This window comes from Pseudomonas sp. SWRI18 (genome assembly GCF_014268345.1).
GTDB classification, from domain to species: domain Bacteria; phylum Pseudomonadota; class Gammaproteobacteria; order Pseudomonadales; family Pseudomonadaceae; genus Aquipseudomonas; species Aquipseudomonas cedrina.
Genome location: NZ_JACCQQ010000021.1, coordinates 1 through 55,313, shown reverse-complemented (window position 1 = coordinate 55,313; position 55,313 = coordinate 1). Strand labels below are relative to the sequence as shown.

The following is a 55,313-nucleotide window of genomic DNA, read 5'->3' as shown; positions in this document are numbered from 1 at the left end:
GAGACGCACCACGTGACCACGATGATCGGGCTGGTGGAAGCGGGGCTTGGGGTTGCCATGGTGCCATCGATTGCGATGCCGGCGGGTGAGCACCCGATTCTGGTGAGTGTGCCGCTGGTGGAGCCCCATGTAATGCGTAACGTGGGCTTGATAAAACGCCGCGGGCGGACCTTGCCGCCAGCGGCGCTGGAGTTGGAGCGGTTGGTGCGCGAGATGCCGTTTCGGTCAGCGTGACACCGAGTCCAGGCCGGTGGATTGCACCACCGGTTGCGCCTCGGGTGACGCCAGAAATTGCAGCAGCGCCCTGGCTCGGTCCGGGTGTTCGGCGTTCACCGGAATGCCGGCCGCAAAACGCGTCACCGATTGCACATCTTCCGGGATCTTGCCGACGTAGGTCACGCCCGGCACCGGCAACAACTCCGCGACCTGCTGCAGGCCCACTTCGTAGTCACCCTTGGCAACCTGCTCGGCCACCGGGAGGCGTTCGATCATGGTGCCTTTGGCCGGCATGCCGAGCTTCTTGAATAACTCTTTCTCGACATACACACCGCTGGCGCTGTCCGAATACGCGATGGACTTGGCGTTGCTCAGCACGGCTTTAAGTTCCGCGTCAGTGCCGATGGCAGGTTTTGCCGCGCCTTCCTTTACCACCAGGCCGATGCGCGAGTCCGCCAGTTCCACGCGGGAGGCGGGGTCGACCTTGCCTTGTTTGATCAAATCATCCAGTGCGTAGCCAACCATGATCACCACGTCGGCGTGTTCGCCACGGGCCAGGCGGTTGGGGATCGCTTCCGGCGCCTTGCCCATTGACGGGCCGAGGAGGGTGTGGAGGGTGTCGCCGCTTTTATGGGCGTATTGCGGGCCGAGCAATTTATACGCGGCGGTGAAGCCACCGGAAGTCATCACGGTGAGCTGTTCGGCCTGGGCCGTCAGCGCGATGGCGCCAAGGGCCAGCGCGACGAGGGTATTGAACAGCGGCTTCATTGCACCGCCCCCTGCATCACCTGCCCACGGGCATTGGCGCGACGGTACAGCGCCAGGGTCGAGCACAGCGCGCACAGGGCGGCGAACATCATCCAGTAGGCCGGCGAGGCCTTGTCTTCGGTGATATGGATGAACCAGGTGGAGATCGCCGGCGTGAAGCCGCCGAATATCGCCGTCGCCAGGCTATAAGCCAGGGAGAAGCCCGCCACACGGACTTCCACCGGCATGATTTCGGTGAGGGCCGGGATCATCGCGCCGTTGTACATGCCATAGAGGAACGAGAACCAGAGCAGGGTTTCCAGCATATGGCTGAAGCTCGGCGCATTCACTACGTAGGACAAGGCCGGATATGCGGTGAGAACGGTCAGCACGGTCATGGCGACCAATACCGGCTTACGGCCGAAACGGTCGCTCAAGGTGCCGCCGATCGGCAGCCAGACAAAGTTCGACACGGCCACCAGCAAGGTCACCAGCAGCGCATCGGAGGTACTCAGATGCAGGACAGTCCTGCCGAAGGTCGGCGCGTAGACGGTGATCAGGTAGAACGCCGTCGTGGTCATCGCCACCATCAGCATGCCGCCGATCACCATGGTCCAGTTTTTCACCAGAGTAGCCATCACCTCGCGCATGGTCGGGCGATGCTTGCGGTTGGCGAACTCTTCGGTTTCCTGCAGGTTGCGACGCAGGATAAAGATGAACGGGATGATCACGCAGCCGAGGGCGAACGGAATGCGCCAGCCCCAATCGGCCACCACGGCCGGGTCCATCCACACGTTCAGGCCATACCCCAGCGCGGCGGCGACCACGATGGAGATCTGCTGGCTGCCCGATTGCCAGCTGGTGTAGAACCCTTTGCGGCCCGGCGTGGCCATTTCCGACAGGTACACCGACACACCGCCCAGCTCCGCGCCGGCCGAGAAACCCTGCAACAGGCGGCCCAGCAGCACCAGCAACGGCGCCCACAAACCAATGGTGTGATAACCGGGCACCAGCACGATCAGCAGCGTGCCGCTGGCCATGATCGCCAAGGTCACGATCAGCCCTTTGCGGCGGCCAACGTCATCGATGTAGGCCCCCAGGATGATCGCGCCCAAGGGGCGCATCAGGAAGCCCGCGCCGAACACGGCGAAGGTCATCATTAATGACGCAAACTCATTAGCGGCTGGGAAGAACGCGGCAGCGATGTAGGTGGCATAAAAGCCGAATAGGAAGAAGTCAAACTGTTCGAGGAAGTTGCCCGAAGTAACGCGAAATACCGCGCCAACTTTCGAACTGGCAGCGTGGGGCCGGGTAGGGCTAGTCATGGTCTTGTGTCTCCAGCGTTCTTTTTGAAGTGCTTGTTTCGCTTAAGACCTGGGATAGTGGCTGACACATTTAGAAATGATAAGTGACAAATTTGGATTGATTAATGTTTTTTAGCTATCAATGCGTCGCACGGACAAAAAGCTGATCGCTCCTTTATTCAATGATGGGAAACTATTTGACATATTTGATTTGTGATCACATATTGAGGCCATAAGAACGACAACACAGGTTTTGCCTCATGACAGATGGACCGCTCCTCCTGCCCACCCTGCGTCAGGTTTCCCGCGATACCTTGCAAGACCAGGTCTATCGCCAGATCCGCGAAGCGCTGATGAGTGGCCGCTTCCAGCCGGGCCAGAAGCTCACCATCCGCGGCCTCGCCGAAGCCCTCGGTTCCAGCCCGATGCCCGTGCGCGAAGCGCTGCAACGCCTCAGCGCTGAAAACGCGTTTGAAGTCACCGAGACCTCCCGTCTGCGCGTACGCCTGATGACGGTCGAGCGCCTGCGCGAAATTCGCGATGCACGGGTCGCCCTCGAAGGGCTGCTGGCCGAAAAGGCCGTGCTGCTCCTGCAAACAGCTGACCTCGACGAAATCACCGACCTCTGCCGGCAGATGCAGCACGCCGCCGACGAGGTGGACGTGTCTCGCTATCTCTGGACCAACTTTGCTTTTCACCGGCGCATTTACGCGGTGGCCCAGGCCGAGTTGACCATGGCGGCCGTGGAAAACTTCTGGCTGCACATGGGCCCGTGCTTTGCGCTGGTCGCCCCGGATAAAGCTCACCTGCAACGGTCGATGGAAGCGCACACGCGCATCGTCGACGCCCTGGCCGCCCGTGATGGCGCCGGCGCGCGTGCAGCGGTGACCGACGACATCATGCAGGCCGCCGATTCCCTGGCGCGCCTGCTCGTCAAGAGCGACCGTAAGCGGTCGTCTGTTTCAGGAGGTAAACGTGCATGAATGTCCTACAGCGGCTGCAGCCCTATCCTGGGTTACGTGTGTTGATTTCCGGCGGGGCTGCCGGTATCGGTGAAGTGCTGGCGGCGGCGTATCTGGAAGCCGGTGCCCAGGTGCATGTGTGTGATGTGAGCGAGCCGGCCCTGGCCGCGTTTCGCGACAAATATCCAGGCACCGTCGCCACCCGCGCCGACGTCAGCGATGCCGCGCAGATCGAAGCGGTGTTCACCGTGCAGCGAGAACAGTTCGGCGGCCTCGATGTGCTGGTCAACAACGCCGGAATCGCCGGGCCCACCGGCGGTATCGATGTGATCAGCGACGCCGAGTGGCAAGCCACCATCGATATCAATCTCACCGCGCAATACCGCTTTGCCCATCACGCGGTGCCGATGCTCAAGCAATCGTCCCACGGCCATCTGCTGCATATCGCCTCGGTGGCGGGGCGCTTGGGCTACGCCTGGCGCACCCCGTATGCGGCGACCAAATGGGCGATTGTCGGCTTGATGAAATCCCTGGCTTCGGAGTTGGGCGAGAGCGACATCCGTGTCAACGCCCTGCTGCCCGGCATCGTCGAAGGCCCGCGCATGGATGGCGTGATCCGCGCCCGTGCCGAACAGGTCGGCGTGCCCGAAGCCGAGATGCGCCAGGAGTACCTCGACAAGATTTCCCTGAAACGCATGGTCACCGCCGAAGACGTGGCCGCCATGGCCCTGTTCCTCTGTTCGCCCGCCGCCCGCAACGTGACCGGCCAGGCGATCAGCGTCGACGGTAACGTCGAGTACCTGTAAGCCACGCAAGACCCATTGCGCTGTACCCAGGATTTTTTTCATAAGAATAAAAGTCGGAGATTCGTCATGTCCAAAAATCGTCCTGTCATCATCACCTGCGCCGTCACCGGTGCGATTCATACGCCGTCAATGTCGCCGCATTTACCGATCACCGCGCAGGAAATTACCGATGCCGCCCTCGGCGCCGCGCAAGCTGGCGCGGCGATTGTCCACCTGCATGCCCGTGACCCCATCGATGGCCGCCCGAGCCAGGACCCGGCGCTGTTCGCGCAATTTTTGCCACAGATCAAGGCCGCCAGCGACGTGGTGATCAACATCACCACCGGCGGCGCACCGACCATGGGCGTGGAAGAGCGCCTGCAGCCGGTGATGCAGTTCAAGCCGGAATTGGCCTCGCTGAATATGGGATCGATGAACTTCGGCCTGTACGAAATGCTCAACCGCTTCACCGAGTTCAAGCACGACTGGGAGCGTCCGTACCTGGAAGAAAGTGACGACCGGATCTTTCGCAACACCTTCCGCGACATCACCCATATCCTCAATGCCTGCGCCGAGAACCGTACCCGTTTTGAAATCGAGTGCTACGACATTGGCCACTTGTACACCGCCGCGCACTTCCTGGAGCGCGGCCTGCTCAAGCCGCCGTTGTTTATCCAATCGGTGTTCGGCCTGCGCGGCGGCATCGGCGGGCATCCGGAAGACCTGGCACATATGCGACGCACCGCCGACCGCCTGTTTGGCGACGACTATGTGTGGTCGATCCTCGGCGCCGGCCGTGGGCAAATTCCGCTGGCGACCATGGGCCTGTCCATGGGCAGCAACGCACGGGTCGGCCTGGAAGATTCGTTGTGGGATGGCCCGGGCAAGCTGGCGGCGTCGAACGCCGACCAGGTGCGGCGCATTCGCACGGTGATCGAGGCGCTGGGGCAGCGCGTTGCCACACCGGACGAAGCGCGGGAAATCCTCGGGCTCAAAGGGCGCGATCAGGTCAACTTTTAACCACAAGAGGCCGTGCCGTGGGCGCGGCCTGAATCCCGCACAACAACAATAAGGGGATCACCATGCGTATCGAAGTGCTTGTCGACGTCAAAACCACCCTGGGCGAAGGCCCGGTGTGGGACGTCGAGCAACAACGCTTGTACTGGATCGACAGTGCCGACGGCCGCATCCTGCGCTGCACCGACGACGGCCGAGAGCTGCGCGCCTGGGAGGTGGGCCAGAAAATCGGCTCCATGGCCCTGCGCCACAGTGGTGACAGCGCCATCGTCGCCCTGCAGAACGGCGTGCACACCCTCGACCTCAAAAGCGGCGACCTCAACCTGGTCATCGACCCGGAATCGCACCTGCCAGGCAACCGCCTCAACGACGGCAAGGTCGACCGCCAGGGCCGCTTTGTGTTCGGCTCGATGGACACCTCGGAGGACAGCGCCAGCGCCAGGCTTTACCGCCTGGACGCCGACCTGAGCCTGCACACTCTGGACGAAGGCATCATCGTGTCGAACGGCCCGTGCTGGAGCCCGTCGGGAGACACCTTCTACTTCTGCGACACCTGGTCCGGCGAGATCTGGGCCTACGACTACGACCTCGCTACCGGCAACGTGAGCCACCGCCGCACCTTTGCCAAGGTCGATACCCGCGAGGGTGGCGCCGCCGACGGCTGCACCGTGGACGCCGAAGGTTGCCTGTGGCAGGCGCTGGTCTACGCCGGAAAGCTGGTGCGCTACACCCCTGACGGCCAGGTCGACCGCATCATCGCGATGCCGGTGAAGAAGGTCACCAGCCTGACCTTTGGCGGGCCGAACCTCGACACCCTGTTTGTGACGTCGATGGCCAAGCCGCCGCTGCCGCGTTTTCCGGCGGACGGCCAGCAGCGCGGCGCGCTGTTCGCCATCACCGGGTTAGGCGTGCAAGGAATAGCTGAGCGACGGTTCGCCAGCTAGCGCGTTTTTTTCAATAAGGCATATTCCTTCGCAACCTTGCGTCAGTGCGCGCCCTCGCGCGCCTGGAGAGGCTCATGGCAACTTTAAAAAAAGCGTCGCTACGCAGCATTCACCGGCATTCCTGGGTATCGCTGCTGGTCTGCTGGATGATCTGGATCCTCAACGCCTACGACCGTGAGATCGTGTTGCGCCTGGGGCCGACCATCTCCAAGCATTTCGATTTGTCCGCCGACCAATGGGGCACCGTGGCCACGGTGGTGATGCTGGCGCTGGCCCTGCTCGATATCCCCGGCTCCATGTGGAGCGACCGTTATGGCGGCGGCTGGAAACGTGCGCGCTTCCAGGTCCCGCTGGTACTCGGCTACACGGCGATCTCGTTTCTGTCCGGCTTCAAGGCCTTGAGCGGCAACCTCGCCACCTTTATTGCCCTGCGTGTGGGCGTCAACCTCGGCGCCGGCTGGGGCGAGCCGGTGGGCGTGAGCAACACCGCCGAATGGTGGCCGGTGGAGCGTCGCGGGTTTGCCCTGGGCGCGCACCATACCGGCTACCCGATCGGCGCCATGCTCAGCGGGATCGTCGCGAGTTTTGTCATCACGGTATTTGGTGAAGAGAACTGGCGCTACGTGTTCTTCTTTGCCTTCGTCGTGGCGCTGCCGCTGATGATCTTCTGGGCGCGTTATTCCACGGCCGAGCGCATTACCGCGCTGTACGTCGACATTGCCGCCAAAGGCATGACCCCGCCGGACAATGCGCCGGCCAGCCAGGTCAAGGGCGAGGCCTGGCGTACCTTTGTCGCCACCTTGCGCAACCGCAATATCGCCCTTACGGCGGGCAATACGATGCTCACCCAGGTGGTGTACATGGGCGTGAATATCGTGCTGCCGGCCTACCTCTACAACATCGCCGGGCTGTCGCTGGCCGAGTCGGCGGGCATGAGCGTGGTGTTCACCCTCACCGGGATTCTGGGGCAACTGGTGTGGCCGTCGCTGTCGGACATCATTGGCCGGCGCACCACCCTGATCATCTGCGGGCTGTGGATGGCGGCAAGTGTGGGTGCGTTCTACTTCGCCAACACCCTGACGTTGATCGTCGTGGTGCAACTGCTGTTCGGCCTGGTCGCCAACGCGGTGTGGCCGATCTACTACGCCGTGGCCTGCGATTCGGCCGAGCCGTCGGCGACGTCGACCGCCAACGGCATCATCACCACGGCGATGTTCATCGGTGGCGGCCTGGCGCCAGTGCTGATGGGCAGCCTCATCGCCATGGGCGGCGGCTGGACCACGCTGCATGGCTACACCGTATGTTTCTTCGTGATGGCCGGCTGCGCCCTGGGCGGCGCACTGCTGCAACTGTTTTCCCATCGCCCCCAGGCGCTGGCCGTGCAACTGGACTCCTAGAACAACACCGATGCGCCCCCCGGCCCGGCCGGCGGGGCGCCAAGAGGAATTGCCGATGACTATCGCCACCCCCGCCCGCGAGCCGCAGGCGCTGAATAAACTGATGTTCGTCAAGCTGATGCCCTTGTTGATCATCGCCTACATCCTGAGCTTTCTGGACCGTACCAACATCGCCCTGGCCAAGCATCACCTGGACGTCGACCTGGGCATCTCCGCCGCAGCCTACGGGCTGGGCGCGGGGCTGTTTTTCCTGACCTATGCGCTGTCGGAAATCCCCAGCAACCTGATCATGCACAAGGTGGGCGCGCGGTTCTGGATCGCGCGGATCATGGTGACCTGGGGCCTGATTTCGGCGGCGATGGCCTTTGTGCAGGGCGAGACTTCGTTTTACGTATTGCGCCTGTTGCTGGGCATTGCCGAGGCCGGTCTGTTTCCCGGGGTCATGCTCTACCTCACTTATTGGTTCAACCGTGAACAGCGGGCGCGCGCCACCGGTTATTTCCTGCTCGGCGTGTGCTTCGCCAATATCATCGGCGGCCCGGTGGGCGCAGCGTTGATGCGCATGGACGGCCTGCTCGGGTGGCACGGCTGGCAGTGGATGTTCCTGCTCGAAGGCCTCCCGGCCGTGGCGTTTGCCTGGGTCGTCTGGCGCAAACTGCCGGACCGCCCGAGCAAGGCGCCGTGGCTGTCGGCAGAGGAAGCGCGCGGGATCGAACAGCGCATTGCCCTGGAAGCCGAAGAGGGCGCGGGCGAGGGCGGCCACTCGTTGAAAAACTGGCTGACCCCACAAATCCTGCTGGCGATCTTTGTGTATTTTTGCCATCAGATCACCATTTATACCGTGATCTTTTTCCTGCCGAGCATCATCAGCAAATACGGCGAACTGAGCACCATGAGCGTTGGCTTGCTGACCTCATTGCCCTGGATCGCGGCGGCGCTCGGTGCGGTATTGATCCCGCGATTTGCCACCACGCCGGGGCGTTGTCGTCGGTTGTTGGTGACCGGCCTGCTGACCATGGCGTTGGGCCTGGGAATTGCGTCGGTGTCGGGGCCGGTCTTCAGTCTGCTGGGTTTCTGCCTGTCGGCGGTGATGTTCTTTGTGGTGCAATCGATCATCTTCCTGTACCCGGCTTCGCGCCTCAAAGGCGTTGCACTGGCGGGCGGCCTGGGGTTCGTCAACGCCTGCGGGCTGTTGGGCGGGTTTGTCGGGCCGTCGGTGATGGGCGCGATCGAGATGAGCACCGGCAACGCAATGAATGGCTTGAAAGTGATCGCGCTGGTGCTGGTGGTGGCCGCGCTGGCGGCGTTGCGCCTGCGTCAGGGGCAGGAGGCGTCTCAGACCAGCAGCGACGTGGGGAACCCCCAGGCCAGCACCAGGTAAGCCACGACCGCCGCCAGGCATAAACCGACAAAGACGCGCAGCAGTGTCCTGGCGGTGGGGTGAGTGATGAACTTGATGGCCCAGAGCAGAACCCCGCCGAGCAGGACGCTTAAGGCAAGAATGACCAGCACGGTGATGTTCCCTGTGACTTTGGAGAGCTGATTTATAATCGCAAAGCCTGCCGATGAACAGTGTGCACATAGACGCAGGCCCCCGCGCTTTCTAAACTGCGGCGTGTCTTGGAGAAGGGCAGGCGCCGATGAATCGCAATGAATTACGCAAGGCCGACATCAACCTGATGGTGGTGTTCGAAGCGCTGATGCTCGAGCGCAACGTAACGCGGGTGGCGGAGAAACTGTTTCTCGGCCAACCGACCATCAGCTCGGCCCTCAACCGCTTGCGCACCTTGTTCAACGACCCGCTGTTCATTCGCGTCGGCCACCGCATGGAACCCACCGCGCGCGCCGAGGAAATCATCCAGCACCTGTCGCCGGCCCTGGATTCGCTGTCGTCGGCCCTGAGCCTGACCCACGATTTCGACCCGTCCGTCAGCACCATGACCTTTCGCATCGGCCTCTCCGATGATGTCGAGTTCGGCCTGCTGCCGCCCTTGCTGCGCGCCCTGCGCCAGGAAGCGCCGCAAGTGGTGTTCGTGGTGCAGCATGTGGACTACTGGCGCATTCCCGACCTGTTGGCATCCGGTGACATTACCGTCGGTATCACCCAGACCCGTGGCCTGCCGGCGAATGCCAAGCGCAAGCTGCTGCGCCATATCCGCCCGCGATTGCTGCGCGCCGATGCCTCGGACACGCCACTGACCCTCGACGAATATTGCTCACGGCCCCACGTACTGGTTTCCCACACCGCCAACGTGTCGGGGTTCGCCGATGAATGGCTGGCGGAAATCGGCCGCAAGCGCCATGTGGTGCTGTCGGTCCCGCAATACAGTGCACTGCCGGCCTTGCTGGCCGGCACCGACCTGATCGCCAGCCTGCCGGACTACACCGCCGAGGCCATGGCGGTGTCGGGCCAACTGTTCTGTGAGCCGTTTCCGTTCGAGACACCGACCCTGGATTTGTCCATGGTCTGGCTCAGCCATGTGGACACCGACCCGGCTGAGCGTTGGGTGCGTTCGCGGCTGGAAGCCTTCATGAGTGATCGAGGGTTGGCGACCAACGTCTGATTCACGTGGTATATCTACGCGTCTTCCTACAAAAAACTCGGAGCGATCCATGCCACACCTGCACCTGGAATACACCGCCAACCTCACAGAGTTGGCCGTCGAGAAGACCCTGTTGCGGCTCAATAACGTGCTGATGGCGTCTGGGCAGTTCGGTTCCGAGTTCGATATCAAAAGCCGTGCGATCAAGGTCGAGAGTTTCCAGGTAGGCACCTCCCTCAACCCGCGCGGGTTTATCGCGGTCAAGCTGTCGCTGCTCAGTGGACGCTCACCGCAGGTCAAGCAGCAGCTATCGCAAAGTTTGCTGGCGGCGTTGCAGGACATGGGTGACTGGCCGGTGGATATCCAGGTTCAACTCAGCGTGCAGTTGGTAGACATGGATCGCGAGTCCTACAGCAAAGTCGCCATCGGCTGAGGGCTACAACAGCCCCTGGTCCGCGCATACCTTCACCACCTGTTCACGAAACCAGGTATTGGCACTGTCCTGTTCACTGGTTTCATTCCACTGCATCTCCAGTGTGAACCCCGGCAAGCCCTGGGGCGCTTCGCAGTGGCCGAACGTCGTCGCAGGTGCCAGCAGCTTTTGCACGCGGCGCGGCAGCGTGACGACACAGTCGGTGCCGGTGATCATCTTCAAGGCCGCGCCGTAGCTGTTGGCGCGGGCGATCACCTGGCGCTTGTGGGCCTGGCGGGCTAGCCAACCGTCGATCATGTTGGTGTCGGATGTCCATGGCGTGGGGAACACATGGCGCCGCTCGACGAAGGCTTGCAGGCTCAACGCCGGCTCTTGCGGTGTCGAGCGTTTATCGAACACGCACACCAGTTCGTCCTCGAGCAGCATCTGGCTGCGCAAGTCCTTGTGGTCGCGGTGGAAGTGGGGGCCGAAGCAGATCACCAGATCAAGGCGGCCTTGGCGCAGGTCGTCGGCGGGAATCTCGGTTTCCAGTTTCTGCACATTGACGATGACCGGCAGGTTGGCGCGGTCGAAGTGTTTCAACAGGCGCGGCAGGATCAACTGTTCGAAATATTCCGGCGCGCACAGGTTGAAGGTCACGGCCTTCTGCGTCGGGTCAAAGGCTTGGCCACCGGCGTGGCACAGGTTGATGCTTTCCAGGATTTTCTGCACATGGCCGTACATGGTGGTGGCTTTGTACGTCGGCCGCATGCCCGCACGGGTGTTGATAAACAGGTCGTCTTCGAAGCTGGTGCGCAGCTTCTTCAGGCTATAGCTCACGGTGGACTGGCTGACAAACAGCGTTTCAGACACCTCGGTAACGCTGCGTTGGTCATAAACGGCGATAAACACCATCAAGTCCTGCATATCGAGCTTTCTGAGCAAGTTACTGTTTAACATCGGTTTCGTCCGTAAACCCGTTGTACCGAACTCAGTACAAGACAGCGCAAAAGCTTACGGAACGAGCGTGCCAATAGAAAGCGCTGTAGGGCGTTACCCTGTCCGCAGTGGGACAAATTATGTTTGCAACACGACGTCAGCGAATATGCCGTGCGTAATGCTGCGGGTTGAAACGCGTGACGATCAGCAGCATCACCACGATCACGGCGGTCAGCGACCACCAGGCCCACTCGAAGCTGCCCAATTGGTCGCGGATCATTCCGGCGATCAGCGGCGACAGCCCGGCAATCAGGTAACCCACGCCTTGCACGAACGCAGTGAGGCCACCGGCGCGGCGCGGGTTGTCCAGGTGATCCAGGGACAGGATCAGGCTCATCGGGAACAGGCCGCCGATGCCCAGGCCCAGCAGGCAGGGCCACAACAGCGTCAGGTGTCGAGGGCTCAGCACCAGGCCGCAGAAACCCAGGATGATCAGCACCAGCAGCACGGCAACGACACCGCGTTTATCCCGGCGTCGATTGGCGATGGCCGGTGTGACCAAGCCGGAAACGACTTCCATTGCCGTCAGAAAACCCAGCAGCAAGCCGGCGTCCTGTTCGCTCCAGCCTTGCTCCACGTAGTACGGCGCCAGCCAGGCCAGTACGCAGGTGTAGGACGCGGTGCCGAGGCCAAAAAACACGGCGAGCAGCCAGGCTCGCCGATTGCCGGAAAATGCGTCCTGCGCGCCGGTGTCGGCTTGGGGCCGCGGCGCCAGCACCGAGCGCTGCGCCAACCAGAACACCCACGCCAGCAACGCGAGCACCGCCCAGATGGCCAGGCCGGTGCGCCAACTGCCGGTCTGCGCCTGCACCAACGGTGCGAACGACGCCGCCAGCGCCGCGCCGCCCATGATCGCGGTGACATACAGCCCCATGAACAGCGAGACGTTGTCGCTGAACCGCGACTTGATCAGCGCCGGCATCAACGCCTGGATCATCGCGATCCCCACGCCGGCCGCAATGGCGCTGACGATCAGCTCCAGCGCCGAATCCAGCCACAGCCGCGACAGCGTGGCCACGCCAATCACCATCAGCGACACCGCTATGCTGCGGTGCTCGCCAAAACGCCTGGCCAAGCCCATGCCAAAGAACATCGCCAAGCCCATGGCCATCACCGGCAACATGGTCAGCAGTGCGGCGCTGCTGAAGCTCAACGGCACGTCGCCGCGAATCGATGAGAGCAGCGGCCCCACGGCGGCCATCGACGGACGCAGGTTGAGCGCGACCAGCACGACGCTGATCATCAGCCAGAGGGCGGTGGTGGGTTTGGCGTGAGCGGTCGTCATGGGCGGGCCTTGAAAGAACAAGGGGTGAATCAGGCCATGGGCGCATGCGTGGGGGCAAATGAGAAAGTCGTTGGGGCTATTGAAAAATTGCTGACTGGCTGAAACACCACCGAGCAAATATGGGAGCTGGCTTGCCTGCGATAGCGATAGGGATCTACACATTTTTGTAGTGAGCGGGCTTGACGAATCGTCGCACCGCCCGCGCTGGGCTGCGAAGCGGCCCCAAACCAGGCGAATTGGGTTTGTCTGAAACTGCGCGGTGTCTTTATTGAGGCGGCTTCGCCACCCAGCGCGGGCGGTGCGACGATTCGTCAAGCCCACTCACTACAACAGGCAAGCTTCGGTGTCAGTCAGGCCGCAGCTGATTAAAAGCCTCCATCCAAAGGCCCTGGTCGATTTCAATCAGCGTCGGCCCCGCGCGGTCAGCAGCGGCGCGCAGCGCAACGCTCAGCGACTCAACGCCCTGGATGCGTTCGGCCGCGCAGCCCAGCGCCTTGGCCGCGCCGATAAAGTCCGGCGTGTAGATGTCCACACCGACCGGTTCGATGGCGCGGTTGACCATGTATTTCTTGATCTCTTCATAGCCGTGGTTATTCCACAGCAACACGATCACCGGCGTGCGCGCTTCCACGGCGCTGGCCAGTTCCGGCAGGGTGAATTGCAGGCCGCCATCGCCGATCAGGCACACCACCGGTTGCCCATCGCCACGCCCCAGCCAGGCGCCGATGGCGGCGGGCAGGGCGTAGCCCAGGGTGCCGTAGCCGGTGGATGAGTTGAACCAGTGGCGCGGGTGGTCGAGGTTCAGGGTCAGGTTGGCGCTGTACACCGGCTGAGTGGAGTCGCCTACCCATATAGCGTTGGGCACTATTTGCAAAACGGTGTCGAGGAACAAGGAGTGCGCGCGGGCGGCGGCGTCCCAGGTGGGCGCCAGCTCGGCCCACAGGCGCGCTGCACGCGCCGCGCCCCAAGCGCTGTCGCGAGGCGGCAAGGGTGTGCTGTCCAGCTCGATCAGCAACGCTTCGGTGGCGATTTGCGCATCGGCCACCAAAGCCACGTGTGGCGGGTAGTTGCGCACGGTCTGGTCGGGGTCGATATCGATGCGCAGCAACGCGCCCGGAATCTCGAAGCCACCGGCGAAGGTGACGTCATAATCGGTTTCCGCCAACTCGGTGCCGATGGCCAGCATGACGTCCGCTTCGGCCACCAGCGCGCGGGTGGCGGCCAGGGTCTGGGTCGAGCCGATCAGCAGCGGATGACGCGAGGGCAGCATGCCTTTGGCGTTGATGGTCAGGGCCACCGGCGCGCCGAGCGCCTCGGCCAACCGGGTCAGCGCCGGCGCTGCGTCGATGGCACCGCCGCCCGCAAGGATCAAGGGTTTCCTGGCTGCCGCGAGCAACCGGCTCATCTGCTTGACCGCCGCCGGTGCCGCGCCGGCACGGGCCACCCGCACCGGTTTGCAGCCCAGCAGCGCGTCGGCATTTTCCACCAGCACATCCAGCGGAATCTCTATATGCACCGGGCGCGGTCGCCCGGCCTGGAACACCGCAAACGCCCGCGCCAGCACGCCGGGCAGCTCGGCCGCCGACATCAGGGTATGGGAGAACGCCGCCACGCCGGCCATCATCGCGCGCTGGTCCGGCAGCTCGTGCAACTTGCCGCGTCCACCGCCCAACTGGCTGCGCGACTGCACGCTGGAAATCACCAGCATCGGGATCGAATCGGCATAGGCCTGGCCCATGGCGGTGGCGATATTGGTCATGCCGGGGCCGGTGATAATGAAGCACACGCCGGGCTTGCCGCCTGCGCGCGCATAACCATCGGCCATGAACCCGGCGCCTTGTTCGTGGCGCGGTGTGACGTGACGGATGCCGGAACGGGCCAGGCCGCGATACAACTCCACGGTGTGCACGCCGGGGATGCCGAACACCTGGTCCACGCCGTAGCCTTCCAGAAGGTTGACCAGTACTTCGCCGCAGGTCGCCATAGAGGTCGCTCCTATTGTTGAATCAGGCGCTATTGGAACGGCTGGCCCGTAGCGGCAACAATCGATAAAAAGTCATACTCGCCATGTCTTCACGTCATGGCTCAGCCCTTATGAAACGCCTTCCGCCGTTGCCCGCGTTGCACACCTTCTGGGTCACGGCCCAGTGCTGCAACTTCACCCGCGCCGCCGAGCAACTGCACATCACCCAAGGCGCGGTGAGTCGGCAGATCGCCGGGCTGGAAAACCACCTGGGCTATGCGCTGTTCCACCGCCAGGCGCGCGGTTTGAGCCTGACCGAAGCAGGCCGCGAATGGTCACTGCGCGTGCACGCGGTGTTTGGCCTGATCGGCGAGGCGGTGGAGCAGATCGGCAGCCGTCGCCAGACCCTGCAACTCAAGGCCTCCACTTGCGTGATGCGCTGGTTGCTGCCGCGCCTGATGCAATGGCAGAAGGAACGCCCGGATGTGCCGGTGGAACTCACCACCACCGTGGCCCGCACCGTAGACTTTCGCCGCGAGCCATTCGATGCGGCGGTGATTTATGTGCCCATCGCCGAGCAACCGGTTGACGCCCGGCATCTGTTCGATGAGCAACTCACACCGGTTTGCGCGCCCGCGTTGCTCGATGGCTTGCGCACACCTGCCGACCTGCAGCAGCAGGTGCTGCTGCACCCTACGCGGGACGAACGGGATTGGGCGTTGTGGCTGTCGGCGGCGAACACTCGCTTGAGTGATTTGCGCCAGGGGCATCATTTCGAAACGCTGGATTTGGCCATGACCGTGGCGTCACAAGGTTCGGGCGTGGCGATTGGCGACACTGCGCTGATTGGCGAGGATGTGATGGCCGGTCGCCTGGCGACGCCGTTTGAACTGCGGGTGCCGACGGGGAAGGGGTATTACCTGGTGTGTCCGCCGGGCACCGAGCCTTCGGCCGGGCTGGAAGCTTTGATGGATTGGTTAGTGAGTCAGGCGCAACAGTCGCAGCCCTGAAGATCCAAATGTGGGTGCTGGCAAGCCAGCTCCCACAGCTTTAACCGCGTTGTGTCAGTAGCCGACGGTGAAGCGCTGGCGCGAGTGCTTGGGTGTTTCTACCTCATCAATCAACGCAATCGCATAGTCAGCAAAACTGATCCAACTGCGACCTTCACTGCTCACCAGCAAATCATCCTGGCCCACCCGGAATGTACCGGTGCGCTCGGCTTCAACGAACTCCGCCGACGGCGACAGGAAGGTCCAGTCCAGCGCATGTTCCTGGCGCAGTGCATCAAGAAACGCAGCGCCCGCGCTGGCTTCGGCTTTGTATTCGGCCGGGAAGCCCTCGCTGTCGATCACCCGACCGCCACCCGGCAGCAACAGCGAACCGGCGCCGCCCACCACCAGCAGGCGTTTTACCCCGGCTTTCTTTACCGGCCCGAGCACGGCACTGGCGGGCAGGGTGGCGAAGTGTGCGGCGCTGATCACCACATCGCTGCCGCTCACGGCGTGTTGCAGGGCTTCGGCGTCCAGCGCGTCGACCTGTTCGACGGTGACGCCAGGGCGCGCGGCCAGCTTGCTGGTATTGCGCGCGATGGCAACGACGCTATGCCCGCGACGCAGCGCTTCTTCCAGCAGTTGGCTGCCGGCACGGCCGGTGGCCCCGATGATTGCGATCTTGCTCATGACGTTCTCCAGTACGTTAGGGTTTAAAACCATTCACCACTTCATTTCGCCCTTGGCGACTTTGGCGCTCAGTTCCAGCGAGCTTTCGTCGGCGAGGGTGGGGTAACGCTTTTTCATCGCTGCGATCAATGCGGCAGAATCCTTGGCCTTGGCTGTCTCGATGTCGAAGGCCTTGATGTAATCGGCGGTAAAGGCCACGGCGGCTGGCGTCGGCGTGCCCAGGTAGTGGCCTGGAACTACCGTGCGTGGCTTGAGCTGTTCGATGCGTTGCAGGGTGGCGAGCCAGTCTTTGTGGGATTGCGCGCCCTGGGTGTCGGCCATCCACAGGTGGATGTTTTCAGAGACCACCACACCGCCGACCACGGCCTTGATCGACGGGATCCATACAAAGCTGCGCTCCGGCTGCGGGCCGTCCAGGCCGATCACCTCCAATTGCTTACCTTCCAGGCTCAGGCTGTGGCCTTTGAGTACCTGCGGCACGATAGTTTTGGCCGGTTTGTCGGCGCCCATTTTCGGGCCCCAGAACGCAAGCTTGCCGGCCACGGTCGCGTTGATATGGTCGACCACCGGTTGTGGTGCCAGCACCTTGGCGTCGGGAAACGCGGCGGTGAGGGTGTCGAGGCCGAAGTAGTAGTCCGGGTCGCCATGGCTGATGTAGATAGTGGTGAGGTGTTTGCCGCTGGCGCGAATCTTCTGCACGAGCTGCTCGGCCTGGCCTTTGCCCAATTGTGCGTCCACCAGGATCGCATCCTTGGCGCCGCTGACCAGCACCGAGCTGACCGGGAAGATCGCTGCTTCACCTGGGTTGTACACGTCCAGGGTCAGCTCGGCCGCTGCCGCGTGCGCGGCGAAGGCCAGGGCGGCGGTTGCCAGGGTCAGGCGCTTGAAGGTTGAGAACATCGGGCAGCTCCAGCATCGGTAAAGGATGCACAGAGCTTAGTTGCACAAAACCAGACTAAAAATGCGATGCTGGGACATAGTTTGTTTCTGAAATCGGGCAAATCATGGACCGTCTTCAAGCAATGCGCGTGTTTGTCACGGTGGTGGACCTGGGCAGCCAGTCCGCTGCGGCCGATCATCTGGACCTGTCGCGCCCGGTGGTGTCGCGTTACCTGGCGGGGTTGGAAGACTGGGTCGGCGCGCGTTTGCTGCACCGCACCACGCGCAAGCTCAGCCTCACGGCGGCGGGCGGTGAAACCCTGCCACGCTGTCGGCAACTGCTGGAATTGTGCGGCGACATGCAAGCCGCCGTCCGCGAGCCGGATGACGCGCCCCGTGGCCTGCTGCGCTTGAGCGTCAGCACCTCGTTCGGCCAGGCGCAGTTGGCCGCGGTCATCGCCGAATACGTCAAGCGCTACCCCCTGGTAACGGTCGACCTGCAGATGCTCGACCGCACGGTGAACCTGGTGGATGAACGCATTGACCTGGCCATCCGCACCAGCAACGACCTGGACCCCAACCTGATCGCCCGGCGCCTGACGGTGTGCCGCTCAGTGGTCTGTGCTTCGCCGGCCTACCTGCTGGAACACGCGGCCCCGCGAAAAGTCGAAGACCTGGCCGGGCACAACTGCCTCACCCACTCCTATTTCGGCAAAAGCCTGTGGCATTTCGAAGAGCGGGGCGAGCACATCGGCGTGCCCATCAGCGGCAATATCACCTCCAACGAGGCCAGCACCTTGTTGCGCGTCACGCTGGCCGGGGCAGGGGTGGCGATGCTGCCCACCTACCAGGCCGGCGACTACATCCGCCGTGGCGAACTGGTGCGCCTGCTGCCCCACGCCGAACCCCGGCAAATGAACATTTACGCAGTGTATGCCTCGCGCAAGCACATGCCATCGGCGCTGCGCAGCCTGTTGGATTTCCTGGTGTTGAAGTTCCCGGAAGAGCCCGCCTGGGATGTGGGCCTTTAGGCGACATAAGCGTGTTGAATGTCGCCCGATAATGGCAACTCGCCCTGGTTGACCTATGCTTTAGACAGCACCGTGTAGATCCGCTCAGAGGTCTGTGCCATGAGTATTAAAACCAGAAAGTACCTGATGATTTTCAGCCTGTGCACACTTGCCAGCGCGCTCTACGGGACTGCCGCCTACCGAGTGGAGCAAACCCGCATGCAGCCAACGTTTGCGATCAGTTGCCATCAGGACCAATGCGTTCCCCGTACCGGCAGTTTCAGCGCCTTGCGTTAAAAACCGGACGATGATGTCCCCCACAGTTTAATTGTGCGGTGTGTCGGCTTTCAGTTGCTCGCGAAACGCCTTGGGCGAAAACCCGACCCTTCGCCGGAACAGCCGGGAGAAGTTGGTAGGATCCGAAAACCCCAGCACCTCCGACATTTCATTGATGGTCATGCTGGTATAGGTCAACAAGCGCTTGGCCTCCAGCAACTGGCGGTCATGCATGATCTGCAGCGCAGGCTGCCCACCCAATTCCCGGCACGTGCCGTTCAGGTGCGAGACCGAGATGCCCAACTGATGGGCCAAGTCCTCGATCTTCGGGTGCTCGCGGTAATGCTGTTCGACCAATTGGGTAAAGCGCCGGAAGTACTCACGCCCCCTCGGCGCGCGCGAATGGCGACGCTGGATGGCCTGGCGGCTGATCCACACCAGCAACACGCTGACCAGCGCGTGCATCATCATGCCCCGCGCCGGCTGTAGGTTTGAGTACTCATCCTGCAAACGGGCGAACTGACTGTTCAGGTAATCACTGTCCTTGCCGGCCGGGTAACTGCCCAATGTCTGCAACCCGTCTACCGTGGCGTCCAGCTGGGTCTGCAAGTGGCTGACCAGCGGCGCTGCGAGGGTCAATACATAGCCCTCGATGTCCTCGGAAAAGCGAAACCCATGCACACACAACGGTGGCAGCACCTGCAGGGTCGCTTCGTTCAGCGTGGTGCGCCGGCCTTCGATTTCCAGCTGAGCCTGGCCTTTGTGTACATACAACAACTGGCAAAGATCCGCGTGCCGGTGGGGCTGGATTTCCCACTGGTATTCCCGACTGCGCCGGGAAATGGTTTCGCAGTGCAACAAATCGGGTGTCGGCCATTGCTGGTGTTCCCCGTAAAGCTTGAAGACCGGAATCGCGGTTTTGGTCATGGTTCAATCCGAAGTTCGGCACAATGGTGCGGTAATCGCCCCAATTGGCAAAAAGGGCAGGCTTTGGCTCAGTTTTCACCTTCTTATGCTGCGCGCTCAAGTGAAAAATGTCTGGCACAAGACCAAAGACAACTTATTCACTCAATCCGTTCGAGTGGAACTTGCGGGCCATAAAAATAATGAAAACGCTGAAAACCCAAGTCGCCATTATCGGCGCCGGTCCTTCCGGACTGCTGCTCGGCCAATTGCTGCATAACGCGGGTATCCAGACCCTCATCCTGGAGCGCCAGAGCGCCGAGTATGTGCAAGGCCGCATCCGCGCCGGGGTGCTGGAGCAAGGCATGGTCGACCTGTTGAGGCAGGCTGGCGTCAGCCGGCGAATGGACAGCGAAGGCCTGGTGCATGAGGGTTTCGAGCTGGCGCTCAATGGCCACCTCACGCATATCGACCTCAAGGGCTTGACCGGTGGCCAATCGGTGATGGTCTACGGCCAGACCGAAGTCACCCGCGACCTGATGGCGGCCCGCAGCGCTGCCGGCGCCACCACCCTGTATGGAGCCCATGACGTGCAGCCCCACGGTCTCAAAAGTGATCAGCCCTGGCTCACGTTTGAGCATCAGGGCGAAGCCTTTCGCCTGGAGTGTGATTACGTCGCCGGTTGCGATGGTTTCCACGGCATTGCACGCCAATCGATCCCGGCCGATTCACTCAAGCTGTTCGAGCGGGTCTACCCGTTCGGCTGGCTGGGCATTCTCGCCGACACGCCGCCGGTGCATGCCGAACTGGTGTATGCCAGGCACCCGCGCGGTTTCGCGCTGTGCAGCATGCGTTCGCCGACGCGCAGCCGCTATTACCTGCAAGTGCCGGTCGACGAACCTCTGGACGAATGGCCCGACGCACGCTTTTGGGATGAACTCAAAACCCGTCTGCCCAGCCAGCTTGCCGAACGGCTGGTAACCGGCCCGTCGATCGAGAAAAGCATCGCGCCACTGCGCAGTTTTGTGGTGGAACCCATGCAGTACGGGCGCCTGTTCCTGCTCGGCGACGCAGCGCACATCGTGCCGCCCACTGGGGCCAAAGGCTTGAACCTGGCCGCCAGTGATGTGAGTACCCTGTATCGGATCCTGCTCAAGGTCTATGGCGAGGGGCGGGTGGATTTGCTGGAACGCTATTCCGCCATTTGCCTGCGACGGGTGTGGAAGGCCGAACGGTTTTCCTGGTGGATGACCTCGATGCTGCATCAGTTTCCCGAGGCCGATGGCTTCAGCCAGCGCATTGCCGAAAGTGAACTTGAGTACTTCATCCACTCGGAGGCGGGTCGCAAAACCATCGCGGAAAATTACGTCGGACTTCCTTACGAAGCTATCGAATAGCCTGCTATCGTATCCAGCATTCCCGCGGGCCGCCTTTTCCCGCGGGCCTTGCTCGAAGGTCCTGCCGTGACGCACCTCAATCAGCCCGTTCCGCCGCTTCCTGCCGTGCGCAGTATTCTCGCCTCATTGATGATGGCGATTTTCCTCGGTGCCCTGGACCAGACCATCGTCGCCGTGTCCATGCCGGCCATCTCCGCGCAGTTTCACGACGTCAACTTGCTGGCCTGGGTCATCTCCGGCTACATGGTGGCAATGACCGTGGCGGTGCCGATCTACGGCAAGCTGGGCGACCTGTATGGGCGCCGGCCGATGATGCTGATCGGCATGGGTCTGTTTACCCTGGCCTCGCTGTTCTGTGGCATGGCGCAAAGCATGGAGCAACTGGTGCTGGCGCGGATCCTTCAAGGCATCGGCGCCGGCGGCATGATTTCGGTGAGTCAGGCGATCATCGGCGACATCATCCCGCCCCGCGAGCGCGGCCGCTACCAGGGCTATTTCAGCAGCATGTACGCCGTGGCCAGCGTGGCCGGGCCGGTGCTGGGCGGCTACATGACCGAGTACCTGTCGTGGCGCTGGGTGTTCCTGATCAACCTGCCATTGGGTGCCGGCGCCTGGTACGTGGCCCATCGCACCCTGGCAGGGCTGCCGGTGCCGCAGCGCAAGCCGATCATCGATTACCTCGGTACGCTGCTGATGATCATCGGCCTCACGGCGTTGCTGTTGGGCATTACCGAAATCGGCCAGGGCCATCCGTGGCGCGACAGCGAGGTGCTGGGTCTGTTGGGGTGTGCGCTGGTGGCGTTGACGCTGTTCGTGTGGCACGAACGCCGTGCGCGCGAGCCGTTGTTGCCCATGCATCTGTTCGCCAACCGCAACGCGGTGTTGTGTTGGTGCACGATTTTCTTCACCAGCTTCCAGGCGATATCCCTGACGGTGCTGATGCCCTTGCGTTACCAGACCGTGACCGGCTCCGGTGCCGACAGCGCGGCCCTGCATTTGCTGCCGCTGGCAATGGGCTTGCCGATGGGTGCCTATTTTGCCGGGCGCATGACCTCGGTGACCGGGCGCTATAAACCGATGATCCTCAGCGGCGCGCTGTTGAGCCCTTTTGCGATTCTCGGCATGGCCTTCAGCGCGCCCCAGGCGGTGGGCCTGACGGCGCTGTTTATGCTGCTGTGCGGGATCGCGGCCGGCATGCAATTTCCCACCTCGCTGGTGGGCACGCAAAACTCGGTGGACCAAGGCGACATCGGCGTCGCCACCAGCACCACCAACCTGTTCCGTTCCCTGGGCGGGGCCGTCGGGGTGGCATGCATGTCGGTGCTGCTGCTGGCGTTGTTGCAAGACTCCAGCTTCGCCCATCTGGCCAGCGGCGCGCTGGGGGCCGAGGGCCGTTCCGGTAACGTGTTGCTCGACGGCCTCAACGCCGCACCCGGCCCCGCGCAGGACGCCCTGCGCGGGGAACTGGCTGTGACGTTTCGGCATTTGCTGATGATCAGCGCGGCAGTGTCGCTGCTGGGGTTGGCGGCGGCGATTGCGATGCCCAACCGCGTGTTGCGTGGTCGTGAGGACAAGGCTGGATAACTGACACGCTGGAGATCCAAATGTGGGAGCGGGCTTGCCTGCGATAGCCATAGGTATCTACACCACTTCCTAAGGCTGACAAATCTCCCTGTAGTGAGCGGGCTTGTCCCGCGCTGGGTGGCGAAGCCGCCCCAATAAAGGCATCGCCGAGCTTCAGGTAGAATCCGGTCGCCTGGTTTGGGGCTGCTTCGCAGCCCAGCGCGGGACAAGCCCGCTCACTACAAAGTTGTGTAGATACCTATGCTGCGATAGCGGTATATCAGTAACAAATATGTCACTGGCCCAACGCTATCGCAGGCAAGCCAGCTCCCACAGGAGATCGTATTTCAACGGTCTATCAAGGACTGTAGTACCCGACCGCCACCATGAAATGCCCAGCCTTGCGCACATACGCATGCTTGTTCTCAATCTTGTCGGTCACCGGGTTTTTCCAGCGGTATTTGTATTCCCCCTGGTCCTGCTCGGCCATCAGCTTGAGAATCGGCTCGCCCACCGGTTTGCCGTCGGGGTCCTTGACCTTGCTGAAGTCAGTATTGATCAGCCGCAACGTGGTGCCGTGGGCTACGTAGCGCCGGGTATCGAGGTCCACTACAAACACGTAGAGATCATCCTGCAGGAAACCGCCCTGCAATGAATTGATGGCCTTAAGCGTGCCGGTTTCATCCTTGAGCAGCGCATTCACCGCCTTGTTGCGCAGGGCCCTGGCCTGTTCCGGCGTCGCCCTGGGCAAGTAATAACCCACCGCCAGGATGCGTTCGCCCACACGCTGGTAGAACACGTGCTTGTGCTCGACCTTGCCGTCGTTCCAGTTCTGCCAGCGGTAGTCGGCCTGCTGGATGCCCTGGCCGTCCGGTACCTTGAGCGCATCCTTGAATGACTGGCGCAGATCCGGGCCCAGCACTTCGGACACATCGCGACCGATCAAGGCGGAGGAGGGCCCGCCACTGGCCAGCAACACGCCTTTTGTATCGACCACAAACACATAGCGGTCCTGGTCGATGAATTCGCCCTGCCGGCTGAATGCGGCAAAGGCCTTGTCGCCGTTGCTCTGGTAGTAAGCCAAGGCTTTTTCCAGCAGCGCCTTGGCGGCCTGGGCATCCTCATCCTGTGCTGTTGCGGCGTGCACCTGGCCCGTACACAACAGCAGCAGCCAGGTGATGCGGAGCAATCCCTTCATGTTCCGTCCCTCATTATTGTAGATGTGACCACAGCGTAGACGGCTGTGGCTCAAGGCGCCGCCAGCCATTGATTGACGATGCCGTCATACACCCCGGTGGCGACGCTCAGGTGCAGCCATTGATCGACATAACTCTTCCACGCCACGTCATCACGGGGCAGCAGGAACGCTTTCTGGCTGTACTGCATGTGCCGCTCGGGGTTCACCGCGCACAGCCCAGGCTTGAGCTTCTGCTGGTAACGCGCTTCGCTGGCGTCGGTGATCATTACATCGGCCTTGCCCGCCAGCAGTTCATCGAAGATGGTCACATTGTCATGCAGGCGGATTTGCGCCTGGCCCAGATGGGCGCGGGCGAACACTTCGTTGGTGCCGCCCGCGGGCTCGATCACCCGCACCTGGGGCTGGTTGATCTGCTCGACGGTCTGGTAGCGCTGCACATCGGTGCAGCGCACCAGCGGGATCTTGCCATCGACGCCCAGGGATTGGCTGAAGAAAGCCTTTTTCTGGCGTTCCAGCGACACCGAAATCCCGCCCACGGCGATGTCGCAGCGCTGGGCAAGGAAGTCTGGCATCAGGGTTTTCCAGGTGGTGGGCACCCATTGGATTTTTGCGTTGAGGCTCTTGGCCAGGGACTCGGCCATGGCGATGTCGATTCCTTCATAGCGGCCATCGGCGCGCAGCGAAGTGTAGGGCTTGTAGTCGCCCGTGGTGCAGACCGTCAGCGTGCCGCGCTGGAGCACCTCGTCAAGGCGCGACGGAACGGTGTCGGCCAGGGCACTGGTGGCCAGGCCGAGTGCACACAGGGCTAAAAGAGCTTTCATGCGGTCGAGTCCTTTGGGGCAGGGGGGCAGTTTTTATTTTCAGCAGGTTTCGACCTTTTTTTCACGTTGTGCTGTTTAAGCTGCGGATCAAGGTCGTTCGCTACCGTTCCACTTACATGAGCCCGAGATGTTGACACAACCTCCCTCTTCCATCGAGATCGAATACGCCGAACGCTGCGGCCGGGAACACGCCCGGGCCTGCGGCGATACGCGCCCGCCCGGTCTGCGGCGACGCCTGGCGTCATGGCGCGACGAGTGGCTGGTGCGCCAGGCGCTCAAAGTTGCCGGCGAGCCGGGGCTGGTGCTGGACCTGGCGTGCGGCTCCGGGCGTTTCTGGCCGGTGTTGGCCGAGCACGTCAACCGGGTGATCCTGGCGTCGGACAACTCCCAGGACATGCTCGATCATGCCCGCAGCCATCACCCGGCGTCCCTGCTCAAGCGGGTCAAGACGTTCCAGGGCTCGGCGTTTACCATCGGTTTGTCGGCGAACGCGGTAGATTGCATTTTTTGCCTGGAATTGTTTCGCCATGTGCCCAGCAGCGAAGGGCGCCTGGCGTTATTGCGCGAGTTCCACCGGGTCAGCCGCGACACCGTGATCGTCTCCGTCAATTCTCGCACCGCCGTAGAAGACGAGTTCCGCCAGGCCGGCTTCAAGGTGCTGAATCACCAGGAGTTCATGCCCGGCTCAAACCTGTGGCGGGTCTACGTCCTGCGTAAGAGAGGATAAGTCCCGCCTGTCGGACTATTCTTCAACTTCTGTCTGAGTTTTCATGATCGCCTGTGCACTGCGGATGCTCGCAAGCCCCTTTCGCGATATATACTGCGCGCCATTCTTCAAGGGAGAGCCGTGTGGCCATCGATATTCACTGGATCTGCGACAACGATAGCCTCGGCCAGCATTGCGCCGAATGGCAGCAGTTGCCATTCGTCGCCCTCGACACCGAATTCATGCGGGTCGACACCTTTTATCCCATTGCCGGGCTGATCCAGATCGGTGATGGCCAACGCGCTTACCTGATCGATCCCCTGACCATCGACAACTGGCAACCCTTGGCCGCCTTGCTGGAAAACCCGGCGGTGATCAAGGTGGTGCATGCCTGCAGCGAAGACCTGGAAGTGTTGCTGCGCCTGACCGGCAGCCTGCCCGTGCCGCTGTTCGACACTCAATTGGCCGCCGCTTACTTGAACCTCGGTTTTTCCATGGGCTACTCGCGCCTGGTGCAAGCCGTGCTGGATATCGAGTTGCCCAAGGGTGAGACCCGTTCGGACTGGCTGCAGCGGCCATTGTCCGACACGCAGGTCAGCTACGCCGCCGAAGATGCGGTGCACCTGGCCGAGGTCTACATCCGCCTGCGTCCGCGATTGTCCGACGACAAGTACGCCTGGGTGCTGGAAGACGGTGCGGAGTTGGTCGCCAATCTGCGTCGTGAAGTCGACCCGAACGAGGTGTACCGCGACGCCAAGCTGGCATGGAAACTCTCCCGCGCCCAACTCGCCGTACTGCGTGAACTGTGCGCCTGGCGCGAGCAGCAGGCCCGCGCCCGTGACCTGCCGCGCAACCGCATCATTCGCGAACACTCGTTGTGGCCCCTGGCAAAATCCCAGCCGGATAACCTCGCCGCCCTGGGCAAGATCGAAGACATGCACCCACGCACCGTGCGCCAGGACGGCCAGTTTCTGCTGGACCTGATCAAACGTGCTGGCAGCGTGCCCATGGACCAATGGCCACCCGCCGTTGCCGAGCCATTGCCGGTGGAGGCCGCCGCCTTGATCAAGCAACTGCGCGCCTTGGGCCAAACCTTCGCCGAGCGCCTCGATATGGCGCCGGAACTGATGCTGCGCAAGAAAACCCTCGAAGCCCTGGTCAAAAGTGGCTATCCCGATGGGCCTTATAAATTGCCAGACTCGCTGCGTGGCTGGCGCCGCGAGTTGATGGGCCAGGCGCTGCTCGACAGCCTGTCCGCCGGAGAACAGCCTTGAAACGTATTTGCTCCATCTACCGCAGCTTGAAAAAGGACGGCATGTACCTCTATGTGCTCAAAAGCGACGCCCTGGAGCGCGTGCCGGAACCGTTGATGGCCGCCTTCGGCAAGCCGCACCACGCATTCGATATGGTGTTGACGCCCGCGCGCAAGCTGTCGCGCGAAGACATCGCCGTGGTCCTGGAAAACCTCGACAAACAGGGTTACCACCTGCAAATGCCGCCGGCCGAAGACGAGTACATCGAGCACCTGCCCGAAGAGCTGCTGCGTCGCAACGACCCGATGTGATCGATGGGTGCCTCATGCGCGGCACCGTTATCAATGAAATCGTACACGTGGGCGGTGGCCGTAAGGATGCGGGCGGCCGTCTGCACTGTTTTTGAAAGGTTTGAACCATGCGTGTTCTGATTGCTGAACAGGATCACTCGCTCTACGCCCAATTGCTGGGCGAAGCGGCACCGGACCTGGAGGTGCTGACCAGCGGCGATTCGGCCGAGCTGTCGCGCCTGGCCGCCGATTGTCCGGTATGGCTGGGCCAGCCGGACCTGCTCGCAACGCTGTTGCGCCAGGGCCATCACCCGCAATGGCTGCAGTCGACCTGGGCCGGCATTACCCCGTTGCTGGCCGAAGGCCTGCCCCGCGATTACCGCCTGACCCGTGCGGTCGGCATCTACGGCCAAGTCATGGCTGAATTTGTCCTGACCTACATGCTCGGCCACGAGCGCGAAGTCTTGGCGCGCCTGGTCAGCCAGGTCGAGCGCAAATGGGACAACCGCACCGGCCAGAGCCTGGCGGGGCGCAAGGCATTGATCGTGGGCACCGGCGATATCGGCCAGAGCGTCGCCGAGTTCCTGGTGCCGTTTGGCGTCAAGCTTTACGGCATCGCCAGCCAGGCCCGCGAGCAGGCGCCGTTTATCGAAGTCGCCGGGCTCGATCAATTGGGCCGGCTGGTGGGCGAGGTGGATTACGTGATCAACCTGCTGCCCAACACGCCCGAAACCCATGATCTGTATGACGCTGCGCTGTTCAGGCAATTCAAGCCGAGCGGATTGTTTATCAATGTCGGGCGCGGCGTGGCGGTGGTCGATGCCGATCTGGTCGAGGCCTTGAAAGAAGGGCATTTGGCGGGTGCGGTGATTGACGTGTGCCGTCAGGAACCGTTGCCGCAACGCCACCCGTTCTGGACGGCTTGGGGCTTGCTGTTGACAGGGCACAGCTCGGCGCCGACGTCGCCGTCAATGATGGTGCAATTGTTTATGCACAACGTGCGTGCGTACCAGGCCAAGCAAGTGTTGCGCGGGGAAGTGGATTTCGAGCGCGGTTACTGATTCCCACGGGGCCACGGGCCCCGCTTCGACATTTCACCTGACAGTCTGCTCGGAACCGCTTCTCAGGGAGGCGACACCCAAGGTCACCCAGGGCCGCTGAAAAGCGTTCCGCAGGATGCCCCTCTGGGTCGACAAGCAAGGTCAATGTCATGCTTACCACCGATACCGCGCTTTCCCCTGTTCTTCCCCCATCCACGTCATCCCGCCCCGCATCAGCCTCCGTCGATTCGCTACCGTACGATGCCACCCGCCCCAACATCGTCGCCGGTTTCGATCTGGGGCAAAGCCAGCATTGGGGCAAGCCGGCGTCGGAGGTGACCAGCGGGTTGGGTCGCCACTTGGTCGCGCAGGGGCATGCGCACGCGCAGTCAGCCACGGCGGCCGTCCAATCCCTACTGGCACGCAGAGCGCCCGAGTTTCTGGTCAAGGACATTCCGCCCAGTGTGACCTACGGCAGCCTGACGTGGGCTCAGTTGGCAATCGCCACCGCCAGGGTCGAGGCCCAGACGCCGGGGCGCTCATCCTCGATGAGTTACGTGGAAGTGCTGGCGGCTGGCGCACCCAAGGCGGACAGCGGGGTGGATGTCCAGCAGGCGCAACGTAAGGCCTTGACAGACTGGGGCGTGGTGAACGGCGAGCTTCCCGCAACGGGCACGCCCACCGAGAGCGAGCTTGCGCGCGTGCGCGCGCTCTACAACAGCCGTTTGAGTGAATTGCTGCGCGCCAGTACCGCCGTGCAAACGCCGGTGCCCAGCCGCAAGGCGATGGCGTTGAACGCGCTCAAGCAAGCGTTTCCGGACGTCGACCCCAGCTTGTTTGAAATGCGCTCCCTGCACAAAACCCTGCTTAAACCAGGGCGCCCCGGCATCTTCCCCGGAACGCATTCCATGCTGGATATCGTCATGGAGGGCGCCAAACTGGGGCCGCAGGAGCACTGGATGAGCCAGAACTCACGGATTCCGGCCAAACGTTTCTGCGAGTTGTATGAGGCGGGCACCTTCAAGGCAGCCGAAGCCTTCGAGGCCAAATACAAACAGGCGATACAGTCTCTGGAAGGGGGGCACGAGGATCTCGCCCGTTACCTGGTTTCGACAATGCCGCTGGAGGACCGAAATAACTTTGCCTATGGCAAACTCGAATTCTTCCACACCAATGACTACCACATGGCCGGCGACTTGTTTACGCCGCTGGCGCTGAAGACACGTGCGCATACGCTGCAGGTCAAAACCACGCGGGGAGGCGAGGTCAATATTTATGAAATCAATACCCGTGAGGGCACCATCAAGAAGCAGAACTATTTGAAACGACGGTTCACCGAACCGTATACCGCTGAAAAGCTCGATTCGATAAATGCCAACGTGGTGAGCAAAACCACATTGATTGACCCGCTCAAGAATGATCGTCCCGAACGCAAGTTGGAGCGCGAAGTGCCTGTCAATGGCGATGCCACGGCGGCTTCCTCGCGCTTCGATTACATTGGCAAAGTGTTTGCCAAATCGCTCGATCTGCATAACCAGGACCTGCTCGACCATGCACGGGGCGCGACCTCGTATGACCAGAGTCGAGCGACCAATGCGGCCATTGGTGAATTCTTTCTAAACCTGATCCCGTTCCGCTCGGCCATCGTCAACTTCGTCAATGGCAATCATGCCGATGGCGTGTTCGACCTGGCACTGGATGTTATCGGCCTGGTGACCCTCGGTGCCGGTAAGGCGGCCCAGGCCGGCAAGGCCTTTGCCAAGGGCGTTTCCACGGTGAGCGGGGCGGCCAAAGCGGTGCGTTTTGTCGGCATGGCCGCCATCGAAGCCTTCAACCCGCTGGGCGGGTTTTGGGATGCGGCGCGGGGCGGCGCACGGCTCTTGAAAAAGGGCGGGGGCCTGGCGCAGCGGGGTATTGACGCATTGCGCGGTGCGCCGTTGGAGGGCGTCTTGAGCAATACGCTGTTCAACCAATACAAGGTGCCCGACTCCACCATCACCGGGCTTTCGCGTAACAGTCGTGGCTTGTATGTGAAGGAACATGGCAATCAGCTATACATCCGTAATACCGACGCAAATGGCAAGAGCAATGTGTATGCGGTAGGCGAAGTCACCCGCACCGAAGAAGGCGCCGTTCAGGCGCGGATCTATCATGCCAATCGGCAAACACCGTTGCTGATTCAGCATGTGGAGGGTGACCAGTGGGTGCGCCTCGGCGCCAGGGGCGGCAAGCCCCCTACTGTGGCTGACGATCTCGGTCCACTGATAGATGGCGGAGCGGAGGGAGAAATTTACTTAAGCCTTGATGGCCAAAATGTCTATAAAAACTTCCGGTTAAACAACGCGGACAAGTTGCCGGATTTTGTCACTAGCGAACTGGAGTGCCTGAATAAATACTACGGCGAGGGTTTTGCCACGGCTTTGCTGGAAGATGGTCGCGCCTACATAAAGATGAAACGACTCGATGGGGTCAGTCTAGGCGGTGTAGCCGCTGGCAGTTTGCCCGCCGATACGCGAGCCTTATTGGATGAGGCATTGGCCAGCATGGAAGCCAAAGGTATTTTGCACAACGATCTGCAGTTGAAGAACTTCCTGTACAGCGCCAGAGATAAAAAGGTTTACCCCGTGGATATTCAATCGTTGGATCCAGAGGTGTTGGCGGGCGATCAGTTTCTGCACGACATGACCTGGGCGGACTACCGGCGTCATAAGGCCCATCTGCAAGCGCAGTTTGACGAGCTTATCGGTCAATAGTGTCAGCAGACAGGACCCTTGCCGCCAAGGCGGCAAGGGTTTGCGCCTTAAAGGCTGAAATCACCTTCCGACACCAGCTCGCTCAACGGCTTGCGCGGGCTCGGCATCTCACGGCCTTGCAGGTACTCGGGCAAGGTCGACTTGTCACCCAGCTTGCCGATCGCCACGGCGGCATGCAGCGCATAACCTTGCGGGATTTTCAGCTCGTTGCGCGTCAGTTCCTGATCGAAGCCGGCCATGCCATGGGTGTGCCAGCCGCTGAGGCTGGCCTGCAGCGCCAGGTGGCCCCAGGCCGAGCCGGTGTCGAAGGTGTGCCACAGCGCCGGGGTTTCTTCGCTGGCGCCAGGGGCGATGAAATCGGTCTTGGAAGCGATGATCACCAGGGCCGACGCGTGCTGCGCCCAGCCACGGTTGAACTCATTGAGCAGGCCCAGGTAGCGTTCCCAGTCCGGTGTGTCACGGCGCGCGTAGAGAAACCGCCAGGGCTGCGAGTTGTAGGCCGAAGGCGCCCAGCGTGCGGCTTCGAAGAAGCTCAGCAGGGTCTCTTTGGAAATGCTTTCACCGGTAAAGGCGCGGGGCGACCAGCGGTCGGTGAACTGGGGATGGATCGGATAGTCGGCAACACGTGTCATGGAGCGGCTCCTGATCGTCAATTCGGTGCTCCAAGCTACTGCGCAGGCTCCAGACTGACAAGCGCTGCAACACCGCCAGTCGCCAGCGCTTGGCCCCAGGGACCATGGGCACTAGACTGGCGGCCTTTTCACCTACCGATACCGATGCAGAGCCATGGCCGCCAAAGTCGAACCTTTCTGGATACGCAAAACCCTTGAGCACCTCGATCAGGAGGAGTGGGAGTCGTTGTGCGACGGCTGTGGCCTGTGCTGCCTGCAAAAGCTTGAGGATGAAGACGATAACAGCGTCTATTACACGCGGATCGCCTGCAAACTGCTTGACCTGAAGACCTGCCAGTGCACCGATTACCCCAACCGCCGCGCGTCCGTGCCCGATTGCATCCAGCTCACGCCGGGCCAGGCCGACCAGTTCAAATGGCTGCCGCCGACCTGCGGCTATCGCCTGGTCAGTGAGCGCAAGGACTTGCCGCTGTGGCACCACCTGGTCTGCGGCGACCGCGATGCGGTGCACCACGAACGCATTTCCCAGTCCGGGCGCATGCTCAGCGAAGGCAGCGTGCCCGAGGATGACTGGGAGGATTACCTGATTTTCCGCGCGGGCTAGACAAGGAGAGTATAGGAAGAGGACACCGGGCCAATGTCAGTCATTTAAGTGAACAAACTGCTTAAAGTAACGAAGACCAAATGTGGGAGCGGGCTTGCTTGCGAATGCGGTGGTTCAGATTGCACATGTATTGGCTGACACCCCGTATTCGCGAGCAAGCCCGCTCCCACATTTAGAACTCATCGTCAAACGGTGGTTTTTACGACGTCCTCCGCCGCCACTTCCGCCCTGGTCTTCAGGTTCTTCAGCTCATCCCCGGCGCGCTCGATCTTCGCGCGCACGGTGTTCATTTCCTGGCGGCCGTGTTCCAGCTTGTCTTTGAGCGAGCAGTGCCCGGTGAAGCCACGGGCCAACGCCATGCCGCCGATTGCCACCTGGATCAAACCGAAAATCCCGCCACGGCGCAGGCCTTTGCCCACCATTATCGCGCCGCCCGCCACCGAGCCGAAGCGTTCCCAGCCATGCACGTTTTGCGTGGGCGGGGTCTGGAATGGGGTGTGTTCGATGATAGGGCGCATGGTTTTGCTGTCGCTCATGGTCTGTCTCCAACAAGGGCTAGTGATAATAGGCTGACTACCCGCGGGTGCCGGATGTTCCGAAAATATCAGTACTTGGGGCCCGAACGGGTGTTGTTGCCTTTGGCCAGTCGGTCGTAGAGCACCACGTTGACGGTGGCCGCAAGGTTCATGCAGCCGGTGGTCGGGATGTAGACCACGTCTTCGCACCAGTCGCGGATCTCTTTATCGAGGGAGCCGTCTTCCGGGCCGAAAATGTAGAGGGCGCGGTCGGGGTGGGTGTACTCAGGCAGGGGACGGGCGCCTTCCACCAGTTCCACGGCGACGGGAATGCAACCCAGGGGCAGGATTTTTTTCAGGTCATCGATACCGATCAGCGGAATGTCGTGATGGACCTTCTTGGTGTCGGTGATGAAGTCCCGGGCGCGCTCGTAACGCACGCCGGTGTAGAACACCGAGGCCACGCCGTAGCAACCGGCGGCACGCATGACCGAACCGACGTTTTCGGGGGATTTGGGGTTATACAGACCGATGCAGCTGTAGCGTTTATTGCCCACGGGGAAGGGTGCCTTGGCGAAAAAAAACGCAATTATACGGGCTTGAGGAATGTGGTGCGTGGGCTATCGCTTTCACGAGCAAGCCCGCTCCCACATTTGGAATGCATTTCAATGTGGGAGCGGGCTTGCTCGCGAAGGGCCGGAACATGCAAAGAAGCGCTTCAGTCGTCCTTCTTCATCAGCCCCGCCAACGCCGCAAACGGGTTGTGCGTCGCCTTGGCGATCGTCGGGCTGCTGGTGGAGCCTTCGCCGAAGTACTGCTGGTCGGTGTAGCGCGAGTGTTCGTTGTCATGGCAGTACAGGCACAGCAATTCCCAGTTGGAGCCGTCCTGGGGATTGTCGTCATGATTGTGGTTGCGGTGGTGCACGGTCAGTTCGCTCAGGCGTTTGCCGGCGAATTCACGGGCGCAACGGCCGCACACGTGGGGGTACATTTTCAAGGCTTTGTCGCGGTAACCCATTTCACGGTCGCGCTGGGCATCGGCGAGGATGCGGTCCAGCTTGGCGGTGTGGGAGGGCGGGTTGGTTGAGCTCATCATGGCTCCTATATTTTGGTGGTCACGGACAGGCTTGATTCTAGCCGTTCACGGCGCAATTAGCCCTTGAGCTTTTCGGCAATCCAGATGGTGTGCCGCGTGCCCTTGTTGCCATGGGCAAATACCTGCACTTCCTCGGCCTTGAAACCGGCCTTGCGCAGTTTGTCGCTGAACAGCCTGTCGGCGCTGGCCGACCACACCGCCAGCACGCCTTTGGGGCGCAGGGCCTTGGCGCACGCGGCCAGGCCACCGGCGGAGTACAGCCAGCTGTTGGCCTTTTGCGTGAGGCCTTCGGGGCCGTTGTCCACATCCAGCATGATCGCATCAAAGCCTTGCGGCTCGGCTTGCAGCACCTTGGCCACATCTTCCAGGCGGATCACCGTGCGCGGGTCCAGCAGCGGCCGGCCGGATTTTTCGCCCAGTGGCCCACGGTTCCATTCCACGACGCCGGGCACCAGCTCCGCCACTACCACTTCAGCGGTCTTGCCCAGATGCTTGAGCGCCGAAGCCAGGGTGAAGCCCATGCCCAATCCACCGATCAAGACCCGTGAATCCGGGCGTCCGGCGACTTTGCGGCAGGGAATTTCCGCCAGCGCATCTTCGGAACCGTGCATGCGCGTGTTCATCAACTGGCCGCCGTCGCCGCCCTGGATCTTGATGACAAAATCTTCACCGTATTCGAACAGGCACAAGGCACCGCCGTTGTCGGGGATCGGGGTGGTGTCGAGCAGAACGAAACGTTTCATGGAAATCTCATTGGGAAGGGCATTCTTGCGCGGTTGGGAGTAGCCTTGTGACATTCCGGTCAGGCCATGGAGCCATCGATGAAGTGCAGCATTCTAACGGTCATTGTGTTGAGCGCGCTCGCATCCGCTGCGGCGCAGGCTCAGGAGTTGCAAACCGTACCGGTCGCGCCCGCCCCCACGCCAGGCGCGCCGGGCACCCCGACGCCGACGCTGTACCCGCAAGTCACCCCGCCGGCCGTGCCCAAGACCAACGGCTCGCCGCCCCTGGTGCCTATCGTGCTGCCAACGCCGCCGAAGGACCAGACCGTGCCCGGCCTGCAGCAAAACGACAGCAAGCCGAAGACGCCCGGCGGTTAAACGTGTTGATTGAGTAATTGCCCATCCGCCATGCGCAGGCGTTTCGACAGGGCAATCGCAATCGCACGGATGATCTTGGCGGCCACCCTGGGCGCTTCGTTGAGCATCTTTTCCAGGGAGTCCTTGCCCAGGTTCAGCAGCACGCAATCACTGGCGGCCACGCAACTGGCCGAACGCCGCTCGCCGTCGAGCACGGCCATTTCGCCAAAGGCCCGGCCGCTGCGCAGGGTAGCGATGGTCAGGCGTTGGCCATCATGGTTGGCTTTCTGCACCGCCACCTGACCGCTGTGGATGATGCACATGAAGGTGCCGGCATCGCCCTCGAGGAAAATCACCTCGTCGCGGGCAATGCTGCTGATATTGAAGTAGCCGGCGGCGATGTGAAAATCCTCCGGCAACAAAGGATCGAACAGGCCGCAGTCCATCAGCATGTCGCGGATTTCGTCATTGAGGAGCGTGGGTTGTGCCATGGCTGCAATCTTGGTCCGTCAATCTTGTAGGGTGGTCCTTCGTTCAGACAGGACCACGGCGCTAAGTTCCTAAATCAATCCCAGTGCCTTGAACACAAATGCATATTCGAGTGCTACGTCACGCAATCCCTGGTAACGACCGCTCATTCCGCCGTGGCCGGCGCCCAGTTCGGTCTTGAGCAACAGCAGGTTGTCGTCGGTCTTGGTGTCGCGCAGCCTGGCCACCCATTTGGCCGCCTCCCAATACTGCACGCGGCTGTCGTTGTAGCCGGCGATCACCAGCATGGCCGGGTAGGCCTGGGCGCGCACGTTTTCGTACGGTGCGTAGGCCTTGATGCGTTCATACACCTCGGGTTCCTGCGGGTTGCCCCACTCGTCGTACTCGGTGACCGTCAGCGGCAACTCCGGGTCGAGCATGGTGTTGAGCACGTCGACGAACGGCACTTCGGCAATCGCCGCCTGGAACAGATCGGGGCGCTGGTTGAGCACCGCGCCGATCAGCAGGCCGCCGGCACTGCCGCCGCTGATCACCAGTTGTTTGGAAGTGGTCAGGCCCTCGGCAATCAAGTGTTCGGCGCAGGCGATAAAGTCGCTGAACGTGTTCTGCTTGTGTTCCTGCTTGCCGTTGCGGTACCAGGCTTCGCCCAGCTCGCCGCCGCCGCGTACATGCGCAATCGCGAACGCCACGCCCCGGTCCAGCAGGCTCAGGCGGGCATGGGAAAACCACGGATCAAGGCTTGAACCGTAGGCGCCGTAGCCATACAGGTACAGGGGCGTGGGCTTGCCCAGTTGGTCGCGCTTGACCACCAGGCTGATCGGCACCCGGGTGCCATCCGCCGAGGTGGCCCACAAGCGCTGGCTCACATAGTCGTCCGCATTGAACACGCCGAGCACCGGGGTTTCCTTGAGCACCTGTTGCGCGCCGCTGGCAAGCTCCAGCTGGCGGACCTGGGCCGGGCGGTTCAGGGCTTCATAGCGCAGGCGAATCCGGTCGCTGGCAAATTCCAGGCTGTTCTGCACGTAGAGGCTATAGGCCGCATCGGGCAATTCGACGCGATAGGCCGGCACGCCCTGCGGGTGCACTTCGATCACCGGCAGGCCGCCGATGCGCAGGCTCAGGGTCATGGCGCCGGTGTTCAGGCTCACGCCGTCGAGCATCACCTCGTCACTGTGGGGGATCAGGTTTTGCCACTCGTCCTCGGTCGGCACGTCGCCGATGTCTGTCGCCACGAACAGCGCGTAATTGATGCCGTCCCGGTTGCTGCGGATAAACCAGGTCCACGCGCCGTTCAACTGGCCGTGGTCGACGTCGTATTCATGGTCTTCGACCCGAGGCGCCAGGCAGGTGAACGCCAGATGCGGCTGGTCGGCGTCCAGCGCCCAGACTTCGCTGGTGGTCTTGCTGCCGAGCGAGAGCAGCAACTGGCGCTCGGAACTGGATCGGTAGCAATTCAGGAAGAAACGGCCGTCGGGCTCGTGGAACACTTCCTGCGCCGCCGTGCCATCCAGGCGATAGCGATACAGCTTGTGCGGGCGGTGGGTGTCGTCCAGTTCGCCGAAGAACAGGGTCAGGCTGTCATTGGCCCAGATCATGCTGCCGTCGCAGTTCTCGAACGCCAGTTCGCTGACTTTGTCGGTGGCCAGTTCCTTCACGAACAGGGTGTAGATCTCTTCACCGCTGGTATCGAGGCTGTAGGCCAGGCGCTGGTGGTCGGGGCTGATGCTGAACGCGCCGAGGGAGAAGAAACCGCCATTGGCCAGCACGTTCGGGTCCAGCAACAGTTGCTCGCTGCTTTCATCCACCTGGTGGCTGTCGTCGGCCGGGCGGCGGCAGCGGTAGTGGCGCGCGTATTCGTCACCGGCGGCGGTGCGGGTGTAGTACAGGTACGGGCCCCACGGCGAGGGCAATGAAAGGTCGGTCTCGAGGATGCGGCCCTTGATCTCCTCGAACAGGGTTTCGCGCAGCGCCTGCTGGTCGGCGAGCTGCGACTCCTGCCAGGCGTTTTCGGCCTTGAGGTAATCGAGCACTTCAACGCTGTCACGTTCTTGCAGCCAGGCGTATGGGTCTGGGCCTTGGGCCTTGCGGGCAATCGGGGGTGTCGATACAGGCATGGATTATTCTCTATCTGGCGGACGGTGGCAGGCATTGCAGCCGCGACTCGCAAAAGCCGTTATCATAGCCGCCTGTTTGCCAACCTTGCCATGGACACCATGACCGAGAACGACTATCTGATCGCTTGGGGCCTTTACGCCTTCGCCGCCTTGGGCTGCCTGCTGGTGTGGTGGCGCATCACCCGCTGGATCTGGCGCTGGCTGCGCGAGCCGCTGCAATTGCTGATGGCGGTGTTGCTGTTCAGCCCCACCATCGTCGATCCGGTCAAGACCCAGTTCGCGCCGGCCGTGGCCATCACCGCCCTGGACCTGGTGCTCAAGGTCGGCAACAACGCCTGGCGGGCCATTTCCGATTTGTTCATGTACACCCTGATCGCCTTTGGCGTGTACCTGGTGATTGTGCTGATCCGCTGGCCTATCGAGCGCGCCGCCACCGCCCGCCGCGAGCGCAAGGCCGCCGCCGATGCGGCATTGGCCGCCGAACCGCCTGAAGACGAAGACGACGTGCCTTTTCGGCGTCCCGCACCGGTGAGCGGCATGCGGGTCGAACCGCGCCTTTAACGTTGTCCGCCCTGCAGCGAGAGCCCCGGCATGTGTGAATTATTGGGCATGAGTGCCAACGTCCCCACCGATATCGTGTTCAGCTTTACCGGGCTGATGCAGCGCGGTGGGCGCACCGGTCCCCACCGTGACGGTTGGGGCATTGCCTTCTACGAAGGCCGTGGCCTGCGCCTGTTCCAGGACCCGGCGGCGAGCAGCGAGTCGGAAGTCGCGCTGCTGGTGCAGCGTTACCCGATCAAGAGCGAAGTGGTGATCGGCCATATCCGCCAGGCCAACGTCGGCAAGGTCAGCCTGGCCAACACCCACCCGTTCGTACGCGAACTGTGGGGGCGCAACTGGTGTTTCGCCCACAACGGCCAGTTGGCGGATTTCAACCCGCGCGCAACCTTCTACCGCCCGGTCGGCGATACCGACAGTGAAGCGGCGTTCTGCGATTTGCTCAATCGCGTCCGCGAAGCCTTTCCCGAGCCGGTGGACCTTGAAAAAGTCCTGCCGGACCTGATCACCGCCTGCGCCGAATACCGCAGCAAAGGCGTATTCAACTGCTTGCTCAGCGATGGCGACTGGCTGTTTTGCTACTGCTCGACCAAGCTGGCGCAGATTACCCGCCGTGCGCCATTTGGCCCGGCGCGCTTGAAAGATGTCGACGTGATCGTCGATTTTCAGGCTGAAACCACGCCCAATGACGTGGTCACCGTGATCGCCACCGAGCCGTTGACCGACAACGAAAACTGGACCCGCTACGAACCGGGCCAATGGAGCCTGTGGCGACGCGGTGAATGCGTCAGCCAGGGCGTTACCGAGTAAGGATATCGACCATGTTGCTCAGTTATCTGCGGTTGGTGCTGTTCGCCATTGGCCTGTTGGTCGGCGTGCAAGTGCCGGGTTTCATCAATGACTACGCCAAGCGCGTCGAGGCCCACCTGATCGAGGCGCAGACCGGCCTGAGCGGGTTCGAAACCACCGCGCGGCAGTTCTTCAACGGGGATCTGCAGGCGTTGGTCGCGCATTACCGCGCCAGTGACGACCCGGTGTTCCAGAGCGACGCCAACAGCCTGGGCGCGATGCTCGACCGCCAGGTGGCGTTGGACAAACAATTCCAGGCCATGCAAGGCCCCTGGTACATCCGCGCCCTGCAAGTGGCGGTGGCGGCCGATCCGGACATTCGCCGCGAAACCTGGAATGGCTACAGCTATCAGATCCTGCTGACCCCCGAAGCCATGGGCTGGGGGCTGGGCGGGGCGATGTTGCTGTCGTTCGGCATCGAATGCCTGTTCCGCCTGATCGATTGGGTGGTGTTGGGCGGCAGGCGCCTGCGCCAGAGCCGGCCGATCGAAGAGCGTGACCTAAAAGGCCTCTGAAGGCCGACTCGGTCAATGTCGGAGCTGTGATAGCCATTGGTATCTACACCACTTTCAAGGCTGACATATCTCTCTGTAGTGAGCGGGCTTGTCCCGCGCTGGGCTGCGAAGCGGCCCCAAACCAGGCGAATTGGCTTTGTCTGAAACTGCGCGATGTCTTTATTGGGGCGGCTTCGCCACCCAGCGCGGGACAAGCCCGCTCACTACACATTGCTTATGCGCCTCGGAAGATGTGTAGATACCAGGCTGCAATGCAGGCAAGCCAGCTCCCACAGTTTTAATCCGGTTTCGTCAGTACCATCTGCTCTTCGCCGACCTCTTCGGCATACCTGGCCACCACCTTCTGGCACAACCCCACAATCTCCTCCACCAACTCCACCCCCACGCGCCACGACACCACCACCTGCAAATTCGGCAGGCGTTGCGCCATCGGCAGCATCACCAATTCTCCACGCGCCAGTTCCTCCCTGACGAGCACCGGCGGCAACGCGCCAATCCCGAAGCCATCGCGCAACAACCGGGTAATCGCCGATACCGAGTTCACACAGTTCATCCGTGGTGCGGCCACACCGTTGGCCTGCATCAGGCTGATCACGTCCTGGTGCGGGTGGGAGTTTTTCGAGTAGGTGATGATGCGCTCCTGGGCCAGTTCGGCGAGGGAGGCATAGTCGCGGTGGTAAATCGACTGGCTGGCGACGATCCAGGCCATGGGGTGGCTGGCCAGCTCCAGGCTGCGCACGGTTTCGAGGCGCAGCAGGTCGGTTTGCAGGATCAGGTCGAGGAAGCCTTTTTGCAGCTGATCGCTGAGGTTCAGTGCGGTATCGGCGACCAACTCGATTTCCACCCGCGGGAAATGGTCCATCAGTTCCGCCACCAACGGGCTGAGCCAGGTGTGGATCACTGTGTCCATTGCGCCGATGCGGATACGCCCGACCTTGCTGCTGGACGTCTCCAGGGACTGCTTCAGGCCCTGCATGGTGACCATCATCTGCTCGGCGTAATCGAGCACCTTCAAGCCCTCCGGCGTCAGGCTGACACCGCGTGAATCGCGCAGGAACAACTTCACGCCCAACTCGCTTTCCAGCACGGCGATGCGGCTGGAAATCGAGGCCTGGGTGGTGAACAGCTTCTCGGCGGTCAGGCGGAAACTCTTGAGCTTGGCCACCCAGACGAAGGTTTCAAGAAACTTCAAATTCATGGGATCAACTTTTTCTTATGCATGGATCGGTTTTTATTAGTTGGACGCCGCACCGGGCCAGCGCCAAAAATCGAGCCATTCCACGATAAGCGCCGTTGGGGTACGAGGACAAGTTGCGCGTTCCGCGTAATAAATCCCACACTACAAAATAACAAAGCCTACAGGAGCACCAAGCCGTGAGCCGTCTTTTACTCAATTGCGACATCGGCGAAAGCTTTGGCAATTGGACCATGGGTCTGGATGCCGAGGTCATGCCGTTCATCGATTGCGCCAACGTGGCCTGCGGCTTTCATGCCGGCGACCCGAGCATCATGCGCAAGACCGTCAGCCTGGCGCTCAAGCATGGCGTGCAAATCGGCGCGCACCCGGCGTACCAGGACCTGCAAGGCTTCGGCCGCCGCTCCATGGCCTACACGCCGCAGGAAATCCAGGACCTGCTGCACTACCAGATCGGCGCCCTCGACGGCATCTGCCGTGCCCAGGGCGGGCGTGTCAGCTACGTCAAGCCCCACGGCGCGATGTACAACGACATGATGGCCAACCCTGTGCAATTGCGCGCGGTGATCCAGGCCGTAGCGGCCTACGGCGAACTGCCGCTGATGCTGCTCGCCACCCGCGACAACAGCGCGGCCCAGGCCTTGGGTGACGAATACGGCGTAACCCTGTGGTTCGAAGCCTTCGCCGATCGCGCCTATGACAGCCAGGGGCATTTGGTCTCGCGCCAGTTGCCCGGCGCCGTGCACCATGATTCCGAGAGCATCGTGCAACAATCCCTGACGATTTCCCGTGGCGAAAATCTGACGGCCAGTGACGGCAGCCCGCTGATCCTGCAAGCCGATACCTTGTGCGTGCACGGCGACAACGCCAGCTCGGTGGCGGCCGTGCAGCGCATCCGCGAGGCATTGAAGCCAGCATGAAGCCGCGCATTGAAGTGGTGGCCATCGACTGCCTGATGGTGCGTCTGTTTGATGAAATTGCCGAAGCCAACATGCCGTGGATGCTCGCCGCTGCCCAAGGCCTGCGCAGCGGGTTTGGCGTAGCCCTGGTGGACCTGGTGCCGTCCTACACCACCTTGATGGTGCATTACGACCTCAGCGCCTTGAGCCCGGCCCAGGCACGCGAGCTGATCGACCAGGCGCTTACCGACCTGCAACCGCACACCCAGGGCAGCGGCCAGCGCCACGTGCTACCGGTGTGGTACGACCTGAGCGTCGGCCCCGAACTGAGTCTGCTCAGCCAGCGCAGCGGCTTGGCCGCGGGCGAGGTGATCCGTCGTCACAGCGCCCACGAATATCAGGTGTTCGCCCTCGGTTTCGCGCCCGGCTTTGCCTTTATGGGGCTGGTGGACGAGCTCCTTGCCGCGCCTCGCCTCAATACCCCGCGCAAGCGCGTGGCCGCCGGCAGCGTCGGCATTGCCGAACGGCAAACCGCCGCCTACCCGGTGGTTTCCCCGGGCGGCTGGAACCTGATCGGCCGCACCCCGGCCAAACTCTTCGACCGCGAGCGCGACGGCTACAGCCTGATGCAGCCCGGCGACACGGTGTGTTTCGAGCCGGTCGACCACGCCGAATTCATTAAACTGGGTGGCGATGACACGCCGTTGGAGGCGCAGGCATGAGCCGCTTGATCATCGAGGCCAGCACACCGCTGTGCCTGTTGCAGGACGCCGGCCGCTTTGGCGTGCGTCACCTGGGCGTGACCCAGGGTGGGGCGCTGGACTGGGTGTCGATGTCTTGGGCCAACTGGTTGCTGGGCAATGCGCTCGGTGCGCCGGTGGTGGAGATTACCCTGGGGGGCTTCACCGTGCAGGCCGAGGACTATTGCCTGCTGGCCCTGGCCGGCGCGGACCTCGGTGCCTGCATCGACGACCGCGCCATCAGCCCCGGCCGCAGCTTTATCCTGCAAAAGGGCCAGCGTTTGCGCTTCACCCAGCCGATCAACGGTGCGCGGGCCTACCTCGCGGCACCGGGTGGGTTTGATGCGCCGGATGTTCTCGGCAGCTGCGCCACCGTTGTGCGTGAGGAATTGGGTGGTGTGGACGGTTTCGGCAAGGCATTGGCCGTAGGCGGGCGCCTGGCTTATGCCGGTACGGGCGGTGCGATGAAGGTGCTGGGCGATCCAGACCTGCCGGCCAAGGCCGCGCTGGATGTGATCCTCGGCGCACAGATCGGCCAGTTCAGCGGGCAAAGTCTGTTCGATGCGTTCAACACTGACTGGGCCCTGGACAGCCGCGCCGACCGCATGGGCATGCGCCTGCTGGGTACGCCATTGCAGTACCAGGGCCCTTCGTTGATTTCCGAGGGGATTCCATTGGGGGCGATCCAGGTGCCGCCGGACGGTCAGCCGATTGTGTTGCTCAATGATCGCCAGACCATTGGCGGCTACCCGCGCCTGGGCGCCTTGACGCCCTTGGCGCTGGCGCGTCTGGCGCAGTGTCTGCCGGGGCAGACGGTACGGCTGGCGCCAATGCTGCAACACACCGCCCACCAACAACATGTGCAGTTTCTGGCTCAATACCGCGCTGGAACGTGAAAACCGTATTTTCAGATAATTCCTACGATTGCTATGCACCTGGAGAGGTAGCGCCGCACGCTTGAGAAGTGAAAACCTTCCGGCTCCACCTTGGTGCCATGGAAAGGAGTTCACATGCGATACCTCATAGCAACGGCCAGCGTCAGCCCCGGCAATGTTGCGCCTGATTCGGTCCATCTTGGGTTATATGAGTCAGGCGAGCCTCCTGCGCTCGTCAAGCAGGCGACGGCGGATAACTTGCAGGGCGCGGCGGCGATCATCACCGACGACGTCATCGATGACGGCGTGATTGATTCCGCCGATGAGCGTTGGGTCCAGCGCTTCGCGCAGCAGTACCTGGCGTTCGACTGGTTCAGCGGCGCCGGGCCTTTCGACAAACACCTGAAGGTTTTCGCCGAGGATTTCGACAGCTGCGGGGTCGCTCAGACCGTGCGCCTGCACTTCTACCTGGCGCCCGATGCCCTGGCGTTCAGCGCCGGTTACCAGACCGATGCCGACGGCAAGGGGATGGAATTGACGATCTTCCCCGACGTCAATGGCGACAAGCAGATCGACTATGTGGACGCCCAGCTCGTCCGTCAATTGGCGCTCAACTTCCTGGCTTTGCGCTGGTACGGCACTCACGAGCATACCTTTTGCCAACTGCAGCTCTTTGGGGCAGGAGGCAAGCATGGCCTCCATCAATAGTCATGACCTGAGCACATTGCCCACGCGACCATATTCCCGCAGGGAGGTAACCCTATGCGCTACATGAAACTCGTCGCCCAATGTTTATACGAAGACGGCAGCCCCGACGCGGTGACGCTGGAGTGGCACGACAGTCAGCAGGCGCCGTCGCTTGTGCGCTGCGTCACGGTGTTCGACATGAACAATGATGGCAAACTCGATTGCGCGCAGCCGGAGGACGTCGACAACGACGACGTCAGTAATGAATGGGACCGGTTCAAGGCGATCACCCTGGCGCGTCAGTTCCTTGATTTCAAGTGGTACAGCCGGGATCAATCGTTGAGCAAGTTCCTCAAGGTGTCGGCCCATGCCGCGCACCCCGGTGCCTGTGCGGACACGGTACGGCTGGCGTTTCATATCGGCGAGGCGCATGTGGCGTTCAAGGCTGAGTTCTTCAGCGTTGCAGAAGGCCCCCAAGGGGCGTTCAATCCGGACGTCAACGGGGATGGTCAGGTCGATTTCGTGGATGCGGACCTGGTTCGGGCGTTCTGCGCCGGCTACCAGGCGTTGGGTTGGTTCAGCGCCGGTCAGCCGGCCGCTGCCAAGCAGTAAAAGCCTCAGGGCAGGGGGCTGGCGATTGCAAGGGTCCCTTGCCTGGGTGCTTATTTGGAAAGAAACCGCATCCCTTCCTCAAGCCCGCGCAACGTCAACGGATACATCTGGTCCTCCACCAACTCCCGCACGATCCCGGTCGACGCCGTATACCCCCAGGTGTCCTTCGGATACGGATTAATCCAGATCAGCTTCTTGTACTTGGCCATGAAACGCTGCATCCACACATACCCGGCTTCCTCATTCCAGTGCTCCACGCTGCCGCCGGCCTGGGTGATCTCATACGGCGCCATCGACGCGTCGCCGATAAAGATCACTTTGTAATCGGCGCCGTACTTGTGCAGCAGGTCCTGAGTGGAGGTGCGTTCGGAGGTGCGGCGCAGGTTGTTCTTCCACACCGACTCATAGACGAAGTTGTGGAAGTAGAAGTACTCCAGGTGCTTGAACTCGGTCTTGCACGCCGAGAAAAGCTCTTCGCAGATCTTCACGTGGGCATCCATCGAGCCGCCGATATCAAACAGCAGCAACAACTTGATGGTGTTACGCCGCTCCGGGCGCATCTGAATATTCAACAGCCCGGCATCACGGGCGGTATGGTCGATGGTGCCGTCGATATCGAGCTCTTCGGCCGCACCCTGGCGTGCGAATTTGCGCAGGCGGCGCAAGGCGATCTTGATGTTGCGCGTACCCAATTCGACCTGGTCGTCGAGGTTCTTGTACTCGCGCTGGTCCCACACCTTGACCGCCTTGCCCTGGCGTTTGCCGGCATCGCCCACGCGAATGCCTTCCGGGTTGTAGCCGCCAGAACCGAACGGGCTGGTGCCGCCGGTGCCGATCCACTTGTTGCCGCCGGCATGGCGTTCCTTCTGTTCTTCCAGGCGTTTCTTGAATGCTTCGATCAACTTGTCCAGGCCACCCAAGGACTGGATCTGTGCGCGTTCTTCATCGGTCAGCGAGCGCTCGAATTCCTTGCGCAACCAGTCTTCGGGGATCAGCGCCTGCAAATGGTCGTCGAGCTTTTCCAGGCCGTGGAAGTAGGCGCCGAAAGCTCGGTCGAACTTGTCGAAATGCCGCTCGTCCTTGACCAGGATCGCCCGGGCCAAGTAATAGAACTCGTCCATGTCGGCGAAGGTCACGCGCTGTTTCAGCGCGTTGATCAAATCGAGCAGCTCGCGCACCGACACCGGCACCTTGGCTGCGCGCATCTCGTTAAACAGGTTGAGCAACATCAGCGGTTACCGCGACGGCTCATGAACGCCAGACGCTCGAGCAACTGCACGTCCTGCTCGTTCTTCACCAGCGCGCCGGCCAGCGGTGGGATGGCCTTGGTCGGGTCGCGCTCGCGCAGCACCGCTTCGCCGATGTTGTCGGCCATCAGCAGCTTGAGCCAGTCGACCAGTTCGGAAGTGGAAGGTTTTTTCTTCAGGCCCGGCACCTTGCGCACGTCGAAGAATACGTCCAGCGCTTCGCTGACCAGGTCTTTCTTGATATCGGGGTAGTGCACATCGACGATCTTTTGCAGGGTGGTGCGATCGGGGAAGGCAATGTAGTGGAAGAAGCAGCGGCGCAGGAACGCGTCCGGCAGCTCTTTTTCGTTGTTGGAAGTAATGATGATGATCGGGCGCTTCTTGGCCTTGATGGTCTCGTCGATTTCGTAGACGTAGAACTCCATCTTGTCGAGTTCTTGCAACAGGTCGTTGGGGAATTCGATGTCGGCCTTGTCGATTTCGTCGATCAGCAGGATCACCCGCTCCTCGGATTCGAAGGCTTCCCAGAGCTTGCCCTTTTTCAGGTAGTTGCGCACATCGTGCACCTTGTCCACGCCCAGCTGCGAGTCGCGCAGGCGGCTGACCGCGTCGTACTCGTATAAGCCCTGATGGGCCTTGGTGGTGGATTTGATGTGCCAGGTAATCAACTTGGCACCGAAGGATTCGGCCAGTTGCTCGGCGAGCATGGTCTTGCCGGTGCCGGGTTCGCCCTTGACCAGCAGCGGACGCTCCAGGGTAATGGCGGCGTTCACGGCCAGTTTCAGGTCATCGGTGGCAACGTAGGCCTGGGTGCCTTCGAACTTCATCGGTCATTCCTCGGATTCATCAATGCCCGGACTATACCGCGCAGCCCCGGCGACTGTGAACGCAGACGGGTTATTCAGTCTCTGAATGGCCAGTCACTGTGCCACATTTAGTCCGCGCCAGGCTTGGGCTGCTCGTACCGGGCGTTGAAAGCCTGGATGAAACCGTTGCGTAGGATCGCCAGGAACGCAGAGAACGCGCTGACATCCTGCTGGTGCACGCTGCCGCTCAGTTCAACACGCGTGGCGAACTGGTTCTTGCGCTGGTTTTTCAGCACCGTCTCGCTGGCGCCGACCACGGCTTCCCAGATCGAGCGGAAGATGTTCTTGTCCTTGTCTTCCACGTCCTGCTTCCAATCGAAAACTTCCACATCGCGCAGCAAGGGCTTGATATAGCCGCTCAGTTGGCCTTTTTCCGCCTGCGCTTCGACCACCACGTCGCCGGTGCCGGACTTGAAGTCGAACTTGCCATAGGCGGAGGCGAAGTCATTCATGCGTTTGAGTTGCAAGTCACGGGCGCGGAAGCGGAACTCGAATTCCTCGAAGTCACTCAGCGGGTCAAAGGTGGCCGTGGCTTCCAGGGGCGCCTGGCCTTGCAGCAGGGCCTTGCCTTCGAAACGCGCGTCACGCTTGCCTTTGACGTCCACCACATTGGTAAGGTTGTAGAAACTCGCGTTGACCGCCGTCGCGTTGATGTTCACCGCGGGTTTGGAGTTGAAGTTATGGAAGGCGATTTTGCCGTCTTCGATGCGCATTTCATTGAGGGTGATCGGCAGCAATTTGCTCAACTGTTCCTGCCAGTCGGTGCCTTTACCGGTCTGGGACGCCTGCTTGTTTGCACCGCCATCGACGAAGTTGATCTCAGGATTGACGAAATGCCCCTCGGCGACCACGGCATGGTCGTACCACAGCGAGTGCCAGCTCACGGCGAATTCGATCTGCGGCGCGTTGACGAACGGCACCGGTACCTTGCCATCCACCTTGACGATCTTCAGGCCATTGATGCGGTACGCACCGCGCCACAAGGCCAGGTCCACGTCGGTGATTTCGCCACGGTAGTCACCCATGTCGGCGAGCTTTTCATTCAAATAGTTACGCACCAGGTAGGGCAGCGCGATGTTCAAGGCAACCAGCACCACCACCAGCCCGGCGATGGTCCATAGCGGCCAACTGTAGCGACGTTTCATTGGGCAGTTCTCCTAGCAGTTAGGAGATTGACTGTTCGGGTGGCGCCAACGTTCCTCCGACTGGACGCCTTGAAAGGTGAGGCATACCCTTGGACCTTCCTGAAAACCGCCAATAGGACCCGTCATGAGCCGCATCTTTGCAGACAACGCGCACTCCATCGGTAATACGCCCCTGGTTCAGATCAACCGTATCGCACCGCGTGGCGTGACCATCCTGGCCAAGATCGAAGGGCGTAACCCGGGGTATTCGGTGAAGTGCCGCATTGGCGCCAACATGATCTGGGACGCCGAAAGCAGCGGCAAACTCAAGCCGGGCATGACCATTGTCGAGCCCACCTCCGGCAACACGGGCATTGGCTTGGCGTTTGTCGCCGCCGCCCGTGGCTACAAGCTGTTGCTGACCATGCCGGCGTCGATGAGCATCGAGCGGCGCAAGGTGCTCAAGGCCCTGGGCGCCGAACTGGTGCTGACCGAGCCGGCCAAGGGCATGAAGGGCGCTATCGAGAAAGCCGCTGAAATCCTCGCCAGCGACCCGGCCACCTACTTTATGCCGGCCCAGTTCGAAAACCCGGCCAACCCGGCGATCCATGAGAAAACCACCGGTCCGGAGATCTGGAACGACACCGACGGCGCGGTAGACGTGTTGGTGGCGGGCGTGGGCACTGGCGGCACCATCACTGGTGTGTCGCGCTATATCAAGAACGTCCAAGGCAAGCCGATCTTGTCGGTCGCCGTTGAACCGAGCGTCTCGCCGGTCATCACTCAGGCGCTGGCCGGTGAAGAGATCAAGCCCAGCCCGCACAAGATCCAGGGCATCGGCGCCGGTTTCGTGCCGAAAAACCTCGACCTGTCGATGGTCGACCGCGTCGAGCTGGTGACCGACGACGAATCCAAGGCCATGGCCCTGCGCCTGATGCAGGAAGAGGGGATTCTGTGCGGTATCTCGTGCGGCGCCGCGATGGCCGTGGCGGTGCGCCTGGCCGAGAAACCGGAGATGCAGGGCAAGACGATCGTGGTGATTCTGCCGGACTCCGGGGAGCGCTACCTGTCGAGCATGCTGTTCAGCGATTTGTTTACCGAACAGGAAAACCAGGCTTGATTTGAGTCAGCGCCGATAAACCGGGCCTTCTGCATACTCGCCCAACTGTTTATCATGGCCGGCTGCTACGTCTGCTGGCCAGGCGCTTATTTTCAGGAGTTGCTGCATGACCTTTTCTTTGGCCACCAAACTGTCGGTATTACTGCTGTTCATCGGCAGCACGCTGTACGTGCACCTGCGCGGCAAGGCGCGTTTGCCGATGTTGCGCCAGTTCGTCAACCATTCGGCGCTGTTCGCTCCGTATAACGCCTTGATGTACCTGTTCTCGGCCGTGCCGTCCAAGCCGTATCTGGACCGCAGCAAGTTCCCGGAACTGGATGTGCTCAAGGACAACTGGGAAGTGATCCGCGAAGAGGCCATGCACCTGTTCGACGAGGGTTACATCCGCGCCGCCGAAAAGAACAACGACGCCGGCTTCGGTTCGTTTTTCAAGAAGGGCTGGAAGCGTTTCTACCTCAAGTGGTACGACAAACCGCTGCCCTCGGCCGAAGCGCTGTGCCCCAGGACTGTGGCCTTGGTGAGCAGCATTCCCAACGTGAAGGGCGCGATGTTCGCGCTGTTGCCAGGCGGCAGCCACCTCAACCCGCACCGCGATCCCTTTGCCGGCTCGCTGCGTTATCACCTGGGGCTGTCCACGCCGAACTCCGACGACTGCCGCATCTTCGTCGACGGCCAGGTCTACGCCTGGCGCGACGGCGACGACGTGATGTTCGATGAGACCTACGTGCACTGGGTCAAGAACGAAACCGAACAGACCCGGGTGATCCTGTTCTGCGACATCGAACGACCGCTGAGCAATCGCCTGATGACCCGCATCAACCGCTGGGTCAGTAAACAACTGGGGCGCGCGACCGCGCCGCAGAACCTGGACGACGAGCGGGTGGGCGGGATCAACCAGGCCTATGCGTGGAGCAAGACGTTCAGCGACAAATTCAGTGGCGTGGTCAAGCAGTGGAAGCGCAAGCATCCTAAGGCGTACAGGATCGCGCGGCCGGTGTTGGCGGTTGTTGTGCTGGTATTGTTGTGGCGCTGGTTGTTCTGATCGTAACGCGGTCAAAACTGTGGGAGCGGCGGTGCGACGATTCGACTTGCTCGCGAATGCGGAGTGTCAGTCGCTACATTCTTGACTGATCTACCGCATTCGCGAGCAAGCCCGCTCCCACATTGGTTTTGCAGTGTGGCTTATGACGCGATCAACTGGCGCAACACGTAGTGCAAAATCCCGCCCGACTTGAAGTACTCCACTTCATTCAGCGTATCAATCCGGCACAGCACCTCGACCTTCTCGCTGCTGCCATCCTCCCGTGTAATCACCAGGGTCAGGTTCATCCGCGGCACGATCTCAACGTCGTTCAGCCCAAGAATGTCGACCTTCTCCTTGCCCGTCAGCTTGAGTGACTTGCGGTTCTGATCCAGCTTGAATTGCAACGGCAGCACGCCCATGCCCACCAGATTGGAGCGGTGAATGCGCTCGAAACTCTCGGCAATCACCGCCTTGACGCCCAGCAGGTTGGTGCCCTTGGCGGCCCAGTCACGACTCGAACCCGTGCCGTATTCCTGGCCGGCGATCACCACCAGCGGCGTGCCCGAGGCCTGGTACTTCATCGAGGCGTCATAGATCGCCATCTTCTCGCCGGTCGGGATGTAGAGCGTATTGCCGCCTTCTTCGCCGCCGAGCATTTCATTGCGGATGCGGATGTTGGCAAAGGTGCCGCGCATCATCACTTCATGGTTACCGCGGCGCGAACCATAGGAGTTGAAGTCGCGCGGCTCCACGCCTTTTTCCCGCAGGTAGCGGCCGGCGGGGCTGTCGGTCTTGATGTTGCCGGCGGGGGAGATGTGGTCAGTGGTTACCGAATCACCGAGCAAAGCCGCCACATTGGCGCCTTTGACGTCCTGGATCCGCGGCAGCGGCCCGGCAATATCGTCAAAGAACGGCGGGTGCTGGATGTACGTCGAATCCTCCTGCCACACGTAGGTCGCCGCTTGCGGCACTTCGATGGCCTGCCACTGCTCATCGCCGCCGAACACTTCGGCGTATTCCTTGTGGAACATGCCCGTGGTGACCTGTGCCACCGCGTCGGCGATTTCCTGGCTGCTGGGCCAGATGTCCTTCAGGTACACCGGATTGCCATCCCGATCGTTACCCAAAGGCTCGCTGCTGATATCGATGCGCACGGTACCGGCCAGCGCGTAGGCGACGACGAGGGGCGGCGAGGCCAGCCAGTTGGTTTTCACCAGCGGGTGCACGCGGCCTTCGAAGTTGCGGTTGCCGGACAGTACCGAGGCGACGGTGAGGTCGGCTTTCTGGATGGCTTTCTCGATCGGCTCAGGCAACGGCCCGGAGTTGCCGATGCAGGTGGTGCAGCCGTAACCCACCAGGTCGAAGCCGAGCGTGTCCAGGTACTGCGTGAGGCCCGCCGCCTTGTAGTAGTCGGTGACCACTTTGGAGCCTGGGGCCAGGGAGGTTTTTACCCACGGCTTGCGGGTCAGGCCCTTTTCCACGGCTTTTTTCGCCACCAGACCGGCGGCCATCATCACGCTGGGGTTGGAGGTGTTGGTGCAGGACGTGATCGCGGCGATCACCACAGCGCCGTTTTTCAGGCGGTAGGTCTGGCCGTCGTACTCGTAATCCGCTTCGCCCACCAAGTCGGCATTGCCGACGGCAACACCACCGCCGCCTTCGCTTTCCAAACGGCCTTCTTCTTTATTGGTGGGTTTGAATTGCAGGTCAAGGAAGTCGCTGAATGCCTGAGCGACGTTCGGCAGGGCCACGCGGTCCTGCGGCCGTTTCGGCCCGGCCAGGCTGGCCTCTACACTGCCCATGTCCAAGGCCAGGCTGTCGGTGAACACTGGCTCCTGGCCGGCGTTGCGCCACAGACCCTGGGCCTTGGTATAAGCCTCGACCAGTTTGACCGTTTGTTCCGGACGACCCGACAGGCGCAGGTAGTCCAGCGTCACTTCATCTACCGGGAAAAAGCCGCAGGTGGCGCCGTATTCCGGGGCCATGTTGGCGATAGTCGCGCGATCCGCCAAGGGCAGGTCGGCCAGGCCGTCGCCATAGAATTCGACGAATTTACCCACCACGCCTTTTTTGCGCAGCATCTGGGTCACGGTCAACACCAGGTCGGTGGCAGTGATGCCTTCCTTCAATTTGCCGGTGAGCTTGAAGCCGATCACCTCTGGAATCAGCATCGACACCGGCTGGCCGAGCATCGCCGCTTCCGCTTCGATACCGCCCACGCCCCAGCCCAGTACGCCGAGGCCGTTGATCATGGTGGTGTGGGAGTCGGTGCCCACCAGCGTGTCCGGGAAGGCATAGGTACGGCCGTCTTCGTCCTTGGTCCAGACGGTGCGGCCCAGGTATTCGAGGTTGACCTGGTGGCAGATGCCGGTGCCCGGTGGCACCACGCTGAAGTTGTCAAAGGCGCTCTGGCCCCAGCGCAGGAAGGCGTAGCGTTCGCCGTTGCGCTGCATCTCGATGTCGACGTTTTGCTCGAATGCATCGGCGTTGCCGAACTTGTCGACCATCACCGAGTGGTCGATCACCAGGTCCACCGGCGACAGCGGGTTGATGCGCTGCGGGTCGCCCCCGGCCTTGGCCACGGCGGCGCGCATGGCGGCCAGGTCGACCACGGCGGGTACGCCGGTAAAATCCTGCATCAATACACGGGCGGGGCGGTACTGGATCTCGCGGTCGGACCGGCGTTCCTTGAGCCAGGCCGCAATCGCCTTGAGGTCGGCGCCGGTGACGGTCTTGTTGTCTTCCCAGCGCAGCAGGTTTTCCAGCAGCACCTTGAGCGACATCGGTAGCGTGTCCAGGTCGCCCAGGCTCTTGGCGGCCTCGGGCAGGCTGAAGTAGTGGTAGGTTTTGCTGTCTATTTCCAGGGTCTTAAGGGTTCTCAGGCTATCAAGCGATGACATGATATGGCTCCTTATGGTCCGCACGGCTACGGACCTGACGGGACGAACAGAGCGATCAAGGTAGCCCTGTTTTCATTAGCAGACTAATAACTGGACTCTATGGTTAAGTCCAAGGTTCCGATCAGCTATCATGCGCGCGTTTTCATGACAGGCATTGCGATAGCGCAAGCAGGTTACCAGGAGAGTTGATGAACACCCTTTTTATGCACTGCCGCCCGGGTTTTGAAGGCGAAGTCTGTTCCGAGATAGCGGAGCACGCCGCGCGCCTGAACGTCTCCGGCTACGCCAAGGCCAAGACTGGCAGCGCCTGCGCCGAATTTGTCTGCACCGAAGACGACGGCGCCCAGCGCCTGATGCACGGCCAGCGCTTTGCCGAGTTGATCTTCCCCAGGCAGTGGGCGCGCGGGGTGTTCATTGACCTGCCGGAAACCGACCGCATCAGCGTGATCCTGGCGCACCTGCAAGGTTTCCCGCTGTGCGGGAGCCTGTGGCTGGAAATGGTTGACACCAACGACGGCAAGGAACTGTCGAATTTCTGCAAGAAATTCGAGGTGCACCTGCGCAAAGCCTTGTTGAATGCCGGCAGACTGGTGGACGACCCGAGCAAACCGCGCCTGCTGTTGACCTTCAAGAGCGGCCGCGAAGTGTTCATGGGCCTGGCCGAGTCGAACAACTCGGCGATGTGGCCGATGGGTATCCCGCGCCTCAAGTTCCCGCGTGACGCGCCCAGCCGTTCGACGCTCAAGCTGGAAGAGGCCTGGCACCACTTCATCCCCCGCGACCAGTGGGACGAGCGCCTGCATGGCGACATGACCGGCGTCGACCTCGGCGCAGCCCCCGGCGGCTGGACCTGGCAACTGGTCAACCGTGGCATGCTGGTGACCGCCATCGACAACGGCCCCATGGCCGAAAGCCTGATGGACACCGGCCTGGTGCAGCATTTGATGGCCGACGGCTTCACCTTCGTGCCCAAGCAGCCGGTGGACTGGATGGTCTGCGATATCGTCGAGAAGCCGGCGCGTAACGCAGCGCTGCTGGAAACCTGGATTGGCGAGGGGTATTGCCGTGAAGCGGTGGTGAACCTGAAATTGCCGATGAAGCAGCGTTACGCCGAAGTGAAGCGCTTGCTGGAGCGTATCGAGGAAGGCTTCAAGACGCGTGGCATTCGCGTAGAGATCGGTTGCAAGCAGCTGTACCACGACCGCGAGGAAGTGACCTGCCACCTGCGCCGGCTTGTAGACGCAAAGAAACCCAGGGCCCGCTGAGCCTTCAAGGTGAACACAGGACCCATGTGGGAGCGGGCTTGCTCGCGAAAGCGGTATAACTGTCGAAATTTATGTTGAATGTGCCCGCGTCTTCGCGAGCAAGCCCGCTCCCACAGGAGATCGGGTTGGTTTTAGGAGTGAAGTATGAGTCTTGAACTGCCTGTCGACGCGACTTTGGACGCCACCGGCCTCAACTGCCCGGAACCTGTGATGATGCTGCACCAGCACATCCGCGACCTGCCGGCCGGCGGGCTGCTCAAGGTGATCGCGACCGACCCGTCGACGCGCCGCGATATCCCCAAGTTCTGCGTGTTCCTTGACCACGAACTGGTGGATCAGCAGGAGCAGGCCGGTACTTACCTGTACTGGATTCGCAAGAAAGCCGATTAAGCCCGCGCCTTGTCGGCGCGGATGCGCCGGCGTGCGCTGCGCGCCAGGCGCACCAGCAGCATCCCGGCCGCGCAGCTCAGGCCCACGATCAGGCCTTGCCACAAGCCGCTTGGGCCGCTCGGCTCGCCCAGCCAATCGGTGAGCCCCAGGGCGTAGCCGACCGGCAGGCCCACGCCCCAATACGCGAACAGGGTCAGCACCATGGTCACCCGCGTGTCCTGGTAGCCACGCAGCGCGCCCGCCGCAGTGACCTGGATCGAGTCGGAGAACTGGAACAGCGCCGAGAACACAATCAGCATCGACGCCAAGTGAATCACCACCGGGTCCGGGGTGTAGATCGCCGCGATCTGCTCGCGAAACACCAGCATCAGGCTGCAGGACAGGCAAGCGTAGGCCAGCGCCGTGCCCATGCCGACGCCGGCGGCGAAGCGTGCCTCACGCGGCTCGCCACGCCCCAGCGCCTGGCCGACGCGCACGGTCACGGCCATGCTCAAGGAGTAGGGGACCATGAACACCAGCGAGCTGACATTCAGCGCGATCTGGTGGCCGGAAACCACGGTGGCCCCCAGGCTGCCGAGCAGCAGGGCGATCACCGCAAAAATGCTCGACTCGGCAAAAATCGCAACGCCGATGGGCAGGCCGATGCCCAGTACTCGCTTGATCACCGTCCACTGCGGCCAGTCGAAACGCTTGAACAACTCGCTGCTCTGGTAGGCCTCGCCCCAACGGGTCCAAACCGCCAGGCCCAGCAGCATCACCCACATCGCAATGGCCGTGGCCCAGCCACACCCGACACCGCCCATGGCCGGCACGCCCAAGTGACCGTAGATGAAGATGTAGTTCAGCGGAATATTCAGCGCCAGGCCGCACAGGCCCATGACCATGCTCGGCCGCGTGCGGCCCAGGCCGTCACTGAAGCAACGCAGCACGTAATACAGCGCAATGGCCGGCATGCCGGCGGCGATGCCGTGCAGGTAACCCATGGAGGGCTCGATCAGGTCCGGCTCGACCTTCATCGCCTGCAGGATCGGTTCGGCGCAGAGCAACAACAACGCCCCCGAGATCCCGACCACCACCGCCAACCACAAGGATTGACGCACCAGCGGCCCGATTTCACTGAACTGGCCGGCACCGTAGCGCTGGGCGACTTTTGGTGTAGTGGCCAGCAGCGTGCCGGTCATCAACAGGTACACGGGAATCCAGATCGAGTTGCCCAGGCCCACCGCCGCCAGGTCCTGCGGGCTGACACGCCCGGCCATCACCGCATCGACAAAGCTCATCGCGGTGGTGGCCAGTTGGCCGATGATGATCGGCAAGGCAAGCGTCAGCAGGCCGCGCACTTCCCGGCGGACGCGGGCGGGACGGGTGAGGGGGGCGGTGGCAGTGTTCACGTACAGGTGTCCAGTCAAAAGGCAGGTCAAGGACGGCGCAGTCTACGCCTTGACGCATCGGTCAGGAAAAAACCTGTGTTAGCGATTTGTAAACGGTTTTCCAAGCGGTGGGGGGGGGGGCCGGGAGTCTAACTCGGTCAAAACTGTGGGAGCGGGCTTGCTCGCGAATGCGGTGTGTCAGTCAC

Annotated in this window: 57 protein-coding genes (1 of these 57 running past the window's edge); 33 read left to right on the top strand and 24 right to left on the bottom strand. The window is 61.9% G+C overall.

The window, feature by feature from the left end:
* Window positions 1-234, top strand: the 3' portion of a protein-coding gene (locus H0Z09_RS21065) for a LysR family transcriptional regulator (RefSeq protein ID WP_076950506.1). Its footprint begins 669 nt before the window's first position; only the last 234 of its 903 coding nucleotides appear in the window; its start codon lies off the left edge, out of view; its stop codon occupies window positions 232-234.
* Here H0Z09_RS21065 and H0Z09_RS21060 read toward each other — a convergent pair.
* Window positions 226-984, bottom strand: a complete 759-nt coding sequence (locus H0Z09_RS21060) for a substrate-binding domain-containing protein (RefSeq protein WP_186693168.1) — start codon at window positions 982-984, stop codon at window positions 226-228. The two genes, H0Z09_RS21065 and H0Z09_RS21060, sit on opposite strands and share 9 nt — an antisense overlap.
* On the bottom strand, window positions 981-2,288 hold the full coding sequence (locus H0Z09_RS21055) for an MFS transporter (protein ID WP_186693166.1): 1,308 nt from the start codon (window positions 2,286-2,288) through the stop codon (window positions 981-983). The genes H0Z09_RS21060 and H0Z09_RS21055 overlap by 4 nt, the downstream gene beginning before the upstream one ends.
* 239 nt (window positions 2,289-2,527) lie before the next feature.
* Between H0Z09_RS21055 and H0Z09_RS21050 the strand changes: the two genes are divergently transcribed.
* The 6 genes from H0Z09_RS21050 (at window position 2,528) to H0Z09_RS21025 (ending at window position 8,753) form a co-directional block, all read left to right on the top strand.
* Complete coding sequence (locus H0Z09_RS21050) at window positions 2,528-3,250, top strand: GntR family transcriptional regulator (protein ID WP_186693163.1); 723 nt, start codon at window positions 2,528-2,530, stop codon at window positions 3,248-3,250.
* Window positions 3,247-4,035 carry an SDR family oxidoreductase gene (locus tag H0Z09_RS21045; protein ID WP_186693161.1) on the top strand — a complete coding sequence of 263 codons (789 nt, stop codon included), beginning with the start codon at window positions 3,247-3,249 and terminating at the stop codon, window positions 4,033-4,035. The genes H0Z09_RS21050 and H0Z09_RS21045 overlap by 4 nt, the downstream gene beginning before the upstream one ends.
* Window positions 4,036-4,101: 66 nt before the next feature.
* Entirely contained in the window at window positions 4,102-5,034 is a 933-nt protein-coding gene (locus H0Z09_RS21040; RefSeq protein ID WP_169376459.1) for a 3-keto-5-aminohexanoate cleavage protein, read from the top strand.
* Between the two features lie 62 nt (window positions 5,035-5,096).
* Window positions 5,097-5,975, top strand: coding sequence for an SMP-30/gluconolactonase/LRE family protein (locus H0Z09_RS21035; RefSeq protein WP_186693159.1), 879 nt, complete (start codon window positions 5,097-5,099; stop codon window positions 5,973-5,975).
* A 74-nt stretch (window positions 5,976-6,049) separates the two neighbouring features.
* A complete protein-coding gene (locus H0Z09_RS21030; RefSeq protein WP_186693157.1) occupies window positions 6,050-7,372 on the top strand; it encodes an MFS transporter in 1,323 nt (440 codons plus the stop codon).
* Between the two features lie 55 nt (window positions 7,373-7,427).
* Window positions 7,428-8,753 carry an MFS transporter gene (locus tag H0Z09_RS21025; RefSeq protein WP_186693154.1) on the top strand — a complete coding sequence of 442 codons (1,326 nt, stop codon included), beginning with the start codon at window positions 7,428-7,430 and terminating at the stop codon, window positions 8,751-8,753.
* Here the strand turns inward: H0Z09_RS21025 and H0Z09_RS21020 are convergent.
* Window positions 8,708-8,884: a hypothetical protein gene (locus H0Z09_RS21020; protein WP_165448104.1), complete on the bottom strand. Its 177-nt coding sequence runs from the start codon at window positions 8,882-8,884 to the stop codon at window positions 8,708-8,710. The genes H0Z09_RS21025 and H0Z09_RS21020 overlap by 46 nt on opposite strands.
* 128 nt (window positions 8,885-9,012) lie before the next feature.
* Between H0Z09_RS21020 and H0Z09_RS21015 the strand changes: the two genes are divergently transcribed.
* A complete protein-coding gene (locus H0Z09_RS21015; RefSeq protein WP_169376463.1) occupies window positions 9,013-9,936 on the top strand; it encodes a LysR substrate-binding domain-containing protein in 924 nt (307 codons plus the stop codon).
* A gap of 49 nt (window positions 9,937-9,985) precedes the next feature.
* Complete coding sequence (locus tag H0Z09_RS21010; RefSeq protein WP_186693152.1) at window positions 9,986-10,348, top strand: 5-carboxymethyl-2-hydroxymuconate Delta-isomerase; 363 nt, start codon at window positions 9,986-9,988, stop codon at window positions 10,346-10,348.
* A 3-nt stretch (window positions 10,349-10,351) separates the two neighbouring features.
* Here the strand turns inward: H0Z09_RS21010 and H0Z09_RS21005 are convergent, their stop codons facing one another.
* From H0Z09_RS21005 to H0Z09_RS20995, 3 genes are all read right to left on the bottom strand, one after another.
* Window positions 10,352-11,287 (bottom strand): LysR family transcriptional regulator, encoded by a 936-nt coding sequence (locus H0Z09_RS21005; protein WP_186693150.1) that lies wholly within the window; start codon window positions 11,285-11,287, stop codon window positions 10,352-10,354.
* A 136-nt stretch (window positions 11,288-11,423) separates the two neighbouring features.
* Window positions 11,424-12,611, bottom strand: coding sequence for a cyanate transporter (locus H0Z09_RS21000; RefSeq protein WP_186693148.1), 1,188 nt, complete (start codon window positions 12,609-12,611; stop codon window positions 11,424-11,426).
* 346 nt (window positions 12,612-12,957) lie between these two features.
* The gene (locus tag H0Z09_RS20995) at window positions 12,958-14,595 is read right to left on the bottom strand and encodes a 5-guanidino-2-oxopentanoate decarboxylase (protein WP_186693146.1); all 1,638 of its coding nucleotides are present in this window, start codon (window positions 14,593-14,595) and stop codon (window positions 12,958-12,960) included.
* 110 nt (window positions 14,596-14,705) lie between these two features.
* Here H0Z09_RS20995 and H0Z09_RS20990 point away from each other — a divergent pair, with 110 nt between their 5' ends.
* Window positions 14,706-15,584, top strand: a complete 879-nt coding sequence (locus tag H0Z09_RS20990; protein ID WP_186693144.1) for a LysR substrate-binding domain-containing protein — start codon at window positions 14,706-14,708, stop codon at window positions 15,582-15,584.
* Window positions 15,585-15,638: 54 nt separating this feature from the next.
* On the opposite strand, the gene H0Z09_RS20985 is transcribed toward H0Z09_RS20990, so the two are convergent.
* Together H0Z09_RS20985 and H0Z09_RS20980 are read right to left on the bottom strand one after the other, a co-directional pair.
* Window positions 15,639-16,253: an NAD(P)-dependent oxidoreductase gene (locus H0Z09_RS20985; protein ID WP_186693142.1), complete on the bottom strand. Its 615-nt coding sequence runs from the start codon at window positions 16,251-16,253 to the stop codon at window positions 15,639-15,641.
* 33 nt (window positions 16,254-16,286) lie between these two features.
* Complete coding sequence (locus H0Z09_RS20980; protein WP_186693140.1) at window positions 16,287-17,153, bottom strand: MBL fold metallo-hydrolase; 867 nt, start codon at window positions 17,151-17,153, stop codon at window positions 16,287-16,289.
* A gap of 104 nt (window positions 17,154-17,257) precedes the next feature.
* On the opposite strand from H0Z09_RS20980, the gene H0Z09_RS20975 reads away from it, so the two are divergent.
* Both H0Z09_RS20975 and H0Z09_RS20970 read left to right on the top strand, forming a co-directional pair.
* Entirely contained in the window at window positions 17,258-18,163 is a 906-nt protein-coding gene (locus H0Z09_RS20975) for a LysR family transcriptional regulator (protein WP_186693138.1), read from the top strand.
* A gap of 99 nt (window positions 18,164-18,262) precedes the next feature.
* The gene (locus H0Z09_RS20970) at window positions 18,263-18,439 is read left to right on the top strand and encodes a hypothetical protein (protein ID WP_186693136.1); all 177 of its coding nucleotides are present in this window, start codon (window positions 18,263-18,265) and stop codon (window positions 18,437-18,439) included.
* A gap of 27 nt (window positions 18,440-18,466) precedes the next feature.
* Here H0Z09_RS20970 and H0Z09_RS20965 read toward each other — a convergent pair whose 3' ends face one another.
* Complete coding sequence (locus H0Z09_RS20965) at window positions 18,467-19,345, bottom strand: helix-turn-helix domain-containing protein (RefSeq protein ID WP_186693134.1); 879 nt, start codon at window positions 19,343-19,345, stop codon at window positions 18,467-18,469.
* A 188-nt stretch (window positions 19,346-19,533) separates the two neighbouring features.
* On the opposite strand from H0Z09_RS20965, the gene pobA reads away from it, so the two are divergent.
* The gene (gene pobA, locus H0Z09_RS20960; protein ID WP_186693288.1) at window positions 19,534-20,718 is read left to right on the top strand and encodes a 4-hydroxybenzoate 3-monooxygenase; all 1,185 of its coding nucleotides are present in this window, start codon (window positions 19,534-19,536) and stop codon (window positions 20,716-20,718) included.
* Window positions 20,719-20,784: 66 nt separating this feature from the next.
* Window positions 20,785-22,302: a DHA2 family efflux MFS transporter permease subunit gene (locus H0Z09_RS20955; protein WP_186693132.1), complete on the top strand. Its 1,518-nt coding sequence runs from the start codon at window positions 20,785-20,787 to the stop codon at window positions 22,300-22,302.
* 337 nt (window positions 22,303-22,639) lie between these two features.
* Here the strand turns inward: H0Z09_RS20955 and H0Z09_RS20950 are convergent, their stop codons facing one another.
* Complete coding sequence (locus tag H0Z09_RS20950) at window positions 22,640-23,479, bottom strand: cache domain-containing protein (protein WP_186693130.1); 840 nt, start codon at window positions 23,477-23,479, stop codon at window positions 22,640-22,642.
* 50 nt (window positions 23,480-23,529) lie between these two features.
* Window positions 23,530-24,300, bottom strand: coding sequence for a transporter substrate-binding domain-containing protein (locus tag H0Z09_RS20945; protein WP_186693128.1), 771 nt, complete (start codon window positions 24,298-24,300; stop codon window positions 23,530-23,532).
* A gap of 127 nt (window positions 24,301-24,427) precedes the next feature.
* Between H0Z09_RS20945 and H0Z09_RS20940 the strand changes: the two genes are divergently transcribed.
* The 5 genes from H0Z09_RS20940 to H0Z09_RS20920 all read left to right on the top strand — a co-directional run bounded on the left by H0Z09_RS20940 (window position 24,428) and on the right by H0Z09_RS20920 (window position 30,342).
* A complete protein-coding gene (locus H0Z09_RS20940) occupies window positions 24,428-25,027 on the top strand; it encodes a class I SAM-dependent methyltransferase (protein WP_076950251.1) in 600 nt (199 codons plus the stop codon).
* Window positions 25,028-25,149: 122 nt separating this feature from the next.
* The gene (gene rnd / locus H0Z09_RS20935) at window positions 25,150-26,280 is read left to right on the top strand and encodes a ribonuclease D (protein WP_186693125.1); all 1,131 of its coding nucleotides are present in this window, start codon (window positions 25,150-25,152) and stop codon (window positions 26,278-26,280) included.
* On the top strand, window positions 26,277-26,570 hold the full coding sequence (locus tag H0Z09_RS20930; RefSeq protein WP_076950253.1) for a YcgL domain-containing protein: 294 nt from the start codon (window positions 26,277-26,279) through the stop codon (window positions 26,568-26,570). Before rnd ends, H0Z09_RS20930 begins: the two co-directional genes overlap by 4 nt.
* Window positions 26,571-26,677: 107 nt before the next feature.
* Entirely contained in the window at window positions 26,678-27,610 is a 933-nt protein-coding gene (locus H0Z09_RS20925) for a D-2-hydroxyacid dehydrogenase (RefSeq protein WP_186693122.1), read from the top strand.
* A 149-nt stretch (window positions 27,611-27,759) separates the two neighbouring features.
* Complete coding sequence (locus H0Z09_RS20920) at window positions 27,760-30,342, top strand: hypothetical protein (RefSeq protein WP_186693120.1); 2,583 nt, start codon at window positions 27,760-27,762, stop codon at window positions 30,340-30,342.
* Between the two features lie 47 nt (window positions 30,343-30,389).
* Here the strand turns inward: H0Z09_RS20920 and H0Z09_RS20915 are convergent, their stop codons facing one another.
* On the bottom strand, window positions 30,390-30,974 hold the full coding sequence (locus tag H0Z09_RS20915; protein ID WP_186693118.1) for a nitroreductase family protein: 585 nt from the start codon (window positions 30,972-30,974) through the stop codon (window positions 30,390-30,392).
* A gap of 154 nt (window positions 30,975-31,128) precedes the next feature.
* Here H0Z09_RS20915 and H0Z09_RS20910 point away from each other — a divergent pair, with 154 nt between their 5' ends.
* Window positions 31,129-31,578 (top strand): YcgN family cysteine cluster protein, encoded by a 450-nt coding sequence (locus tag H0Z09_RS20910; RefSeq protein WP_003172524.1) that lies wholly within the window; start codon window positions 31,129-31,131, stop codon window positions 31,576-31,578.
* Between the two features lie 185 nt (window positions 31,579-31,763).
* Here H0Z09_RS20910 and H0Z09_RS20905 read toward each other — a convergent pair whose 3' ends face one another.
* The 4 genes from H0Z09_RS20905 to H0Z09_RS20890 all read right to left on the bottom strand — a co-directional run bounded on the left by H0Z09_RS20905 (window position 31,764) and on the right by H0Z09_RS20890 (window position 33,932).
* Window positions 31,764-32,114, bottom strand: coding sequence for a DUF2892 domain-containing protein (locus tag H0Z09_RS20905; RefSeq protein WP_186693116.1), 351 nt, complete (start codon window positions 32,112-32,114; stop codon window positions 31,764-31,766).
* A 68-nt stretch (window positions 32,115-32,182) separates the two neighbouring features.
* Entirely contained in the window at window positions 32,183-32,650 is a 468-nt protein-coding gene (locus tag H0Z09_RS20900; RefSeq protein WP_003189607.1) for an RNA methyltransferase, read from the bottom strand.
* Between the two features lie 161 nt (window positions 32,651-32,811).
* Window positions 32,812-33,186: a YajD family HNH nuclease gene (locus tag H0Z09_RS20895; RefSeq protein ID WP_003210675.1), complete on the bottom strand. Its 375-nt coding sequence runs from the start codon at window positions 33,184-33,186 to the stop codon at window positions 32,812-32,814.
* Window positions 33,187-33,245: 59 nt separating this feature from the next.
* Window positions 33,246-33,932 (bottom strand): hypothetical protein, encoded by a 687-nt coding sequence (locus H0Z09_RS20890; RefSeq protein WP_076950258.1) that lies wholly within the window; start codon window positions 33,930-33,932, stop codon window positions 33,246-33,248.
* 78 nt (window positions 33,933-34,010) lie between these two features.
* Here H0Z09_RS20890 and H0Z09_RS20885 point away from each other — a divergent pair, with 78 nt between their 5' ends.
* The gene (locus H0Z09_RS20885) at window positions 34,011-34,289 is read left to right on the top strand and encodes a hypothetical protein (RefSeq protein WP_076950259.1); all 279 of its coding nucleotides are present in this window, start codon (window positions 34,011-34,013) and stop codon (window positions 34,287-34,289) included.
* Here the strand turns inward: H0Z09_RS20885 and H0Z09_RS20880 are convergent.
* Window positions 34,286-34,759 carry a cyclic nucleotide-binding domain-containing protein gene (locus tag H0Z09_RS20880; protein WP_076950260.1) on the bottom strand — a complete coding sequence of 158 codons (474 nt, stop codon included), beginning with the start codon at window positions 34,757-34,759 and terminating at the stop codon, window positions 34,286-34,288. The two genes, H0Z09_RS20885 and H0Z09_RS20880, sit on opposite strands and share 4 nt — an antisense overlap.
* A 69-nt stretch (window positions 34,760-34,828) precedes the next feature.
* A complete protein-coding gene (locus tag H0Z09_RS20875; RefSeq protein WP_186693113.1) occupies window positions 34,829-36,871 on the bottom strand; it encodes a S9 family peptidase in 2,043 nt (680 codons plus the stop codon).
* Between the two features lie 24 nt (window positions 36,872-36,895).
* Between H0Z09_RS20875 and H0Z09_RS20870 the strand changes: the two genes are divergently transcribed.
* The 3 genes from H0Z09_RS20870 to H0Z09_RS20860 are packed head-to-tail and all read left to right on the top strand — an operon-like array spanning window position 36,896 to window position 38,793.
* Window positions 36,896-37,432: an MFS transporter gene (locus H0Z09_RS20870; protein WP_186693111.1), complete on the top strand. Its 537-nt coding sequence runs from the start codon at window positions 36,896-36,898 to the stop codon at window positions 37,430-37,432.
* Window positions 37,433-37,462: 30 nt separating this feature from the next.
* Complete coding sequence (locus H0Z09_RS20865) at window positions 37,463-38,239, top strand: class II glutamine amidotransferase (protein WP_076950263.1); 777 nt, start codon at window positions 37,463-37,465, stop codon at window positions 38,237-38,239.
* 11 nt (window positions 38,240-38,250) lie between these two features.
* On the top strand, window positions 38,251-38,793 hold the full coding sequence (locus H0Z09_RS20860; protein ID WP_076950264.1) for a DUF2937 family protein: 543 nt from the start codon (window positions 38,251-38,253) through the stop codon (window positions 38,791-38,793).
* 277 nt (window positions 38,794-39,070) lie between these two features.
* On the opposite strand, the gene H0Z09_RS20855 is transcribed toward H0Z09_RS20860, so the two are convergent.
* Window positions 39,071-39,991, bottom strand: coding sequence for a LysR family transcriptional regulator (locus tag H0Z09_RS20855; protein ID WP_186693109.1), 921 nt, complete (start codon window positions 39,989-39,991; stop codon window positions 39,071-39,073).
* A 176-nt stretch (window positions 39,992-40,167) separates the two neighbouring features.
* On the opposite strand from H0Z09_RS20855, the gene H0Z09_RS20850 reads away from it, so the two are divergent.
* From H0Z09_RS20850 to H0Z09_RS20830, 5 genes are all read left to right on the top strand, one after another.
* Complete coding sequence (locus tag H0Z09_RS20850) at window positions 40,168-40,908, top strand: 5-oxoprolinase subunit PxpA (protein WP_186693107.1); 741 nt, start codon at window positions 40,168-40,170, stop codon at window positions 40,906-40,908.
* Window positions 40,905-41,609 carry an allophanate hydrolase subunit 1 gene (locus H0Z09_RS20845; protein ID WP_186693105.1) on the top strand — a complete coding sequence of 235 codons (705 nt, stop codon included), beginning with the start codon at window positions 40,905-40,907 and terminating at the stop codon, window positions 41,607-41,609. The genes H0Z09_RS20850 and H0Z09_RS20845 overlap by 4 nt, the downstream gene beginning before the upstream one ends.
* Window positions 41,606-42,523 carry a biotin-dependent carboxyltransferase family protein gene (locus H0Z09_RS20840; protein ID WP_186693103.1) on the top strand — a complete coding sequence of 306 codons (918 nt, stop codon included), beginning with the start codon at window positions 41,606-41,608 and terminating at the stop codon, window positions 42,521-42,523. Before H0Z09_RS20845 ends, H0Z09_RS20840 begins: the two co-directional genes overlap by 4 nt.
* A gap of 114 nt (window positions 42,524-42,637) precedes the next feature.
* Entirely contained in the window at window positions 42,638-43,210 is a 573-nt protein-coding gene (locus H0Z09_RS20835) for a hypothetical protein (RefSeq protein ID WP_186693101.1), read from the top strand.
* Window positions 43,211-43,264: 54 nt separating this feature from the next.
* Complete coding sequence (locus H0Z09_RS20830) at window positions 43,265-43,801, top strand: hypothetical protein (protein ID WP_186693099.1); 537 nt, start codon at window positions 43,265-43,267, stop codon at window positions 43,799-43,801.
* 50 nt (window positions 43,802-43,851) lie between these two features.
* Here H0Z09_RS20830 and H0Z09_RS20825 read toward each other — a convergent pair whose 3' ends face one another.
* The 3 genes from H0Z09_RS20825 to H0Z09_RS20815 all read right to left on the bottom strand — a co-directional run bounded on the left by H0Z09_RS20825 (window position 43,852) and on the right by H0Z09_RS20815 (window position 47,059).
* Window positions 43,852-45,030 (bottom strand): VWA domain-containing protein, encoded by a 1,179-nt coding sequence (locus H0Z09_RS20825; protein ID WP_186693097.1) that lies wholly within the window; start codon window positions 45,028-45,030, stop codon window positions 43,852-43,854.
* Window positions 45,030-45,875, bottom strand: a complete 846-nt coding sequence (locus tag H0Z09_RS20820) for a MoxR family ATPase (protein WP_003210690.1) — start codon at window positions 45,873-45,875, stop codon at window positions 45,030-45,032. The genes H0Z09_RS20825 and H0Z09_RS20820 overlap by 1 nt, the downstream gene beginning before the upstream one ends.
* Window positions 45,876-45,982: 107 nt before the next feature.
* The gene (locus H0Z09_RS20815) at window positions 45,983-47,059 is read right to left on the bottom strand and encodes a DUF748 domain-containing protein (RefSeq protein WP_186693095.1); all 1,077 of its coding nucleotides are present in this window, start codon (window positions 47,057-47,059) and stop codon (window positions 45,983-45,985) included.
* 124 nt (window positions 47,060-47,183) lie between these two features.
* On the opposite strand from H0Z09_RS20815, the gene cysK reads away from it, so the two are divergent.
* The gene (cysK, locus tag H0Z09_RS20810; protein WP_076950271.1) at window positions 47,184-48,158 is read left to right on the top strand and encodes a cysteine synthase A; all 975 of its coding nucleotides are present in this window, start codon (window positions 47,184-47,186) and stop codon (window positions 48,156-48,158) included.
* Between the two features lie 106 nt (window positions 48,159-48,264).
* On the top strand, window positions 48,265-49,200 hold the full coding sequence (locus H0Z09_RS20805) for an aspartyl/asparaginyl beta-hydroxylase domain-containing protein (RefSeq protein WP_186693093.1): 936 nt from the start codon (window positions 48,265-48,267) through the stop codon (window positions 49,198-49,200).
* 140 nt (window positions 49,201-49,340) lie between these two features.
* Here the strand turns inward: H0Z09_RS20805 and acnA are convergent, their stop codons facing one another.
* Window positions 49,341-52,082, bottom strand: a complete 2,742-nt coding sequence (acnA, locus tag H0Z09_RS20800) for an aconitate hydratase AcnA (RefSeq protein ID WP_186693091.1) — start codon at window positions 52,080-52,082, stop codon at window positions 49,341-49,343.
* Window positions 52,083-52,270: 188 nt separating this feature from the next.
* On the opposite strand from acnA, the gene rlmM reads away from it, so the two are divergent.
* Both rlmM and tusA read left to right on the top strand, forming a co-directional pair.
* The gene (gene rlmM, locus H0Z09_RS20795; RefSeq protein ID WP_186693089.1) at window positions 52,271-53,347 is read left to right on the top strand and encodes a 23S rRNA (cytidine(2498)-2'-O)-methyltransferase RlmM; all 1,077 of its coding nucleotides are present in this window, start codon (window positions 52,271-52,273) and stop codon (window positions 53,345-53,347) included.
* A gap of 144 nt (window positions 53,348-53,491) precedes the next feature.
* Complete coding sequence (gene tusA, locus H0Z09_RS20790) at window positions 53,492-53,737, top strand: sulfurtransferase TusA (protein WP_076950275.1); 246 nt, start codon at window positions 53,492-53,494, stop codon at window positions 53,735-53,737.
* Here the strand turns inward: tusA and H0Z09_RS20785 are convergent.
* On the bottom strand, window positions 53,734-55,128 hold the full coding sequence (locus H0Z09_RS20785) for an MATE family efflux transporter (RefSeq protein ID WP_186693086.1): 1,395 nt from the start codon (window positions 55,126-55,128) through the stop codon (window positions 53,734-53,736). The two genes, tusA and H0Z09_RS20785, sit on opposite strands and share 4 nt — an antisense overlap.
* Window positions 55,129-55,313 lie beyond the last annotated feature (185 nt).

Bases quoted from the DNA above. Each gene is read 5' to 3' on its own strand.
- H0Z09_RS21060 (WP_186693168.1), bottom strand. From the start codon at position 984: ATGAAGCCGCTGTTCAATACCCTCGTCGCGCTGGCCCTTGGCGCCATC.
- H0Z09_RS21055 (WP_186693166.1), bottom strand. From the start codon at position 2,288: ATGACTAGCCCTACCCGGCCCCACGCTGCCAGTTCGAAAGTTGGCGCG.
- H0Z09_RS21050 (WP_186693163.1), top strand. From the start codon at position 2,528: ATGACAGATGGACCGCTCCTCCTGCCCACCCTGCGTCAGGTTTCCCGC.
- H0Z09_RS21045 (WP_186693161.1), top strand. From the start codon at position 3,247: ATGAATGTCCTACAGCGGCTGCAGCCCTATCCTGGGTTACGTGTGTTG.
- H0Z09_RS21040 (WP_169376459.1), top strand. From the start codon at position 4,102: ATGTCCAAAAATCGTCCTGTCATCATCACCTGCGCCGTCACCGGTGCG.
- H0Z09_RS21035 (WP_186693159.1), top strand. From the start codon at position 5,097: ATGCGTATCGAAGTGCTTGTCGACGTCAAAACCACCCTGGGCGAAGGC.
- H0Z09_RS21030 (WP_186693157.1), top strand. From the start codon at position 6,050: ATGGCAACTTTAAAAAAAGCGTCGCTACGCAGCATTCACCGGCATTCC.
- H0Z09_RS21025 (WP_186693154.1), top strand. From the start codon at position 7,428: ATGACTATCGCCACCCCCGCCCGCGAGCCGCAGGCGCTGAATAAACTG.
- H0Z09_RS21015 (WP_169376463.1), top strand. From the start codon at position 9,013: ATGAATCGCAATGAATTACGCAAGGCCGACATCAACCTGATGGTGGTG.
- H0Z09_RS21010 (WP_186693152.1), top strand. From the start codon at position 9,986: ATGCCACACCTGCACCTGGAATACACCGCCAACCTCACAGAGTTGGCC.
- H0Z09_RS21005 (WP_186693150.1), bottom strand. From the start codon at position 11,287: ATGTTAAACAGTAACTTGCTCAGAAAGCTCGATATGCAGGACTTGATG.
- H0Z09_RS21000 (WP_186693148.1), bottom strand. From the start codon at position 12,611: ATGACGACCGCTCACGCCAAACCCACCACCGCCCTCTGGCTGATGATC.
- H0Z09_RS20995 (WP_186693146.1), bottom strand. From the start codon at position 14,595: ATGGCGACCTGCGGCGAAGTACTGGTCAACCTTCTGGAAGGCTACGGC.
- H0Z09_RS20990 (WP_186693144.1), top strand. From the start codon at position 14,706: ATGAAACGCCTTCCGCCGTTGCCCGCGTTGCACACCTTCTGGGTCACG.
- H0Z09_RS20985 (WP_186693142.1), bottom strand. From the start codon at position 16,253: ATGAGCAAGATCGCAATCATCGGGGCCACCGGCCGTGCCGGCAGCCAA.
- H0Z09_RS20980 (WP_186693140.1), bottom strand. From the start codon at position 17,153: ATGTTCTCAACCTTCAAGCGCCTGACCCTGGCAACCGCCGCCCTGGCC.
- H0Z09_RS20975 (WP_186693138.1), top strand. From the start codon at position 17,258: ATGGACCGTCTTCAAGCAATGCGCGTGTTTGTCACGGTGGTGGACCTG.
- H0Z09_RS20970 (WP_186693136.1), top strand. From the start codon at position 18,263: ATGAGTATTAAAACCAGAAAGTACCTGATGATTTTCAGCCTGTGCACA.
- H0Z09_RS20965 (WP_186693134.1), bottom strand. From the start codon at position 19,345: ATGACCAAAACCGCGATTCCGGTCTTCAAGCTTTACGGGGAACACCAG.
- H0Z09_RS20950 (WP_186693130.1), bottom strand. From the start codon at position 23,479: ATGAAGGGATTGCTCCGCATCACCTGGCTGCTGCTGTTGTGTACGGGC.
- H0Z09_RS20945 (WP_186693128.1), bottom strand. From the start codon at position 24,300: ATGAAAGCTCTTTTAGCCCTGTGTGCACTCGGCCTGGCCACCAGTGCC.
- H0Z09_RS20940 (WP_076950251.1), top strand. From the start codon at position 24,428: ATGTTGACACAACCTCCCTCTTCCATCGAGATCGAATACGCCGAACGC.
- H0Z09_RS20925 (WP_186693122.1), top strand. From the start codon at position 26,678: ATGCGTGTTCTGATTGCTGAACAGGATCACTCGCTCTACGCCCAATTG.
- H0Z09_RS20920 (WP_186693120.1), top strand. From the start codon at position 27,760: ATGCTTACCACCGATACCGCGCTTTCCCCTGTTCTTCCCCCATCCACG.
- H0Z09_RS20915 (WP_186693118.1), bottom strand. From the start codon at position 30,974: ATGACACGTGTTGCCGACTATCCGATCCATCCCCAGTTCACCGACCGC.
- H0Z09_RS20910 (WP_003172524.1), top strand. From the start codon at position 31,129: ATGGCCGCCAAAGTCGAACCTTTCTGGATACGCAAAACCCTTGAGCAC.
- H0Z09_RS20905 (WP_186693116.1), bottom strand. From the start codon at position 32,114: ATGAGCGACAGCAAAACCATGCGCCCTATCATCGAACACACCCCATTC.
- H0Z09_RS20895 (WP_003210675.1), bottom strand. From the start codon at position 33,186: ATGAGCTCAACCAACCCGCCCTCCCACACCGCCAAGCTGGACCGCATC.
- H0Z09_RS20890 (WP_076950258.1), bottom strand. From the start codon at position 33,932: ATGAAACGTTTCGTTCTGCTCGACACCACCCCGATCCCCGACAACGGC.
- H0Z09_RS20885 (WP_076950259.1), top strand. From the start codon at position 34,011: ATGAAGTGCAGCATTCTAACGGTCATTGTGTTGAGCGCGCTCGCATCC.
- H0Z09_RS20880 (WP_076950260.1), bottom strand. From the start codon at position 34,759: ATGGCACAACCCACGCTCCTCAATGACGAAATCCGCGACATGCTGATG.
- H0Z09_RS20875 (WP_186693113.1), bottom strand. From the start codon at position 36,871: ATGCCTGTATCGACACCCCCGATTGCCCGCAAGGCCCAAGGCCCAGAC.
- H0Z09_RS20865 (WP_076950263.1), top strand. From the start codon at position 37,463: ATGTGTGAATTATTGGGCATGAGTGCCAACGTCCCCACCGATATCGTG.
- H0Z09_RS20860 (WP_076950264.1), top strand. From the start codon at position 38,251: ATGTTGCTCAGTTATCTGCGGTTGGTGCTGTTCGCCATTGGCCTGTTG.
- H0Z09_RS20855 (WP_186693109.1), bottom strand. From the start codon at position 39,991: ATGAATTTGAAGTTTCTTGAAACCTTCGTCTGGGTGGCCAAGCTCAAG.
- H0Z09_RS20845 (WP_186693105.1), top strand. From the start codon at position 40,905: ATGAAGCCGCGCATTGAAGTGGTGGCCATCGACTGCCTGATGGTGCGT.
- H0Z09_RS20840 (WP_186693103.1), top strand. From the start codon at position 41,606: ATGAGCCGCTTGATCATCGAGGCCAGCACACCGCTGTGCCTGTTGCAG.
- H0Z09_RS20835 (WP_186693101.1), top strand. From the start codon at position 42,638: ATGCGATACCTCATAGCAACGGCCAGCGTCAGCCCCGGCAATGTTGCG.
- H0Z09_RS20830 (WP_186693099.1), top strand. From the start codon at position 43,265: ATGCGCTACATGAAACTCGTCGCCCAATGTTTATACGAAGACGGCAGC.
- H0Z09_RS20825 (WP_186693097.1), bottom strand. From the start codon at position 45,030: ATGTTGCTCAACCTGTTTAACGAGATGCGCGCAGCCAAGGTGCCGGTG.
- H0Z09_RS20820 (WP_003210690.1), bottom strand. From the start codon at position 45,875: ATGAAGTTCGAAGGCACCCAGGCCTACGTTGCCACCGATGACCTGAAA.
- H0Z09_RS20815 (WP_186693095.1), bottom strand. From the start codon at position 47,059: ATGAAACGTCGCTACAGTTGGCCGCTATGGACCATCGCCGGGCTGGTG.
- cysK (WP_076950271.1), top strand. From the start codon at position 47,184: ATGAGCCGCATCTTTGCAGACAACGCGCACTCCATCGGTAATACGCCC.
- H0Z09_RS20805 (WP_186693093.1), top strand. From the start codon at position 48,265: ATGACCTTTTCTTTGGCCACCAAACTGTCGGTATTACTGCTGTTCATC.
- acnA (WP_186693091.1), bottom strand. From the start codon at position 52,082: ATGTCATCGCTTGATAGCCTGAGAACCCTTAAGACCCTGGAAATAGAC.
- rlmM (WP_186693089.1), top strand. From the start codon at position 52,271: ATGAACACCCTTTTTATGCACTGCCGCCCGGGTTTTGAAGGCGAAGTC.
- tusA (WP_076950275.1), top strand. From the start codon at position 53,492: ATGAGTCTTGAACTGCCTGTCGACGCGACTTTGGACGCCACCGGCCTC.